The following is a 55,059-nucleotide window of genomic DNA, read 5'->3' on the forward strand; positions in this document are numbered from 1 at the left end:
TGTAACGGCACCGGCCACATCCGCGATACCGAATCGTCCGCGCTGCAGGTGCTGCGGATCATTCAGGAAGAAGCAATGAAGGAAAACACCGCGGCGATCCACTGCCAGGTGCCGGTCGAGGTGACCGCCTTCCTGCTCAACGAAAAGCGTCAGGAAATCAACAAGATCGAGTCGCGCTTCAAGGTCGGCATCGTGCTGATCCCGAACAAGCACCTCGATACGCCGCACTACAAGCTCGAGCGCCTGCGCCATGACGACGCGCGCCTCGACGATCCGCGTGCATCCTGGAAGATGGCCGAGGAAGCCGCCCGCGAACTGGAGTCGGAAACCGGCTACAGCAAGCGTGCGGCGGACGTGAAGCCGAAGCAGGAAGCTGCGGTCAAGGGCATCACGCCCGAGCGTCCGGCACCGAGCCCGGCACCGCAGCGTCCGGTCGAGCCGGTCGCGGCGCCGGCACCGGTCGCCGCGGCGAGCGGCGGTTTCATTGGCTGGCTGAAGGGTCTGTTCGGCATGTCGCCGGCTCCGGCGCCCGCGCCGGTCGCACCGGCACCGGCGAAGGAACAGGCCGCCCGCCCGGCGCGCGAGCGGACCGAGAAGACCGAGCAGCGCGGCGGCGATCGCAATCGCAACCGCCGTGGCGGCGCCCAGCAGGCTCAGGGCGGCCGCGACCAGGTAGCGGCCGGCCGTGGCCAGTCGCAACGCCAGGAACGCGAAGGCAAGGAAGCGCGCGAGCCGCGTGAACCGCGCGAGGGTCGCGAACCGCGTGAAGGCCGCGAGCCGCGCGAAAGCCGTGAAGGTCGCGAAGGTCGCGAGGGCCGCGGTCCGCGCGAAGGTCGCGAACCGCGTGAGGCCCGCGAGCCGCGTGAACCGCGCCAGAACCGCGAACCGCGCGAACGCACCGAGCAGCCGGAAGCCGTCGAGGCAGCTGGCAGCGGCGAGCGCCAGGAACGCGGCGAACGTCGCGAGCGCGGCGAGCGCCGCAAGCCGACGCAACACGCGGCAACGCTCGAAACCGTCACCCGTGGCGAGAACCATCCGGAGGCGGAAACCGCCCAGGCCGCAGCCGTCGCCCTGCCGGGCGCCGATGCAGCAGCCGACGCGGAAGCCGGCGCACGTGACGGCGAGGAACGTCGCCGCCGCCGCCGCGGTCGCCGTGGCGGCCGCCGCGAGCGCGAGGACGAAGGCGCAGTGGTCGACCACGCCGAGCAAGGCGCGGACGGCGAAGCCGTCGTGCAGGCCGTGACGACGGAAGCCCCGAGCGCTGCCGAGCCGGTTCATACGGCCGCACCGGTCGCGGTGGCAGCCGGCGCCGCTGCCGGCGCCGCCGTTGCCGAAGCAGCCGTGGCTGAAGCAACCACACCGGTCGCGGCCGAGCCGCAGCCGGCACCGGTTCGCGTCGAAGCGACGCCGGTCGCGCCGCTCGAGCCCGCCGTCGTCGCACCGGCAGCCGAACCGGCACCGGTCGTGCCGGCTGTCGCTCAGGAAGCCGGCCCGGCTCCCGTCGCGGTGTCGCCGACCGATGCGTTCGAAGTGCCGGCCGCGCCGGCCGTCGTCGAAGCGCCGCAGTCCGCGCCCGTCGAGCAAGCCGCCCCGGCACCGGTCGTCGCAGCCGAAGCGGCTCCGTCCGCCGTCGAACCGGCTCACGTCGAACCGGCGCGTGTCGAAACTGCGCCGGCCGAGGCCGTTGCCGCACCGGCACCGGCGCCCGTGCAACCGGTCGCGCCGCCCGCTTCGACGAGCCTCGATGTCGTGCTGCAACAAGCCGGCCTCGTGTGGGTGAACACCGACGCCGACAAGTTCCGCGCGGCCCAGGAAGCCGCGTCGCGCCTGCCGCGCGCGGTCCGCGTCCCGCGCGAACGCAAGCCGCTGCCGCCGGTCGACACGACACCGATGCAGCAGGTCGAGACGTCGCGGCATTAAGCGGCGGATCGCCCGACCAGGAAAAGCCCGCCTCCGGCGGGCTTTTCCATTTCCGCGCTGCGGGTTTCCGCCCACCGGCCCGGCCAGCCGCTTGCGGCTAAAATAAAAGCTTGGCTCGCACTTCTTTGAACATGTCCCGACGCATCATTCCTCTCGCCGACGTCAGCGGGATGCCGGATATCTCCGGTGTCGCGCATCTCCCCGACGGCGCCTTGGCCGACAGGTTCGCCAGGCCGTTGCGCGACCTGCGCATCTCGGTGACGGACCGCTGCAACTTCCGCTGCGTGTATTGCATGCCGCGAGACGTGTTCGACAAGAATTACCCGTTCCTGCCGCACAGCGCGCTGCTCACGCACGAGGAGATCGAGCGCGTGGCGCGGCTGTTCGTCGCCCACGGCGTCGAAAAGATCCGGATCACCGGCGGCGAACCGCTACTGCGCAAGAACCTCGAATTCCTGATCGAGCGCCTCGCACGCCTGACGACCCATGACGGCCGCCCGCTCGACCTGACGCTGACCACCAATGGCTCGCTGCTCGCGCGCAAGGCGCGCGCACTGAAGGACGCCGGCCTCACGCGCGTGACGGTGAGCCTCGACGCGCTCGACGATACGCTGTTCAAGCGCATGAACGATGCCGACTTCGCGAGCGCCGACGTGCTCGACGGCATCTTCGCCGCGCAGGCCGCGGGGCTCGCGCCGGTCAAGGTCAACATGGTCGTGAAGCGCGGCACCAACGATGGCGAAATCCTGCCGATGGCCGAGCGCTTCCGCGGCACCGGCGTGATCCTGCGTTTCATCGAATACATGGACGTCGGCACGTCGAACGGCTGGAACATGACCGAAGTGCTGCCGTCCGCGGACGTCGTCGCACGCATCGCCGAACGGTTCCCGCTCGTGCCGCTCGAGCCGCACACGGCGGCGGAAACCGCGCAGCGCTGGGGCTATGCGGACGGCAGCGGCGAAATCGGCGTGATCTCGAGCGTCACACAGGCATTCTGCGGCGACTGCACGCGCGCGCGGTTGTCGACCGAAGGCAAGCTGTACCTGTGCCTGTTCGCGTCGACCGGCCATGACCTGCGCGCCCTGGTGCGCGGCGGCGCGAGCGATGCGGAAATCGCGACCGCGATCGCCCGGATCTGGCAGGCCCGCACCGACCGCTATTCGCAGCTGCGCGGCAGTGCGTCCGCCGACGCGGCGCCCAACGGTGCCGGTAAGCGCGTCGAAATGTCGTACATCGGCGGCTGACGCGCGCCCGCCTCCGCCGATTCCCCGTGATGTCCACTTCCGCGTCGCCTTCCGTCACCGGCCTGCTGCTCGCGGGCGGCCGCGCGACGCGCATGGACGGCGCCGACAAGGGCCTGCAACTGCTCGACGGTACGCCGCTTGCGCTGCACGTGCTGCGCCGGCTTTCGCCGCAGGTCGACGAGATGCTGATCAGCGCGAATCGCAACGCCGATCGCTATGCCGAGCTCGGTGCGCCGTTCGACGCGCGCATCGTGCCGGACGACACACCCGATTTTCCCGGCCCGCTCGCCGGTCTGCTTGCCGGCATGCGGGCGGCGCGCGCACCGCTCGTCGCGTGCTCGCCGTGCGATACGCCCTATTTGCCGACCGACCTCGTCGCGCGGCTGCTCGCGGCACTCGACGCACATCAGGCCGACATCGCGATGGCGGTGACCGTCGACGCGCAACAGGCACGTTCGCCGCAGCCGACGTGCGCGCTGCTGCGCACGTCGCTCGCCGACGATCTCGCGGCCGGACTCGCGGCCGGCGAGCGCAAGGTGCGTGCGTGGTACGCACGCCACAAGACGGTCGAAGTCGAGTTTTGCGACGAGCGTGCGTTTTACAATGCCAACTCCTGGCAGGAACTCGCCGCGCTTGCCCGCCGCTGACGGCGCCGGCATCCGTTCCCGCCCGCCGCATGCGCCTTCGCGCTCCGGCGCCCTGCGCGCGCCACCGGCCACGAACCCGATACGCCTTGCGGCGCAGTCAGACTGATGATCACGCAATCCTCGCCCGCCTCCCGAACCGCACCCGATTCCGCTGCCCCGTTGTCGCTCGCCGATGCGCAGGCGCTCGCGTGCCGGTTCGCGGTGCCGGTCGCCGCGTGCGACACGGTGAGGCTGCATGACGCGCTCGACCGCGTGCTGGCAGCCGACGTGATTGCGCCGTTCGACATTCCCGCGTACGACAACTCGGCGATGGACGGCTATGCATTCGACGGCAGCGCATACGCGCCCGCATCGGCCGCCGACATCGCGCTGACGGTCGCCGGCACGGCGTTGGCCGGCCATCCGTTCGATGGAGCCGTGGCGCCCGGTGCATGCATCCGCATCATGACCGGCGCGCCGATGCCGGCCGGATGCGACACGGTCATTGCGCAGGAACACGTGCGCGTCGACGGCGATGTCATCCGCTTCGCCGCGCGCGACATCACACGCGGCGCAAACTGCCGCCGCGCCGGCGAGGATCTGGCGCGCGGCGCCCGCGCGCTTGCCGCCGGCCGCGTCCTGCGCCCGTCCGATCTCGGCCTGCTCGCGTCGTTCGGATTGGGCGAAGTCACGGTGCGTCGCCGCGTGCGCGTCGCCGTGTTCTCGACCGGCGACGAACTGCGCGAACCCGGCGAGCCGCCCGCCCGCGGCACGCTGTACGACAGCAATCGCGCGATGCTGGTCGCGATGCTCGAAAAGCTGCACATCGACGCGCTCGATCTCGGCATCGTCCGCGACGATCCGGCGGCGCTCGAACGCGCGTTGCGCGATGCCGCCGCCGCTCACGCAGACGCGGTGATCACGTCGGGCGGTGTGTCGGTCGGCGAAGCCGATTTCACGCGCGACGTGATGGCGCGGCTGGGCGACGTGACCTTCGCGAGTCTCGCGCTGCGCCCCGGCCGGCCGCTCGCGTGCGGCACGCTCGCGCGCGACGGCGGCGGCGCGGGCCGCGTGCTGTTCTTCGGGCTGCCCGGCAATCCGGTCGCCTCCGCCGTGACGTTCCATGCGATCGTGCGCCCCGCGCTGCTGACGCTGGCCGGCGCGCATGTGCCGCCGCCGGCGATGTACACGGCACGCAGCACGCAGGCGCTGAAAAAGCGCCCGGGCCGCACCGAGTACCTGCGCGCGATCGCGACGCGCGACGCCGACGGCCAGTGGCTTGTCGCGCCGGCTGGTTCGCAGAGTTCCGCATCGCTGAGCGGCCTCGCGGCCGCCAACTGTTTCATCGTCCTGGGCCACGATTGCGCGACAGTCGACGCGGGCGCCCCGGTCGACATCCTGCCGCTCGACGGCTCGATCTGAATTCCAATCGGTATATCTCTACGGGGGCAATCCGCACATGAAGAAACAAATCTCGTCGATCGCCGCGGGGCAGACCGCAAAGGCGCTGATCCTCGTCTACCTGACGTTCAGCGTGCCGATCGTGCTGCTCGGCATCCTGGTCGCGTACATCCGTTACGGGATGGTCGAACTGAGCACGATCCTGAGCGCGCTGCTGCTGAACGCGATCCTCGGTTTCGTGCTGCTGTGGATCGCCTGCCACGCGTACAACTGGGTCGCGTCGCGCTTCGGCGGCATCGAGATCGTGCTGTCCGATCCGCCGGAGGAAGCGTGAGCGTCACGCCGCTGATCCGCGCTGCCGAAACGCGCGACGTCGGCGCAATCCTCGCGCTGATGCGAGAGCTGGCCGAATTCGAGAAGCTCACGCACCTGTTCGTCGCGAGCGATGCCGATCTGGCCGACGCGCTGTTCGGCGAGCGCCCGGCCGCCGAGGCGCTGGTGGCCGAGCGCGATGGTGCGATCGTCGCGTACGCGCTGTTCTTTCACAATTATTCGACGTTCCTCGGCAGGCGCGGCCTGTATCTCGAGGATCTGTACGTCCAACCGTCGCAGCGCGGCACGGGCCTCGGCACCGCGATGCTGCAACACCTCGCGGCACTCGCCGTCGAGCGCCGTTGCGCCCGCTTCGAATGGTCGGTGCTCGACTGGAACCAGCCGGCGATCGACTTCTACGAGAAAATGGGCGCGACCGTGCTGCCGGAATGGCGCATCGTGCGCGTCACCGGGGATGCGCTGAACACGCTCGCCGCACGCTGAATGCAACCGGCCACGCGCCGGTCGTTGCTGCAAAGGAAAACGGGCGCCGCGGCGCCCGTTCTTCGTTCCGGCCGGCTTCGGCCTTGCGTGCGATGCGTCATGCATCGTCGGCATCGGCACCGTCGGCCGCTTCCGCGCCGAGCAGCCCGGCCGCCGTCTCGCCCGGCAACGCCTCGACCTGCTTCAGCTTGCGGTTCATCGCGCGGGTACGCTGCTCGGCGGCCTCGATCGAGCGCGTGACCGTTTCGAGCTGCGCCTTCGTGCGCGCGAGCACATCGCCGAACTTGCCGAATTCGGTCTTCACCGCGCCGAGCACCTGCCACACCTCGCTCGAGCGCTGTTCGATCGCGAGCGTACGGAAACCCATCTGCAGGCTGTTCAGCAGCGCGGTGAGCGTCGTCGGCCCAGCTACCGTCACACGATAGTCGCGCTGCAGCAGATCGGTCAGCCCCGGGCGGCGCAGAATCTCCGCATAGAGCCCCTCGGTCGGCAGGAACAGCAGCGCGAAGTCGGTCGTATGCGGCGGCGCGACGTACTTCTCGGCAATCGTGCGCGCCTCCATCCGCACGCGCGCCTCGAGCGCACGGGCCGCGTCCTCGACCGCCACCGAATCGGCGCGCTCCTGCGCGTCGATCAGCCGCTCGTAGTCCTCGCGCGGGAATTTCGCGTCGATCGGCAGCCACACCGGCGGCGCATCGCGCGTGCCGGCTTCGCGCCCCGGCAGCCGGATCGCGAACTCGACGCGTTCGCTGCTCTTCGGCACGGTCGCGACGTTCTTCGCGTACTGGTCGGGCGTGAGCATCTGCTCGAGCAGGGCCTCGAGCTGCACCTCGCCCCACGTGCCGCGCGTCTTCACGTTGGTCAGCACCTTCTTCAGGTCCCCGACGCCGGCCGCGAGCGTCTGCATCTCGCCGAGCCCGCGGTGCACCTGCTCGAGACGGTCCGACACGAGCTTGAACGATTCGCCGAGCCGCTGTTCGAGCGTCGCATGCAGCTTCTCGTCGACGGTGCGGCGCATCTCCTCGAGCTTCGCCGCATTGTTCGTCTCGATTTCCTTCAGCCGCTGCTCGAGCGTCGCACGCACTTCGCCGATCCGGCGATCGTTGGCCTCGGTCAGTTGCGTGAGCTGACGGTTCAGCGTGTCGCCGAACAGCCGCAGCGCAACCGTCTGCTCTTCCCGCGCCTGCTGCGCCTGGCGCTGCACGCTCTCGCGCATCGCGTCGAACTGCTGCGCGTTGCCCGCGACGAGCTTGCCCAGCTGTTGCGCGAAACCCTCGATCTGATTGTTCTGCACGGTCGCGATGCTCGTCAGCTGGATCGCGAGCGTCTGCTGAAGTTGCGAGAAACTGCCAGCCAGCTCGGTGCGCGAGCCGCGCGCGTTCTCGACGATCTCGCCGCGCAGCTCGCGCTCGAGCCGCTCCACTGCAAGCGCCTGTGCGTGCGCGGCGTCCTCGATCCGGTCGCCGAGCACGGCCGCATCGTCGTGGCGGCCGCCGCCACGCACGAGCGCGACGATCGCCACCGCGAGCGCGACGGCCAGCACGACGACCGCCGCCAGCAACAACGTCGTCGTCATGCGCGCGGCTTCCCGATCACGTCAGGGTTGATCGGGTTCGGCGGCCGCCCCGCGCGCGGCCCTTCGCCGAGCGCGGCGATCAGATTGTCGGCCGCGAGGTTCGCCATCGCGCGGCGCGTCTTCTCGGTCGCGCTCGCGATGTGCGGCGTCAGCACGACGTTCGGCACCTCGAGCAGCGCCGGATGGACGCTCGGTTCGCCTTCGTAGACGTCGAGGCCGGCCGCGGCGATCGTCCCGTCGCGCAGCGCGGCGGCCAGCGCCGCGTCGTCGACGATGCCGCCGCGCGCGATGTTGGTCAGCGTCGCCGTGCGCTTCATCTTCGCGAGTTCGGCCGCGCCGATCGTGTGGTGGTTCTCCTTCGTGTACGGCAGCACGAGCACGACGTGATCGGCACGTGCCAGCAAGTCGTCCTTCGATACGTATTCGGCGTTCAGCTCGGCCTCGATCCCGGGCGCGACCCGTGACCGGTTGTGATAGATCACCTGCATCCCGAAGCCGCGCGCGCGCCGTGCGAGTGCCTGACCGATACGTCCCATGCCGATCACGCCGAGCGTCGAGCCGTAGATGTCGCTGCCGAGGAAACCGTCGTACGCCCACTTCTGCCAGTGCCCGGCGCGCAACCAGTGTTCGGATTCGGCAATCCGCCGCGCGGCGGCCATCATCAGCGCCCAGCCGAAATCCGCGGTCGATTCGTTCAGCACGTCGGGCGTGTTGGTGCCGAGCACGTTCGCGGCGTTGAACGCGGCCATGTCGAAATTGTTGTAGCCGACCGCCATGTTCGACACGACGCGCAGGCGCGGCGCCGCCGCGAGCACGGCCGCGCCGACCGGATCACCGGCCGTCAGCGCACCGTCCTTGTCCGCGAGGCGCGCGGCAAGCGCGTCGGGCGCGAGCACGTCGCCGTTGTTCCAGTCGACTTCAAAGTACTGCTCGAGCCGTTCGATCACGTCCGGAAAGATCGGACGTGCGACCAGGATCTTCTGCATCGCCATCTCCGCATGCCGCGGCCGGCACGCGGCACATCGTGCGCCGCCCAGGCCGTCCGCGCTTGGTTGAAAATCGTCAGCCTACGCCGGGAAGAAGATCCACGACGTCAGCAGGAATACAGGTACCAGGATCACGAGCGCCCAGCCGAGATAGGCAAAGAAGCTCGGCATCTTCACGCCGCGCGATTCCGCGATCGCCTTCACCATGAAGTTCGGCGCATTGCCGATGTAGCTGTTCGCGCCCATGAACACCGCCCCCGCGGAAATCGCGGCGAGCGTCGTCGCGCCCGTCGTCATCAGCGATTGCGCATCGCCGCCCGCGAGGTTGAAGAACACGAGGTAGGTCGGCGCGTTGTCGAGGAACGACGACAGCAGGCCGGTCGCCCAGAAGTACATCGCGTCGATCGGCTTGCCGTCCGGCCCCGTGACCAGATGGACGATCGGTGCGAACGCGCCGTCCGCACCCGCGCGCAGGATCACGATCACCGGCGCGATCGTCACGAAGATCCCCGCGAACAGCTTCGCGACCTCCTCGATCGGCGCCCAGTTGAACGCGTTGCCTTCGCGCGCCGAGCGCGGCGTCAGCGCGAGCGACGCGAGCGCCACGACGACCAGCGCCGCGTCGCGCACGAGATTCTGCAGCGCGACGTGCGTGCCCCACACGTCGAACGTGACGTCCGGCTTCCAGATGCCGCTCATCAGCACGAGGCCGATCACGGCCGCGAGCAGCACGAAGTTGATCTTGCCGTCGATCGACAGCGCGCCGCCGTCGGGCGTCGGGTCGAGCGCGGCCGGCCGCTCTTCGCCGGCCTTCCGGTAGAAGTACGTGTCGAGCACGAAGAACATCGTCAGCAGCACCGCGCAGATGAACAGCATCGGCAGCGCGAGATGCGTGGTCGTCCAGAAGAAGCTCACGCCATTCAGGAAGCCGAGGAACAGCGGCGGATCGCCGAGCGGCGACAGCGAGCCGCCCGCGTTCGCGACGAGGAAGATGAAGAAGATCACGACGTGCACGACGTGCTTGCGGTTATCGTTCGCGCGCAGCAGCGGCCGGATCAGCAGCATCGCCGCGCCGGTCGTGCCCATCACGCTCGCGAGCAGCGTGCCCAGCGCGAGAATCGCGGTGTTCAGCTTCGGCGTGCCGTGCAGGTTGCCGTTGACGCAAATGCCGCCGGCGACCGTATAGAGCGCCGTCAACAGCACAATGAACGGGATGTATTCCTCGAGCAGCGCATGCACGAGCGTGCCGAACGCCGTGCCGGCGCCGAACGCGAATGCGAACGGGACCAGGAACACGATCGCCCATGCCGCGGCGATCTTGCCGAAATGGTGATGCCAGAACACCGGCGCGACGAGCGGGAACATCGCGATGGACAGCAGGATCCCGGCGAACGGGATGCCCCAGAGTGCGGACAGCGTGGCACCGTCGAGCGTGGCGGCCGATGCAAGCGCGGGAACGGCGCCAAGCGCGGCTCCCGACGCCATGCCCGCCCAGGCGGCATGTCGTTTCATGCAGAACTTCCTTGTGCGAATGAGTCGAGTGAGGATGGATCAGGCGCGCACGTCATGCGCCGCGTACGACGATCGCGTGAACGCGGTACGGGCCGTGCGCGCCCAGCACGATGGTCTGCTCGATATCGCCCGTGCGCGACGGGCCCGATACGAAATTGACCGCGCGCGGCAATTCGCCGCGCTCCGCGCGAATCAGCGCGAATGCGTCTTCATGACCGGCGACGATCCGCGACGCCGGCACGATCGCGATGTGCGTCTCCGGCAGCAGCGCGGCCGATGCATAGGTGTCCGGCCCGGACAGCAGCACCAGCGAACCCGTTTCGGCGGTTGCGCAGAAGCAGCCCGTGAGGCCGACGAGATCGCCGTCGCGCGGCTTGCGACATTCGACCGACAGGCCCGCGCCGGCCCAGTCGAGCTCGGCCAGCGCGCGCCATGCAACGGCCTGCGTCGGCAGGCCGTGCGCGGAAAGATAGCGGGCCGCGGCGGCCGGCGCGTCGGCGAGTGTCGCGACTTCGTCGACCGTCGTCGACAGGCGCGCCGCTTCGTCGACGAATGCCGCGACGAGATCCGCCGGCATCGGCGGGCGCGGCCCCTCGGGATGGCGGGCGAGATAGTCGGCGACGCCGTCGCGCTCCACTGCATCGGGCTCGGGTGCGCGTCCTTGCGCCGCGCGAATGCGTGCGAGGATCTGGCGACGGGCAGCGGAAGTGTCCATGAACGGTCCTCGTGACGTTGGCGTGCGATACCGTCGGATTATACCGGCCGCCCTCGCCGCGACGCACCTGGCCGCATGGCCGACGCTTACTGCGATGCGTCCTCGTCGACCGGCTGCGCGATGCCGAACACCTGGCGCAGGTACGCGAGATACGCTTTGTCGTCGCACATGCTCTTGCCCGGCGAATCCGACAGCTTCGCGACCGGCTGCCCGTTGCAGCGGACCATCTTGATCACGATCTGCAGCGGCACGTAGCCGAGATCGTTCGTGAGGTTGGTGCCGACGCCGAACGCGAGCTTGCAGCGGCCGCGGAACCGTTCGTACAGCTGCATGACCTTCGGGATGTCGAGCGCGTCGGAGAACACGAGCACCTTGGTACGCGGATCGCAGCGGTTCGCCTCGTAGTGGCGCAGCATGCGCTCGCCCCACTCGAACGGGTCGCCCGAATCGTGGCGCGCGCCGTCGAACAGCTTGCAGAAGTACATGTCGAAGTCGTTGAGGAACGCGTCCATCCCGTAGACGTCCGACAGCGCGATCCCCAGGTCGCCGCGATACTCCTTCGCCCACATCTCGAAACCGTAGGTCTGCGAATCGCGCAGCCGCGGGCCGAGCGCCTGGCAGGCCTGCAGGTATTCGTGGGCCATCGTGCCGAGCGGCGTCAGGCCGTGCTTCATCGCGTACAACACGTTGCTCGTGCCCGCGAACTGCGCGCCGAGCCCGTCGCGCAGCGTGAGCGCGACCTCCTCGTGCCACACCTTCGAGAAGCGCCGGCGCGTGCCGTAGTCGGCGATCTTGCAGTCGGCGAACTCGGGCTTCGCGCCGAGCAGCTTGATCTTCTCGCGCAGCCGCTCGCGGCCTTCGCGATAGTCGGGCTCGCGCTGCGTGTTGCGGAAATAGACTTCGTTGACGATCGCGAGCACCGGAATCTCGAACAGGATCGTGTGCAGCCACGGCCCCTCGATCACGATGTCGATCTCGCCGTTGCCCTTCGGCGAAGGCATGATCGAAATGTATTTCTCGTTCAGGTGGAACAGCGCGAGGAAGTCGACGAAATCGCTCTTGATGAAGCGCATGCGCCGCAGGTAGTCGAGCTCGACGTCGGTGAAGCGCAGCGAACAAAGGCCGCGCACCTCGTCGCGGATCTCGTCGATGTACGGGACGAGATCGACGCCGGGCGTGCGGCACCGGAACCGGTACTCGACGTTTGCGGCAGGAAAGTGATGCAGGACGACCTGCATCATCGTGAACTTGTAGAGATCCGTGTCGAGCAGCGAAGTGATGATCATGATTACGGCACCGCCAATATCGTGACACGGCCCGGCGCACCGCGCGCCGCCCGGTCTGCGGCCATGTTACCCGAATGCGGGCCCGACCATCGTGAAACCGCCCGCGCACTGCCCGCGCGCGTCGCGCGAATGCCGCATGCGCGAGCAGCGAGGTTGCCGCCATAAACTAATCACGAAACGATATAAGCCGGAAAGCCGACCACGCGATGCGGGTTTTGCGCTTCAGTTACAATGCCGCTTTTGGCGCAAACGCCACCCCATATATACCGCCAAGCAGGAGCGTTTTAATGACTCACGTTGTGACCGAAGGCTGCATCAAGTGCAAATACACGGATTGCGTGGATGTGTGCCCGGTGGATTGCTTCCGTGAAGGTCCCAACTTTCTCGCCATCGATCCGGACGAGTGCATCGACTGCGCCGTGTGCGTCGCCGAGTGCCCGACCAATGCGATCTATGCCGAAGAAGACGTTCCGGGCGACCAGCAGCAGTTCACCGCGCTGAACGCGGAACTCGCCAAGAACTGGCCGTCGATCACGAAGACGAAGCCGGCACCGGCCGACGCGGACGAGTGGAAGGACGTGCAGGAAAAGCTGCACCTGCTCGAGCGCTGATCGCGCAGCGGCGCCGCAAAAAAATTTTTGTGCGTCGCCGCTCAAAAGTGTTGACAGGTTAGCGAACGCTCCATAGAATCTCGTTTCTCTGCTGTTGTTGTTTGTTCCCCGATAGCTCAGTCGGTAGAGCGCCGGACTGTTAATCCGTAGGTCCCTGGTTCGAGCCCAGGTCGGGGAGCCAAAAACGCAAGAGCCCGTTGAAAGTGGACGGGTTTTTTGTTGGTTACCGAACAACGAAGCAGATGTACCGATTTATTCCCCGATAGCTCAGTCGGTAGAGCGCCGGACTGTTAATCCGTAGGTCCCTGGTTCGAGCCCAGGTCGGGGAGCCAGACAGCAAAAGGCCCGTCATTCGACGGGCCTTTTGTTTTTCCGGCGCCCATCGGCCACCGCCGCGCGTGCTAGAGTCTGTGTCCCGCATTCGCATCCGGTTCCGTCAATGAAGCACCGCCTCCTTTCCGCCGCGCCGTTCACCCTTCTGCTCTCCGCCGTTGCCGCCGCGCCATTCGCGCACGCGGAGGAAGTCGGCAGCGTCAACACCCATTTCCGCGTGACGGGCTCCGATCGCGTGGTCGTCGAAGCGTACGACGATCCGCTCGTGACGGGCGTCACCTGCTACGTGTCGCGCGCGCGCACCGGCGGGATCAAGGGCACGCTCGGCGTCGCGGAGGATCCGAGCGAAGCGTCGATCGCGTGCCGGCAGGTCGGCCCGCTCAGCTTCAAGGAGCCGCTCAAGCAGCAGACCGACGTGTTCAGCGAGCGGATGTCGTTCATCTTCAAGACGCTGCACGTCGTGCGCGTGGTCGACAAGAAGCGCAACACGCTCGTCTATCTGACCTACAGCGACCGCATCGTCAGCGGCAGTCCGAAGAACGCCGTCACTGCCGTGCCGATGCCGGCCGGCACGACGATTCCGGTCAAGTAAGCCCGCGCCGGCCGGGCGCCGGAGCGATACACTGTCGATTCGACCGCCCGCGCGCCCGAACATGTCCGCCACCCGCCTTCTTCCGGACTCCGCACGTTACTGGCGCACGCCGCTGCTGCCGGACGCGGATCTGCTCACGGCCACCTATCGCAACCACACGTTCGCGCCGCACTGGCACGACGCGTACACGATCCCCGTGATCCTCGAGGGCGCGGAGCGCTACACCTGCCGCGGCAGCGGCCATGTCGCCGAAACGGGCACCGTGCCCGTGATCAATCCCGGCGAAGTGCACACGGGCTCGCGCGCGACCGACGAAGGCTGGTGCTATCGCGTGAGCTATGTGCCGGTCGACTACATCCGTGCGCTCGCGCGTGCGATCGCGGGGCGCCCGCAGGATGCGCCATGGTTCCCGTCCGACGTGATCCGCGACGCCGATCTCGCGGCGCGGCTCGCGCTGGCCCATCGGATGATGGAGGCCGGCAGCGAATCCATGACGCCGTTTCACCCGCAAGAGCAGCCGGCTGCCGAGGCGCCGGCCGCCGCGGCGCCGCGCGTCTACGATCCGCTCGCCGCCGAAACGGCGATGCTCGATGCGTTGTCGACACTGATCGTGCGCCATGCCGACGCGCGGCTGCAGCCGGCGGCGCTCGCGGCCGACGAGCCGCGCGTCGACGCGATGCGCGAGCGGCTCGCCGCCGATCTCACGGGCACGGTCACGCTTGACGACGTCGCGCAGGCCGCCGGCCTGTCGCCGTTTCACGCGGCCCGGCTGTTCACCCGGACGATCGGAATGCCGCCGCACGCATGGCGCAATCAGTTGCGGCTGCAGCGCGCGCTTGCGCCGTTGCGCGCCGGCGTGCCGATCGCCGATGTCGCCGCGGCCAGCGGCTTCGTCGACCAGAGTCACTTCTCACGGCATTTCAAACGAATGTTCGGCGTGCCGCCCGGCCGCTGGCAAGCGCGCTGACGCATACTCCGCGGCCTGCAATCGACAGCGCGCGGCATCCGGCACGCGGCTTGCGCCGCCGGCACCGCGGGCGCAAGAACGTACAAGCCGTCACGGCTGCGCACCGCTATCCTGCAATTCATGGAAACGCGCCCCTTGAAACCCGCACACTCGAATTCACCGCAGCCCCGCCGCCCGCTCAACGAATGGTTCGACGGCGCACGCGACACGATCCCGATGATGATCGGCGCGGCACCGTTCGGCGTGATCTTCGGCACGCTGGTCGGCGGCGGCCCGCTCGCCGCATGGCACGGTGCGCTGATGTCGCTTGCGGTGTTCGCCGGCTCCGCCCAATTCATCGCGCTCGGCCTGATCGCCGGCAGCGCGAGCTTCGTCGTCGTGCTCGCGACGACGCTGATCGTGAACCTGCGTCACCTGTTGTACAGCGCGACGCTCGCGCCGTACGTCGCGCACCTGCCGCTGCGCTGGCGCGCGACCCTCGGTGCGCTGATGACCGACGAGGTGTTCGCCGTCGCCTACGCGCACTACCGGCACTTCCCGCCCGGTACGATCGGCCCCCACTACTTCTTCGGCTCCGGCCTCGCGATGTACCTGAACTGGCAGGTCTGGACGCTGGCGGGCATCGGCTTCGGCGCGGCTTTCCCCGGCCTGCAGTCGCTCGGCCTCGATTTCGCGATGGCGGCGACCTTCATCGCGATCGTCGTTCCGCAGCTCGGCACGCTGCGCTATTTCGCGGCCGCCGCGACAGCCGGCACGCTCGCGTACTTCTGGCAAGGCTGGCCGTACAAGCTCGGGCTGCTGGGCGCGGTCGCCGCCGGCGTCGCGGTCGGCGTCGCGCTGACGTTGCGGCACGCGCGTTCGCGCACCGCTTCACGCACGGAGACCGCCTCGTGAGCTACGCGCTGCTGATCCTCGGAATGGCCGTGATCACCTATGCGATCCGCACGACGCTGTTCCTGTTCGGCGAGCGGCTGACTTTCCCGCCGCTGGTCCGGACCGCGCTCGGCTTCGTGCCCGTCACCGTGCTGACCGCGATCATCGTGCCGATGACCGTCTCGCCGCACGGCGGCACGGCCGAGCTGACCTGGCGCAATCCGCAGCTCGTCGGCGCGCTCGCCGCCGTGCTCGTGTCGGCGACGACACGCCGGCCGCTCGTGACGATCGCGGTCGGGCTCGCGGTGTTCTTTGTCTGGCAAGGGATCGTGATGCCGCACTGGCTGTCGGCCTGAGCGAACGTCGACGGCGGCGCTCAAGTTTTCGCCCGGCGCGCCGATATCGGGTATGAAGACCCGCCATCAGCCTCGGCGCGAACCGGTCCGTCGACGCTGCGCCCGCACCGGTGCACGATGTCGGCCGCCGGCCCGCGCGGGCCGCCATCGAGACGATTCATGGGCCAGATCACCCTTTCCCTCAAGGACGACACGCTTGCGTCCCTGCGCAAGGACTACGACGCGTTCGTGCGTGTGTCGCTGAAACTCGACCCGCAGTTCGCGACGCCGTCGTTCGAGGATTTCCTGCGCGCCAAGTTGCTCGACAACATGGTGCCGCTGACCGAGCACGCCGTGCAGCGGATGCTCGAGGGCGGCCAGTACGCGTGGGCGAAGCGCACGCTCGACAAGGAATTTCCGGATGTCGTCGCGATCCTGATGCGACAGGCCGGCGAATTCGGCTTCGGCTTCGCGTCGCGCTCCGAATGGACGCCGGACGAGCTCGCGAAGGCATGCCGCGACTGGGCCAAGGCGATCGTCGCCGAAGCGCAGGGCGACGCGTCGCTGGTCGATCCGCTCGCCGCGCAGATCAAGGGCGCCGTGCAGGACATCCAGGCGCTCGAGGAAATGATGCAGACGCCCGCATGGCGGCTCGCGGAATCGCTGCGGCAGCGCGTCTACGAGGCGAAGCTCGCGTGCGAGATGAGCGTCGGCAGCGCCGCGCGCGACAAGCTCGGCGAGCTGCGCGGCCTGCTGCGGCTCGGGCTTGCGCACGGTTCGTTCCAGAAGCAGGAAGCGCAGCAGATCATGGAGTATCTGCGGCTGCTGAAGCCGGAGATCTTCGTCGACGAGCCGTACGACGTATTCGCGCGGCTCGCCGCGTGGCTGCGCAGCGTATTCACGCCTTCCGCCGCGCGACCGGCTCACGGGCCGGGGCCGGAACAGCACCGGCCATGACGGCACGCGTGCCCGCATGAAGAACGGCCCGGTTCGCGCGAAGCGAACCGGGCCGCCGATCGATCGCCGTCACGACGCGCCGTCCGGGGCGAACGTCGTGCGACGTCGCGGGACCGCTTATTGCGCGGCGCCCGAGGCCGATGCGCCGCCCTGCACGCCTGTCGACGCGCCGCCCTCGACGGCCTCGTCGCCCACCTTCGACTTTGCGGTGCCGGCACGATGCTTGGCCGACTTCGTCGCATGCTTCGCGTGCTTCTTGGCCGAATGGACCGACGACGACGCCGTATCCTTCGCGCCGTCGGCTGCCGCGCCAGCCGCGTCGGTCGCGCCGCCGACCGCATTGCCGGACGCATTCGCGCCGGCACCGCCCTGCATGCCTGCGTCTGCGCCCGCGCCTGCTGCCGGCGCCTGCGTCTGCACGCCGGCACCTGCGGTGCCCTGTGCCGCGACGCCCGTTTGCGCGAACGCGGCCGAAGTGGCGAACGCCGTCAGCGCGGCACCGATCAGCATCGTACGAATCTTGGACATGACAATCCTCCTCAAGAAGTTGTGGGCGCGGACCGCGTCGATGCGATCCGTCGCGTCCCCTGCCGCAACACGCGGCAAGTACGAGGAAAGACCCGCCCGCCTCACTTGCGGTTCTCCAATCTCTCAGACTGTTACCCACCGTTTCATTTGCTGACGAATCGCTCACAGTCCTTAACAACTGCGGCGCGCGGGCCCGCGCGAGCGTGCGCACTCGCGCGCGGGGCCGCGCTGCCGTATGATGCGGGGCGACTCCTCCCTCCCGCGCACCGCGCGCTTCCTTCGTCATGCCCAACCTGGATTTCACGCTGACCGGCAAATACGTCGAGCTGCACAACCTTCTCAAGATCACCGGCCTCGCGGACAGCGGCGGCACCGCGAAGATGTTCGTCGCGTCCGGCGCGGTGAAAGTCGACGGCGTGGTCGAACTGCGCAAGACGTGCAAGATCCGCGCGGGCCAGGTCGTGCTGTTCGGCGACACGCGGATCGCGGTTCACGACGCGTAGCGCTTCCCCCTGACCGTGACATGGCCATCGGTGCGCGCGTTCGACACCGTTCGAATAAAGCCGTAAGCTAGCCGTCTCTCAAAATAAATACAGACAGCGCGGGCCCGCATCCGCGCGAGCGCTCATTCCATGTCGCATTCCGGTCTTACGCGGACGGCCGCCGCGCCGCCGTCCCTGTCCAGTCATGCCGCCGATACCGCGCGCCTCGCCGCGCCGCTCGCGATCGCGCAGCTTTCGCAGATGGCGATGAGCGTCACCGACACGGTGCTGCTCGGCTCGCTCGGCCCCGATTCGCTCGCGGCCGGCGGCCTCGGCGCGAACTTCTTCTTCGTCATCGTGACCGTGCTGCAGGGCGTGCTGTCGTCCGTCAGCGTGAGCGTCGCGCATGCGCGCGGCGCGCAGGCGGAACATCGCGTGCCGCACATCTACTGGACCGGCTTCGCGCTGTCCATGTTGCTCGCGATTCCGGCAATCATTGCGCTGTCGCTGTCCGAACCGATCCTGCTGATGTTCCACGAGCCGCCGACGCTCGCGCATCACGTCGGCGAGTACACCGGCATCCTGCGGTTCGCGGCGCTCGGCAGCTTGATCGGCGTCGGACTGATGCGCGCGTTCCTGCCGGCGATCGGCGCCGCGCGACGCCTGCTGTGGGTGTCGATCGGAGGCGTCGGCGTCAACGGCGTGCTGAACTACGGGCTGATTCACGGCGCATTCGGCTTGCCGCGGCTCGGCTTCCTCGGCTCGGCGGTCGCGACGACCATCACCATCTGGCTCACCGCGCTCGCGCTGATCTGGCTGCTGCATGGCCGCCAGCGGTTCCGCCATTTCGTGACGGCCGCCCGTCCGAAACTGCCCGTGATGGGCGAGCTGATCGGCATCGGCTGGCCGGTGGCGATCACGTACGGGGTCGAATCGACGCTCTTTCTCGCCACCGGTCTCACGATCGGCGTGCTCGGCGCGACGTCGCTCGCCGCGCACCAGATCGCGCTGAACGTCGCGTCGGTCGCGTTCATGGTGCCGCTCGCGATCGGCCAGGCCGCCAACGTGCGAGTCGGCTACTGGGTCGGCGCCGGCCAGCCGGTCGCCGCGCGGCATGCGGGCTTCGTCGCGCTTGGCCTGGGCGTCGCGTTCATGTCGCTGTCGGGGCTCGTGCTGATCGTCGCGCCGCATGCGATCGTCGGCCTGTATCTGCAACTCGACGACCCGGCCAACGCGCCGACCGTTTCGCTTGCCGCGTCGCTGCTCGGCATCGCCGCGGTGTTCCAGATCGTCGACGGCATGCAGACGGTCGGGTCGGGCGCACTGCGCGGGCTGCGCGACACGCGCATCCCGATGCTCGCTGCGACCTTCGGCTACTGGGGCATCGGTTTCCCGACCGGCTACTGGCTGGCGTTCCATGCCGGCCTCGGCGCTCGCGGCCTCTGGTGGGGGCTCGCCGCCGGCCTCGCGAGCGTGGCCGTGCTGATGGCCTGGCGCTTTCACCGGAAGACTGCGTCGCTCGTCGCGTCGCCGCGTTGAGCTCGGCACGACGCGAAATCTCGGGCGGCGCTATGCTTGTCGGCTGAAGACCAGGACGCCGCGCCAGCGGCGCGATTGCCTCACGATACGCCAGGCGCCGCGCGACGCGCGGCCTTTCCCCTTTCCAGGAGGAGTGCATCATGAACGAAGCAGTTCGGATGGAACGCGACACGTTCGGCGAGATCGCCGTGCCGGCCGACCGGCTCTGGGGCGCGCAAACGGAACGCTCGCTGCAGAATTTCCGGATCTCGACGGAAAAGCAGTCGCCCGAGCTGATCCACGCGCTCGCGATCGTCAAGCGCGCCGCGGCCGCCGTGAACCAGTCGCTCGGCGTGCTGGCCGACGACAAGGCGCGCGCGATCATCGACGCGGCCGACGAGATCATCGCGGGCAAGCACCCGCGCGAATTCCCGCTCGCGGTCTGGCAGACGGGCTCCGGCACGCAGACCAACATGAACCTCAACGAGGTGATCGCGAATCGCGCGAGCGAGCTGCTCGGCGGCGAGCGCGGCGAAGCACGCAAGGTCCACCCGAACGACGATGTAAATCGCGGCCAGTCGTCGAACGATGTGTTCCCGACCGCGATGCATGTCGCGGCCGCCTACGCGATCGTCAACCATCTGCTGCCCGCGCTGCGCACGCTGCGCGCGACGCTGGACGCGAAGTCGAAGGCCTTCGCCGACATCGTGAAGATCGGCCGCACGCATCTGCAGGACGCGACACCGCTCACGCTCGGCCAGGAATTCTCCGGCTACGTCGCGCAGCTCGACCAGGGCGTCCGGCACGTCGAATCGGCGCTGCCGCACCTGTACGAACTCGCGCTCGGCGGCACCGCAGTCGGCACCGGGCTGAACGCGCATCCGGAGTTCGCGGTGCGCGTGGCCGACGAGATCGGCCGGTTGACGAAGCTGCCGTTCGTGACCGCGCCGAGCAAGTTCGAGGTGATGGCCGCCGCCGACGCGCTGGTGTTCGCGCATGGCGCGCTGAAGACGGTCGCGGCCGGCCTGATGAAGATCGCCAACGACATCCGCTGGCTCGCGAGCGGGCCGCGCTGCGGGCTCGGCGAACTGTCGATTCCGGAAAACGAACCGGGCAGCTCGATCATGCCCGGCAAGGTGAACCCGACGCAGTCCGAAGCCGTAACGATGCTGTGCTGCCAGGTGTTCGGCAACGACGTCGCGGTCAACGTGGGCGGCGCCAGCGGCAATTTCGAGCTCAACGTGTTCCGGCCGATGATCGCGCACAACGTGCTGCAGTCGGTGCGGCTGCTCGCGGACGGCGCGCAGGGCTTCAACGACCACTGCGCGGTGGGCATCGAGCCGAACCGCGCGCGCATCGACATGCTGCTGAACGAATCGCTGATGCTCGTGACGGCGCTCAACCCCCACATCGGCTACGACAAGGCCGCGCAGATCGCGAAGAAGGCGCACAAGGAAGGCACGACGCTGAAGGCCGCCGCGCTCGCGCTCGGCTACCTGACCGAGGCGGAATTCGACGCGTGGGTGCGACCCGAGCAAATGATCGGCTCGCGGTAATCGCGCCGTTGACGCCATGACGGACGGGCGGGCGAGCCGCTTACGCGGCGCCCGTTGCCGTCAGACGGTGCCCTTCGCCACTTCCTCGGGCTTCATCTCGACGATCTTGTCGAGCGCGGCGCGCACGTCGGCCGCATATTTTGCGAGCACCTTCTGCTCGTCGGTTTCGGGCACGAACGGCGGCACCGGCACCGGGTTGCCGTTCTCGTCGACCGCGACGAACACGACGAGGCAGTCGGTCGTCTGGCGCAGTACGCCGCCCTTCGGATCGCCGGCGTGCACGGACACATGAATGTGCATGCTGGTGCGCCCGGTCGCGACGACGCGTGCCTTCAATTCCACCAGGTTGCCGACGAGAATCGGACGCTGGAAGCGGATGTTGCCGACGCTGACCGTCACGCAATAGCGGCTTGACCAGACCGCCGCACACGCATACGCGACCTCGTCGATCCACTTCATCAGCGCGCCGCCGTGTACCTTGCCGCCGAAGTTCACGGACGACGGCTCGGCGAGGAAGCGGAATACGGTTTCGGTGCGGTCGAGGGCGGCCGGTACGGGGGACGGTTGGGACATCGTGATAGCTCCAGGCGGCGGGGGCGCTGCAATCGGCGCATTATACGTTGCACTGCGGCAACACGTCGCGGCGCCCGCCGCGCGGCGGCGACGGCACGCGCCCCCGTGCGCCAAGCCGGCATCGGCACCGGAAATCGGCGGCCGTCAGCGGCGCACCGTGATGCCCTGGTCGATCGTTCCGTACATCTCCAGGCTGCCGCCGCGCTCGCCGGTGCCCGCGCCGCCGTTCGCACAGGCTGCGCAAAGGAACGCGGCCGCCAACACGCAGAAAATCGTCTTCATCGTTGCATCGTGTCACATGCGGCGGCCCACTGCCGCCGCGTCCGGTCATTCTACGCGCGCGCCGCCGGCGACCGCGGGTCGCGCACCGCCCCGCCGCATCCGACATTTCAACCGAACACGAAACATCGAATGTGCGCGGGCGCCTACACTGCAGTCATTCCGCCTGACGAGACACGATGATGACCGATCAAGACGACCACCATTTTCCAGGCCTGAGCCGGATCGGCGCGCTGATCGCCGATCCCGGACGCGCCGCGATGCTGTGGGTGCTGATGGACGGCAGCGCACGGCCGGCCGGCGAACTGACGATGATCGCGGGACTGTCGCCGTCCGCGGCGAGCGCGCACCTCGCGCGCCTGACCGAAGGCGGGCTGCTCGCGCTCGACGTGCGTGGCCGGCACCGCTACTACCGGCTCGCATCCGCCGACATCGCGGCGTCGCTCGAGGCACTCGCGAACGTGGCCCGCGCGGCCGCGCCGAACCGTCCGGTGCCGCCACCGTCACGCACGGTGCCGGCCGAACTGCGCTATGCGCGCACCTGCTATGACCACATGGCCGGCGAACTCGCGGTTCGCATCTTCGACGGACTCACCGCGCGCGGCTGGCTGCAGGCCGACGGCGACGCGATCGAAGCCACGGAACTCGGCACGCACGCGCTCGCGCGCTGGGGCATCGACGTCGAGCAGCAGCGCACGCGCCGCCGCCGTTTCGCATGCGGCTGTCTCGACTGGAGCGAACGCCGACCGCATCTCGGCGGCGCGCTGGGCGCGGCACTGCTCGACAGCTTCTGCGCGCGCGGCTGGATCGAGCGCACCGCGCGGCCGCGCGTGCTGCGCGTCACCGTGCCCGGACAGCAGATTTTCGACGACTGGCTTACGTCCGCTTGACGCGCGCATTGCGAGCGGGCGACAACGGCGCGCGTTGGACAGGTTTTGTTACATCGCGTGCCATTCGACTTACAAAACACCGAGCACTGAAACAGGCCGAGCGGATATTGTGAACTCAACGGCACGAATCGACGCGCCGCGATAACGACGAAGACGCTCATCATGGCCTCCCTGTTCACGCTCAAGCGAACCGCCCACTGCACGCTGCTCGCGTTCGCCACGCTGACGACCCTGCCCTGCGCATTCGCGCAAGCGACACAGGCCGCGGCGTACGCGGCCGCCCAAGAGCCGGGCGGCGATCCGCCGGGCCGCGTGGCCCGGCTCAACTACATGTCGGGTGCCGTGACGACGGAGCCGGCCGGCACCGACACGTGGTCATACGCCGCCGTGAACCGGCCGCTGACGACCGGCGACCAGCTGTGGAACGATGCCGGCGCACGCTCGGAGCTGCACATCGGCTCGACCGCGGTGCGTCTCGGCGAATCGACGAGCCTGTCGGTCCTGAATCTCGACGACAACACGACGCAGTTGAAGGTCGGGCTCGGCACCCTGTCGACACACGTGCGCGGTCTGCCGCCCGGCGGGACCTACGAAATCGACACGCCCAATCTTGCGCTCGGGATCACGGGCCCCGGCGACTATCGCGTGGATGTCGCGCCGAACGGCGCGACCACGACAGTCACCGTCCGCAGTGGCAGCGCCACCGTCTACGGCAGCAACGGGCAGTATCCGCTGTCGCCCGGGCAACAGGTCGTGTTCACCGGCACCGACCTGCAGGTCGCGCAGCAATCGGCCGCGCCGGCCCCCGATGCGCTCGACCAGTGGGCCGCGAGCCGCGATGCGGCCGAGCAGCGCTCGGTGTCGGCCCGCTACGTATCGCGCGACATTCCCGGCTACCAGGACCTCGATGCGAACGGTACGTGGCGCGAAACCCCGAATTACGGCGAGGTCTGGGTGCCGAACGACACGCCGGCCGACTGGGCGCCGTATCACGACGGCCACTGGATCTGGCAGGCGCCCTGGGGCTGGACGTGGGTCGACGATGCCCCGTGGGGCTTCGCGCCCTATCACTACGGCCGCTGGGCCTATGTCGACGACAGCTGGGCATGGGTGCCCGGCCCGATGGTCGTCAGCCAACCGCCCGTCTACGCGCCCGCACTCGTCGCGTTCGTGGGCGGTGGCGGCGGTCCCGACTGGAGCGTCGCGCTGACGGTCGGCGGCGTCGCCGCGGCCGGCTGCGCGTGGTTCGCGCTCGGCCCGGGCGAGCCCTGGCATCCCGGCTGGGGCGGCTGGAGCCCGCATTACTACGACCGCGTGAACCGGAACATCGTGGTCAACAACGTGACGGTCAACAAGACCGTGAACGTGACGAACATCACCAACATCACGAACATCAACAAGACGTACGTGAACTTCCGCGCACCGCACGCGATCACGGCCGTGCCGGCGTCCGCGTTCGTGCACGGTCAGCCGGTCGCGCACTTCGCGCAGCACGTCGACCCGCAGCAATGGCGCAACGCGCACGTGATGCCGGGCACCCCCGGCATTGCCCCGGTGCGCCAGAGCTTTACCGGCGGCCTGCGCACGGCCAGCTACCGGCCGCCGGCAGCGATCGGACAGCACACGTTCGTTGCCACACGCAATCCGGCGATACCGGCCGCGTATCGCGACCAGGCGGCCGCGCATCTCGCCCGGCAAGGCGCGCGCGTGCCGGGCGCCGGTGCGCCCGTCGCGAGGACGAACGTGCCGGCCGACTATGCGGCTCGCCCCGTCCGCGTGCCGGGCAATCCGAAAGCCGGTGCGTGGGCGATGCGCAACGTGCAGCTCGTGAATCCGCACGGTCCCGTCGTGCAACCGGCGCATGCGTCGCGCGACGGGCAGCCGGCCCCGGCACAGGCACTCGCCGCCAGGCCGGGCGCGCCGATGCCGATCGGGCCGAATGGTGCACGGCCGATGAACGGCGAGGCTCCCAACGCGCCGCGCTTTGCGAACGGCGCCACGCCGCAGGCGCCGGGCAATCCGGCTGCGCATCAGGCGCCGGGCGTCGGAAATGGCGTCCCGCACCCGCCGATGGCCGTCAACGCGCCGACCGGGCGCGACAGCGCGCATGCAGTCGCCGCACCCGCGCCCGCGTGGATGCAGCCGCACACGCCGATGGAGCGTCAGCGCGCGACGCCGCCGACGGCGCTCCACGCAGCGGGACAGAATGCGCTGCCGCCCGTGCGGGGCGCGGCACCCGTTCCGCATCCGGAAGCCACGCCCGGCGCGCCGCTCGGCGGGCGGCAGGAAACCCCGCGCGCGCTGCCGCAACCACGACTCGATACGACCGCGCAGATTGCGCAGCCGCGTCCGCGCCCCGATTTCGCTGCGCCGGCCCAGCATGCGCAGCCGCGGCCCGAGCGGGCCGCCCCGGCGCCGCAACCGCGCCCCGAATTCGCGCAACCGGCACCGCGACGCGAAGTCGCGCCGCCGCACGTGAACGAGTACCGCCCGCCCGCGCCGGCCGTGCATGAAATGCCGCGACCGCAGCCGCAAGCGCCGCGCATGGAACCGCGGCCGTCGATGCCAGCACCGCACATGGAACCACGGCCGCAACCGGCTCCGCACGTCGAGGCGCCGCGCCCGAGCAATCCGCCGCCCGGCGGCCACGACGAGCGGCATCGCCAGTAACCGCGGCCGATGAAGCAAAAAGGACCGACCGGCACGTGCCGGTCGGTCCTTCTTCATTCTGCGTGACGCGGGTCGCGTAACCCGCGCCGTCATCGAACGCCGGGGCTCAGACCGCCATCGGCGCCGTCAGCGGCTCATGATGCCGGTAGCCGACGAGCGAGAAGTCGGACGGCTCGATCCGCTCGAGCCATTCGGGCGCATAAACGCCCGTCTTCGCGTAGTCCGGCACGCGCTCGGCAATTTCGAGCCGCGGGCTGTCGTACGGTTCGCGCGTGAGCTGCCGCTGCAGCATGTCCAGCTGGTTCTCGTAGATGTGCGCGTCACCGATGAAGTACGTGAACCAGCGCGGCGTATAACCCGTCAGCCGACCGACGAGCGACAGCAGTGCAGCGCCTTCCGTCAGATTGAACGGCGTGCCGAGCCCGACGTCGTTGCTGCGGATGTACAGGCACAGCGAAATCTCGCGCTTCGTGACGTTCGGCAGGAACTGATACAGCAGATGGCACGCGGGCAGCGCGATCTGGTCGAGCACGGCCGGATTCCACGCGTGAAACAGGATGCGGCGATCGGCCGGGTTCTCCATGATCGTGTCGAGGCACTGGCGCAACTGGTCGATCGCCTTGTAGAGCAGCACTTTCGGCGCACCGTCCTCGTCGAAGCGCGTGACGATCCGGAAACCGCGGCGCGTCGCGTCGGCGATCTGCGCGTCGGCGCCCGCGTCGAGCACCTTGTAGCCGGGCCACTGACGCCATTGCACGCCGTACACGTCGCCCAGGTCGTCGACGCCCTGGCGGTACGGATTCGCGAGCCACTGCGCATTGTCGTTCGCGTTCGCATCCCACACCTTGCAGCCGAGCGCGCGGAAATCGGCCGCGCTTCGCGATGCCCGCAGGAAACCGACCAGTTCGCCGATCGCGGACTTGAACGCGAGCTTCTTGGTCGTCACGGCCGGGAAACCTTGCTGCAGGTCGAACCGCAGCATCGCACCGGGCATGCTGATGGTGCGGATGCCCGTGCGGTTCTCCTGCCAGGTGCCGGTGTCGAGGATGGTGCGAACGAGGTCGAGATACTGTTTCATGCGGGTTCCTTCGGCCGCGAGGGCGGCCGTCACCCGCCAATTTTAGCAAGCGTGATGCCGAATCTCCGGCAACGGCGCCGAAAACCCTGCCAGCGGGTCGCCGCGATCGCGCATGCCATGCGCGCACATCAGCCGGTACAGCGTGACGCGCGACACACCGAGTTCGCGCGCCGCATCGGCAAAACGGCCACGGTGGCGCAGCAGCGCCTGCTCGATCGCCTGCCGTTCGGCCGCTTCTCGCGCCTCGGTGAGCGACACGGGCGCCAGCGTCGCGAATTCGTTGAGTTCGAGATCGGCCGCGGTGATCATCCGGCCCTCCGACATCACGATCGCCCGGCGCACGCGATTGATCAGCTCGCGCACGTTGCCGGGCCACGAATAGCCGTACAGCGCGGCGATCGCGTCCGGCGAAAAGCCGCGCAGGCGGCGATGCGCGTCGCCCTTGAAGCGTTCGAGCATGTGGCGCGCCAGCAGCTCGATATCCTTGCCGCGCGCGCGCAGCGGCGGCTCCTCGATCTTCAGCACGCACAGCCGGTGGAACAGGTCCTCGCGAAACCGCCCGTCGCGCAGCGCCGCTTCCATGTCCACGTGCGTCGCGCAGATCACGCGCACGTCGACCGGCACCGATACATGCGCGCCGAGCCGCTCGATCTTGCCTTCCTGCAGGAATCGCAGCAGGCTCGCCTGACTCTCGAGCGGCAGGTCGCCGATCTCGTCGAGAAACAGCGTGCCGCCATTCGCGGCCTCGACACGACCGATCTTGCGCTGGTTCGCGCCCGTAAAGGCGCCGCGTTCATAGCCGAACAGTTCGGCTTGCAGCAGTGTCGACGGAATCGCGCCGCAATTGATCGCGACGAACGGCGCCTGCGCGCGCGCCGAGCGCTCGTGGATCGCAACGGCCGTCAGTTCCTTGCCGGTACCCGATTCCCCGGAGATGAACACCGGTGCATCGGTCGTCGCGACGCGCCGGATCGTCCTGAACAGCCCGAGCATCGCGTCGCAGGTGCCGACCATCTCGCCTTCGGTGCGCCCGGCGCCGACCGGCGGCGCCACCGGGTCGGTCAGTGCGACCATGCCGTGCGCATGGCCGATCGTCTCGACGATGCGCGACGCCTCGTACGGCATCGTCACGTAGTCGAAGCAATAGTCGCGAATGAGATGCCGCAGCGTGGCGTCCTGCAACTGCCCGCGCCGGGTCGCCGCGATCCAGCCGATGTGCTGGATGCTCAGACACGTCTCGAGTTCGCGCAAATCGGCGGGCCGAAAGCCCGGCGAGAAATCGAGCAGGCCGGCGGTTGCCACGCCGTGCTGCACGACACGCCGCACGTCGCGCGCGCTTTCCGCAAGATCGACGCGCCACCCGCATTCGTCGAAATGCCCGCGCAACGCATCGTTCGGCTCGCGCGAGAAATAGATCACATGCCGCTGCTCGGCTCCCATATGCCCACCCCGTTCATCAACCGTCTAACGATTGCCGCGCACGCCAAGTCGCGTGCAAAAGGATCGAACCGGGTCAGCCGAAGCGGCTCGATTCGCCATGCCGATGCGCGACAACAACCGGCCTCGCATGATGGCGCTTGTTTCGCGTCCAGTTATTTTTTGGTCACGACGGCTTAGTTATAGGCGCTGAATACGACAATCCAGTTGCAGCGCAGACGGGCGAGCGGCCGAATCGCTCAATGGTCGACGTTCATCAATCATCTGCACATAGCACATGCGCAGTGACGCGTGCCTGCATCGACACACGCACAAATTTTCATCCTTGAAGCGTATCGATTGAATCCGCAGTATTCCCGAGCCCCGTCGTTTCACGCCTGAAACATTTCCCGGCGTTTTCGATTGCGATTCGCGACGCTCTCCCGCGGATCGCAGACGAGACAACGCTCTTCGCCCGATGGCATGCATTTCGCTGAATGTGCAACGGATCGGAGAAGGCGGCCATGCGAACACTTTTTTCACGGTCTTGCGTGCAGATGACGATTGCGTTTGCGCTCGCGTGCGCGTTCATGCCGGCACGCGCGGACGAAAGCGTGCAGCCCGAACGCGCGATGCTGCTTGCCGGTAACGCGCCGCGCATGCAACCGAACAACCGCATCGCTATCGTGCCGGTCGCCGCACCGCGACCGCGTTCGTCGGGCAAGACATGGGTGACGCTCTGGGACGAGCTCGCCCCGTCTGCTCCATTGCCGATACCGATTCCTGTTCCGCTTCCCGGCAATGCGCAGCACGCAATGGAGGGAAACGCCGGAAACCGCATGCATCAATAATTCGCACACGACGCAGACGCCGCCCGATCGCTGAGGATTCCAGATTGAATGGAATGAGCGAGTACGTTTGCTGCAGCGTCGATATCGCGACGCGAAGCTTTTTTGTGTCCGTCCCCCGGCGGGCACTCTTTTTATTCGGAAGGTCACGGCGCGAAGGCCGCACCTCGTCTTCGCAGGCGACGCGCTGCCGACCGGAGGCCGCCAACGCGCCGGCGCATCCGCAGCGGTGCGGCCGCGCGCCGCCATTCCGGTAGAATCGGCGCCATTCCCGCTCTCCTCTTTCCCGACCTTCATGACGACGTTGACCCTGATCGTCGCGCGCGCCCGCAACGGCATCATCGGCCGCGACAACCAGTTGCCCTGGAAACTTCCCGAGGACCTCGCGTTCTTCAAACGCACGACGATGGGCGCACCGATCGTGATGGGCCGCAAGACTCACGAGTCGATCGGCCGGCCGCTGCCGGGCCGGCGCAACATTGTCGTGACGCGCGACGCGGCGCGCCGCTTCGACGGCTGCGACACCGTCACGTCGCTCGCCGATGCACTCGCGCTCGCCGCGCGCGACGGCGTCGCCGAAGCCTTCCTGATCGGCGGCGCACAGCTCTATGCGGAAGGCCTGCAACTCGCCGACAAGCTGATCGTCACCGAAATCGACGCGGACTTCGACGGCGATGCGTCGTTCCCGGCGCCCGATCCCGCGCACTGGCAGGAAGTGTCGCGCGAGCCGCATCAGGCCACCGCGCCGAATACGTTCGGCTATGCGTTCGTCGTCTACGCGCGCAAACGCGACTGACACGCGGCACACGACAAAAAGCCCGGCCGGCGCACGCGCGCCGGTCGGGCTTTTACGTTTCCTGGCGGCCGACGCCGCGCCGCTTACTGCCCGGCGATCGTCATCTGCTCGATCAGCACCGAGCCGGTTTCCTTCGTACCGCGCACGATCGAATCCGCGCCGATCGCGACGATGTGCCGGAACATCTCCTGCAACGTGCTCGCGACCGTGATTTCCTCGACCGGATACTGGATCACGCCGTTCTCGACCCAGAAGCCGGCCGCGCCGCGCGAATAGTCGCCGGTCACGTAGTTCACGCCCTGCCCCATCAGCTCGGTCAGCAACAGGCCCGTGCCCAGCTTCTTCAGCATCGCGTCGAAATCGTCGCCCGGCTGCGTGTTCGAGCTGCGCAGCGCGAGGTTGTGCGAGCCGCCCGCGTTGCCGGTCGTCTGCGTGCCGAGCTTGCGCGCCGAATAGGTCGACAGGAAGTAGCCTTCGACGACACCGTCGCTGACGACGCTGCGCGCACGTGTGCGCACGCCTTCCTCGTCGAACGGCGCGCTGCCCATCGCGCGCGGCACGTGCGGATCCTCGACGACCTGCACGTGCGGCGCGAACACCGGCTTGCCGAGACTGTCGACGAGGAACGACGTCTTGCGGTACAGCGCACCGCCGCTGACGGCCTGCACGAATGCGCCGAGCAGGCCGGCCGCGAGCGGCGCCTCGAACAGCACGGGCACCTTGCGCGTGTCGAGACGGCGCGCGCCCATGCGCGCCAGCGCGCGCTCGGCCGCATAGCGCCCGACGGCTTCCGGCGCCGCGAGATCGACCGCGCTGCGCTTCGACGAATACCAGTCGTCGCGCTGCATGTGGCGGCCGGTGCCCGCGATCGGCGCACACGCGATGTAGTGGCGCGAGTACGGGTAGCCGGCGAGGAAGCCGCGCGACGTCGCGAGCACGAACTGCGAATGCTGCGCCGACACGCTCGCGCCTTCCGAGTTGCGGATCTGCGGGCTGACCGCGAACGCGGCGTCCTCCGCGCGGCGGGCGAGCTCGACGGCGTCGTCGGCGGTGAGCGCCCACGGGTGGTAGAGATCGAGGTCGCGCGGGTCGGTTTCGAGCAGCTCGGCCTCGGCAAGGCCGGCCGCGTCGTCCTCGGCCGTGAAGCGCGCGATGTTGTACGCGGCGGCGACGGTATCCTTGATCGCGGCCGGCGAGAAGTCCGACGTGCTCGCGTTGCCGCGCTTCTTGCCGATGAACACCGTCACGCCGACCATCTTGTCGCGGTTGTGTTCGATCGTCTCCACCTCGCCGCGACGCACCGACACCGACAGGCCGTCGCCTTCGGAGATTTCGGTCGCGGCGTCCGTCGCGCCGAGTGCCTTCGCATGGCGAAGGATGTCGGAGGCAATTTCCTTGAGCTGGTCCTGCGTGTGCGGGAAATAGCGCGCTTGTACGTCGAGATTGGCTGCCATCGTCGTGATATCCGGTGGCGGGCGTGCCGCCCGCATGTTCAAAATGTTGCGTATCCCGCGATCATAGCAAGGTCCGGGGCCACATACCGACAAGCTTGGGGTGTCCGCGCCGCGATACAATGCCGCCCATGACACGCAAAACCCGAATCCAGCCGATCGAGCATGCCGACGACGACACCGGCAATGGCTACGATCGCCCCAGCAAATCCCAGTTGAAACGCGAGATGCACGCGCTGCAGGAGCTCGGCCAGGCCCTGGTCGACCTGCCGAAGGACGCGCTCAAGCGCATGCCGATGCCCGAGGATCTGGCCGACGCCGTGCGCGAGGCGCGCCGGATCACCGATCACGAAGGCAAGCGCCGCCAGCTCCAGTACGTCGGGCGCGTGATGCGCTCGCTGACCGACGAAGAAACCGCCGCCCTGCGCACCGCGCTGGATGCCCAGCGAGGCGTGAACAAGGCCGCGACGGCCCGCCTGCACTGGATCGAGCGCACGCGCGAACAGCTGCTCGCCAGCGACGACGCGCTGACCGAGTTCCTGCGCCAGCATCCCGAAGCCGACATCCAGGAAGGCCGCACGCTGATCCGCAACGCGCGCAAGGAAGCGCAGCAAGGCAAGCCGCCGCGCTATTTCCGCGAGCTGTTCCAGTGGATCAAGACCGCGAGCGGCACGGACGAGACCGACGCAGACGAAGCGCCGGACGAAGCCGGAGACGACCATGACGACGAAGCGTAACCACCCGGACGAGCTCGTGGTCGGCCTCGTGTCGATCAGCGACCGCGCCAGCACGGGCGTCTACGAGGACAAGGGCATTCCGGCGCTGCAGGAATGGCTCGCCGGCGCATTGCGCTCGCCGTGGCGCGCCGAAACCCGGCTGATCCAGGACGACGCGCCGACGATCTCCGCCACGCTGACGGAACTCGTCGACGTCGCGGGCTGCGACCTGGTGCTGACGACCGGCGGCACCGGCCCGGCCCGGCGTGACGTGACGCCGGAAGCCACGCTGGCCGTTGCGACGAAGGAAATGCCGGGATTCGGCGAACAGATGCGGCAGATCAGCCTGAATTTCGTGCCGACCGCGATCCTGTCGCGGCAGGTCGCGGTGATCCGCGAGACGGCCGACCATGCGGCGCTGATCATCAACCTGCCCGGCCAGCCGAAGTCGATCCGGGAAACGCTCGAAGGGCTGCGCGACGCCGACGGCAAGTCGACCGTGCCGGGCATCTTCGCAGCGGTGCCCTACTGCATCGACCTGATCGGCGGCCCGTACATCGAGACCGACGCCGCGGTGGTCGCGGCGTTCCGGCCTAAGAGCGCACAACGCACGCCGCGTTGAGCGCGTGCCGGCCCGCTCAGACGGCCGGCGCGGACTCGCCCGCCGGCGCCGATGCCGCCGGAATCAGGAAATGCTGGCGGTAGTACTTCAGCTCGTCGATCGACTCGTGGATGTCCGCGAGCGCCGTGTGCATCGCGCGCTTCTGGAAGCCCTTGTAGATCGCGGGCTGCCAGCGGCGGCACAGCTCCTTGAGCGTGCTGACGTCCAGGTTGCGGTAGTGGAAGAACCGCTCGAATTCGGGCATCCAGCGCGCCATGAAACGGCGGTCCTGGCAGATCGAATTGCCGCACATCGGCGACTTGCCGGGCGATACGTACTGCGCGAGGAACGCCTGCAGCTGCGCGGCGGCGTCGGCCTCGGTCACGGTCGACGCGCGCACGCGGTCGATGAGGCCCGAGCGGCCGTGGGTCGACTTGTTCCAGTCGTCCATCTTCGCGAGCGTCTCGTCGCTCTGGTGGATCGCGAACACGGGGCCTTCCACCGCGATGTCGAGCGTGGAATTGGTCACGACGACCGCGATTTCGATGATGCGGTCGTTATCCGGGTCGAGGCCCGTCATCTCCATGTCGAGCCAGACGAGGTTCAACTCGTTGCGCACGAGCGCGGGCTGGCTGGCGGAAGCGGCGGTATCGGTCATGAGTCATCCTGGAAAATGGCGGGCGGCGGGCATTGCATGAGCGGGCCCGGTCCGCAAGAACATATAATTCTCGCATAGAACCCTTTGGCGCCTTCGATGTCACCCTTTTCGTTCACCCTGCTGTTCGCGATCGCCGTGCTCGCGATGGTCGTCACCAAGCTGTGGCTCGCGTCGCGGCAGATCCGCTTCGTCGCCGCCCACCGCAACGGCGTGCCCGCGCAGTTCAGCGCCGCCATTCCGCTGACCGCCCATCAACGCGCGGCCGACTACACGGTCGAGCGCACCAGGCTGGCGATGTTCGAGATCGTCGTCAGCGCGGCCGTGCTGGTCGGCCTCACGCTGCTCGGCGGCGTCGGCGCGCTGGACACGCTGCTGACGGGCTGGCTCGGCCGCGGCTACGCGCAGCAGGTCGCGCTCGTCGCCGCCGTGCTCGCGATCACGGGCGTGATCGACGTGCCATTCGAGTATTACCGCCAGTTCGGGATCGAACAGCGGTTCGGCTTCAACCGGATGACCAAGCGCCTGTTCTTCACCGACATGCTGAAGAACACGCTGCTCGGCGCCGTGCTCGGCCTGCCGCTGCTGTTCGTCGTGCTGTGGCTGATGAATCAGGCCGGCAGCCTCTGGTGGCTGTGGACCTGGATCGTCTGGGTCGCATTCCAGATGCTCGTGCTGCTGATCTACCCGACCTTCATCGCGCCGATCTTCAACAAGTTCGAGCCGCTGAAGGACGAAGCGCTGCGCACGCGCATCGAGTCGCTGATGAAACGGTGCGGCTTCGCGGCGAAGGGCCTGTTCGTGATGGACGGCAGCCGCCGTTCCGCGCACGGCAACGCGTACTTCACGGGCTTCGGTGCGTCGAAGCGGATCGTATTCTTCGACACGCTCCTCGCACGGCTGTCCGGCCAGGAAATCGAGGCCGTGCTCGCGCACGAACTCGGTCATTTCAAGCGCCGCCACGTGATGAAGCGGATGCTCGTGTCGTTCGTGCTGAGCCTCGTGCTGCTCGCGCTGCTCGGCTGGCTCGCGCAGCGCACGTGGTTCTACACGGGTCTCGGCGTCACGCCGTCGCTCGACACGAGCAACGCGGGCGCCGCGCTCGTGCTGTTCTTCCTCGCAATCCCCGTGTTCCTGTTCTTCGCCACGCCGGTCAGCAGCCTGACGTCGCGCAAGCATGAATTCGAAGCCGATGCGTTCGCGGCCAGCCAGACCGATGCGCAGGACCTCGTCAGCGCACTCGTGAAGCTGTACGAGGACAACGCGTCGACGCTCACGCCGGACCCGGTCTACACGGCCTTCTACTACTCGCATCCGCCCGCGTCGCAGCGGATCGACCGCCTGATGCAGCACGCATGAGCCGGCCGACCTCCCGCAAGCCGGCCCCGCGCGCATCCGGCGCGCCGCGAGTCGAAGGCCGCGTGATCGCGGCGCACGGCCGGCACTACATCGTCGCGCCCGACGACGGCGGCCCGATGCTGCAGTGCTTCCCGCGCGGCAAGAAAAGCGAGATCGCGGTCGGCGACCGCGTCGTGTACGAACAGGCGTCGGCCGACCAGGGCGTGATCGTCGAGATCGGCGAGCGGCGCAACCTGCTGTACCGTTCCGACCAGTTCAAGTCGAAGCTGTTCGCGGCGAACCTCGACCAGTTGCTGATCGTGCTCGCGACCGAACCCTACTTCAGCGAGGACCTGCTCGGCCGCGCGCTGATCGCGGCAGAAGCGAACGAACTGAAGCCGCTCGTCGTGCTGAACAAGATCGACGTCGAGGCCGCGCTGCCGGTCGCCCGCGAGCGGCTCGCGCCCTACCGCGCGCTCGGCTACGACGTGCTCGAGCTGTCGGTGAAGGGCGCGCCCGACGATGCGCGCGCGCAACTGATGCCGCATCTGGCCGGGCATTCGACGATCCTGCTCGGCCAGTCGGGGATGGGCAAGTCGACGCTCGTGAACCTGCTCGTACCCGATGCCGAAGCCGCGACCCGTGAAATCTCGGCCGCGCTCAACAGCGGCCGCCACACGACGACGTTCACGCGCCTGTACCCGCTCGAAGGCGGCGGCGCGCTGATCGATTCGCCGGGCTTCCAGGAATTCGGCCTCTACCACCTGACGGAAGGCCGCCTGGAGCGCGCGTTCCCGGAATTCCGCCCGCTGCTCGCGCACTGCCGTTTCTATAATTGCCATCATCTGCACGAGCCGGGCTGCGCGATTCTCGAAGCCGTCGCGGACGGCCGCATCGCGCCGTCCCGCCATGCGCTTTACGCGCAGCTCGTGCACGAGGCAAGCCAGGTCGTTCGCTGAGTTCTCGGCGAACGGCAGGCACCGGGCCGAAGCCGCCCTTCACGACAGGAGCCGCGATGCGTTTCAAGGCCCCCGACCTGGCCACCGCGCAGCACTGGGCGAACGTGCTGCAGGTGGCCGGCATCGGCTGCGAACTGCACAACTGCTACGCGACCGGCGCGCTCGGCGGCCTGCCGGCCGACGCATGCGCGCCCGAGCTGTGGCTCGATGACGAGCGCGACGATGCGCTCGCGCGGCGGCTGATCGACGCTGCATCATACGGCCCGTCGGCCGGTGCGGCTCCGTGGCGGTGTCGCCGGTGCGGCGAGGCGCTCGAGGCGCAGTTTACGGCTTGCTGGCAATGCGGCACCGTGCGTGATCCGCTCGACGACTGAACGCGCCGACCGGACGCACAGCGAAAAGGCCGGCATCGAGCCGGCCTTTTCGTTTCATCGCGTGCTGCGCGAGCGCGTCACGAAATCCAGACCGCCAACGTCAGCATCAACAGCAGGATCATCCACAGGATCACTGCGCGCCACACCAGGCCGACCGCCGACTGCAGCGTGCGCGGCGTGCAATCATCACCGACCGTCAACGGGCCGCTGTCGCCGACCGCCAACGCGTCGAGACTCGACGGTTCCGCGAGCGGCCCTGCGAGGCGCGCACCGAGCGCGCCGCTGCCGGCCGCGAGCAGCACGCCGTCGTTCGGGTCGGGCCACTGGCGCGTGTGATTGCGCCACGCGTAGATCGCATCCTCGAAGTTGCCGACGATCGCGAAGCCGAGCGCGGTCAGTCGCGACGGAATCCAGTCGATCACGAAGAACGCGCGCTGCGCGAACGTCGAGAACGCGGCGGTGCGATCGTCACCCGGCGTCGACCAGCTGCGCGCGAGATATTCCGAGATGCGATACAGCACGGCGCCGGCCGGACCGAGCGGCAGCACGTACCAGAAGAACACGCCGAATACGTGGCGATGCGACGCAACGACCGCATGAATCAGCGTATGGCGGACGATTTCACCGACCGGCATGTCGACCGTGTCGAGGCCCGTCCACTCGTGCAGGATCTCACGCGCGCGCGGCACGTCGTCGTTGTTGAGCGCGAGGTGGATATCGGTGAAGTAATGGCTGAACTGGCGGAAGCCGAGCGTGAAGTACACGACGACGACGTTCCAGATGAACGCGAGCACGAAGCTCACCTTGAACAGCAGAAAGTAGATCAGCGCGACGATCAGCACCCACGGCAGCACGACTGCGAGCCATGCGAGCACACCATGTTTTTGCTTGCCGGCGTCGAGGCCATGCGCGACGGTTTCCGCATGAAACTGAAACAGCGCGAACACCGGATTGTTCGGCGACAACGCGCGGACCTGTTCGATGATGAGGGCGAGAAGAACCGAAAAGAAAGTCATGCGTGGCGCCGTCTTCGGAGTTATGTCATTTTTTGCATAACGATAGCACAGCGTAAGCAGCGCATGGCTGCCGACGCGACGGGCCGGCAGCCCGCCGCGTACGCAGGTTCGGGCGGGATGCTATCCGGCTGCCAAGAAGCGGTACAGATTGCGCAACATGCCGGCAGTTGCGCCCCAGATGAAGTAATGCCCGGCCGATTCGCCGTTCGGATAGGGCATCGCAAAAAAACGACGCTCGCCCCCTTCCCAACGGAACACGCGAACCTGGTGGTTCGCCGGGCTCATCAGGAACGCGAGCGGCACCTCGAAAATCTCGGCAACTTCAAACGAATCGGCCTGCACGGTGAACGGCGGATGCACGAGGCCCACGACGGGCGTCACGCAGAAGCCGGTCCCCGTCAGGTAGTCGGGCAGCGCGCCGAGAATCTCCACCGGTTCGGCGGCCAGCCCGATTTCTTCCTTCGCCTCTCGCAACGCGGTGGCCGTCGCATCGCGATCGAACGGCTCGCGACGGCCTCCGGGGAAGCTGATCTGCCCGGCATGGTCGTTCAGGTGATCGGCGCGCTGGGTCAGCAGCACGGTGAGGCCGCTCTCGCGAACGACGAGCGGGATGAGGACGGCGGCGCTGCGCGGGTCGACGCCCTCCTGCAGCCGTACCTCGGCGGGCTCGACGCTCCATTCGAGCGTGCGCGCGAAACGCTCGCGCAGCCCGGGCGGCGTCATCAGACGGGATTCGATGGATGGCAGGCCGGCGCCGGTGCCTTCGACCGGCAACACTTCGGGATCAATGATGGGGCGGCGATTCAATGGCGGTCTCGAGTTCGTGACGTATCGAACATATTGTCGCGCCAGAATGAAAAAAGCACCCGGGTGGGTGCTTTTTCCTTACAGCTCTTACTCTTGGGCAGCTGCTGCGGCGCGATCCTTCGACACCAGCTTTTCCTTGATTCGAGCCGACTTGCCCGAACGCTCGCGCAGGTAGTACAGCTTCGCACGACGCACATCACCGCGACGCTTCACGACGATGCTCGCCAGCAGCGGCGAGTAGGTCTGGAACGTACGCTCGACGCCTTCGCCCGACGAGATCTTGCGGACGATGAAGTTCGAGTTCAGGCCACGGTTGCGAATCGCGATCACGACGCCTTCGTACGCCTGAACGCGCTTGCGGTTACCTTCAACCACGTTCACGTTCACGATCACCGTGTCGCCCGGGGCGAATTCGGGGATCGTCTTGCCGGCGAGCGCGCGCTCGATCTCTTCCTGCTCAAGTTTTGCAATCAGATTCATCACTGACTCCTAAAGCCATCTTGTCGGCGTTTGCGCCCGCCTGCTTCCAGGCCTGGCCCCGATAGAGGATGGATTCACATCAGGCACCGCGCACGCATGCACGGCACCGCCATTTCCCGCACGCGACACTGCCTCAGGAGGCGTTCTTCGCTTCGCGTGCGAGGTTCGCGAGCCACGCCTCGTCGGCACGGCTCAACAACTTCTCGCGGCGCGCCCGGACGATCAGGTCCGGCCGCTTCCGCAACGTATTCCTCAATGCTTCCTGGCGCCGCCACCGCTCGATCTCGGCATGATGGCCGCCGAGCAGCACGTCCGGCACGCGCATCCCCTCGTATTCCTCGGGGCGCGTGTAATGCGGACAATCGAGCAGCCCGTCGGCGAAGCTGTCCTGCACGGCCGACTGCGCATCGTTCAGCACCCCTGGCAACAGACGCACGACGGCATCCATCATCGCCATCGCCGGCAGTTCGCCACCGGACAGAACGAAATCGCCGAGACTGATTTCCTCGTCGACGCAACGGTCGAGCAGACGCTGATCGATCGCCTCGTAGCGGCCGCACAGCACGATGACGCCGGGCTCTTGCGCCATCCGCACCGCACGTTCGTGCGTGAACGGCGCGCCCTGCGGCGACATCATCACCACCCGCGTGCTCGCGACGCCCTGCTCCGCCTGCGCTGCTTTCGCAGCACCGATCGCGGCCTCGAGCGGCCTGGCCAGCATCACCATGCCCGGACCGCCGCCGTACGGACGATCGTCGACCGTACGGTAGTTGTCCGTCGTGAAATCACGCGGATTCCAGGTACGCAACCCGAAGCGCCCCTGCTTCACGGCCCGACTGGTGATCCCCCAGTCGGTCAGCGCGCGGAACATTTCGGGAAAGAGCGTGACGACGTCGAACTGCACCGCGCTCTCCGTAACCTGGTTCATTAGTAATCGGCTTCCCAGTCGACGACGATGCGACGCGCCGCCTGATCCACCGTTTTGACGTAGACGCCGACGAACGGAATCAGCCGTTCGTCGGTGGTCGGCCGTCCATCCTTGCCGACTGCCGGATACTCGACGCGCATGATCGAATGCACGCCGTTGTCGATCATCCCGCTCACCGTCCCGAGCGCCACCGATTGCTCGTTGACGACTTCGAGGCCGATCAGGTCGACCCAATAGAATTCGTCCGCGGCCAATGCCGGGAAATCTTCCCGGCGCACGAACACGCGAAAGCCGCGCAAAGCCAGTGCGGCATCGCGGTCGCTGACACCCGCGGTGTGCGCGACGACGGTGTCGCCGTGCGTCTTCGATTGCAGGATGCGGGCGGACAACCGCTCATCACCCCGTTCCAGCCACCAGCGGCGCGCCTTGAGCAGCGCATCGCCGCCGCGACCGGCGTCGGCATGCGTCGCCACCTTGACCCAGCCTTTCAGGCCGTAGGCGTCGACGACCGCCCCGACCTCGACAGCATCGTCGGGCCAGGTTTGCGCCGCTTCGAGACTGCCCTGCTCGGCAGCCGCACCGGCGGTCGCGACAGTGTCGCGCTCGACCGGCTTGCGGACGAATGCACCAAACGATGCTCGCCCGCGCCTTGCGTTACCGGAATCGTGACCGGACATCAATGCTCCTTGCAGCCGGCACGACCGGCACACCGCGCCATGTTAGGCAGCCGGTTGCGCCTTTTGCGCTTCCTTCACGAGACGCTGGACGGTCGGCGACAGTTGCGCGCCAACGCCTTGCCAGTACGTCAGGCGATCCTGAGCGATACGCAGCGATTCGCCCTTCGTGGCGACCGGGTTGTAGAAGCCGACGCGCTCGATGAAGCGGCCGTCACGACGGTTGCGCGAATCGGTAGCAACGATGTTGTAGAACGGGCGCTTCTTCGAGCCGCCGCGAGCCAGACGGATGATAACCATATGAAATCCTTCGGGAAAACCGGGTTCGAAACTACTGAAACGTGCAATTATAGCCGGAAACCAAAGCCACAACAAACACTTACGCGCAAAAATTCCACGGACGCCCGGCACGCCGGGCATACAATCGTCGTCTCCACGACGCTTACCGCCGCCATGCCGCTATTTTGCGTCACCCGCGCGTGCCGCGGGCAACACCGCCTCGCGGGCTTGCTGGCCGGCCTCGTCACCTGGTTTGCAGCCACCGCGGCTGGTGCCGCACCGCCGGCAGACAAACTCGTCGTGCCACCCGGCTTCCACGTCGACGTGCTGACCGATGCCGTGCCGACCGCCCGCGAAATGGCATGGTCGCCGCGCGGAATCCTGTATGTCGGCTCGCGGGAAGGCCGCGTGCATGCATTCGTGATGCGGGAGGGTCGGATCACGGCCCGTTACGTGATCGCATCGGGGCTCGATATGCCCGTCGGCGTCGCGTATCGCGACGGCGCGCTCTATATCTCCGCCGTGTCGCGCATTCTGCGTCTCGACCACATCGACGACCGGCTCGCCAAGCCGCCGGCACCGGCGGTCGTGACGGACGCGCTGCCGACCAATCATCATCACGGCTGGAAATTCATCGCATTCGGCCCCGACGGCAAACTCTACGTGCCGGTCGGTGCGCCGTGCAACGTGTGCCTCGCCGACCGCGGCCGATACGCGATCATCGCACGCATGAACGTGGACGGCAGCGGCCGGGAAGTATTCGCCCGCGGTGTGCGCAATACCGTCGGCTTCGCCTGGCACCCCGATACGCGCGAGCTGTGGTTTACCGACAACGGACGCGACTTGATGGGCGACGACGTGCCCGACGACACGCTGAACCGTGCGCCGCGCGCCGGCCTCGATTTCGGTTTTCCATACTGCCACGCCGGCGACACGCCCGACCCGGAATTCGGAAGCGCCGACATATGCCGCCGCTACGCGCCGCCCGTGTTGAAACTCGGCGCGCACGTCGCGGCACTCGGTATGCGCTTCTATACGGGCCCGATGTTTCCGGCGTCATATCGCAACAACATCTTCATTGCCGAGCACGGCTCGTGGAATCGCAGCACGAAGGTCGGTTATCGCGTGATGCGCGCCGTCGTGTCGGCCGACGGCAGCCATGCAAGCCAGACGCCATTCATCACCGGCTGGCTGCGCGCGGACGGCACCGTTTGGGGGCGCCCAGCCGATGTCCTGCCGCTGCCGGACGGCTCGCTGCTCGTCAGCGACGACTACGCAGGCATCATCTACCGCATCACCTATGCGGCACCTTGACGCAGGCCAGGGATGACCGGGCCCGATCGGGCATCGTAGAATGCGAGCCGGGCCGAGCGCCCCGCGCCGGCCTGCCGGCCGCCCATGCCAACGACAATCCGCCACCATTCATGTCCAGCAGCACTGCATCGACCCGCCGCTTCCGCTCCAAGACGCTCACCGCCGGCCTCGCGTTCCTCCTTGGTTCGCTCGGTGCGCACCGCTTCTACCTGTACGGCTTTCGCGACGTGTACGGCTGGGCGCACCTGCTGGCGACGATCGTCGGAATCCCGGGTTTCCTGCTGCTCGCCGCCACCCAGCGCAGTGCCAGCCTCGGCTGGTGGCTTGCCGTGCCGGGTGCCGTTTCGCTTCTGGCGGCGTTCCTCGCCGCGCTCGTCTACGGCCTGCGCCCCGACGAGAAATGGGACGCGCAATTCAATGCCGACACCGGCAGGCACAGCCAGTCAGGCTGGACGGTGATCTTCATCGTGATCTTCTCGCTGCTGACCGGTGCGTTCCTGCTGATGACGGCGCTCGCGCTGTCGTTCCAGACATACTTCGAATCGCAAGTCGAAGCGGCGAAGCAAATCTCGCAGTAAGTGCCGACGCGCGTCGGCCGGATCAGAACAGACTCAGTTGAAGGTCGTCACGCGATTTCGCGCCGTTTGCGCCCGCCAGCGGGCGCTGCGCTGCCGCCGCGGCCTGCGGCGCACCGCGAAACTGGGACAGATCCAGGATCCCGTTCGCACGCTCGTTCAATCCGAGCCGCTTCACGGCCTGACGGAACCGCTGCCGCAACAGGTCGGCCCAGATTCCCTCGCCCTTCATCCGCTTCGAGAAATCCGAGTCGTAATCCTTCCCGCCACGCATGTCGCGCACGCGGTTCATCACGCGCTCCGCGCGATCGGGGAAATGCGCGCAGAGCCAGTTCTTGAACAGCGGCGCAACCTCCCACGGCAACCGCAGGATGATGTAACTCGCGTGCGTCGCGCCGGCTTCCGCACAGGCTTCCAGCACGCGCTCCATGTCCGGCTCGGTGACGAACGGAATCACCGGCGCAATGCTGACGCCCACCGGCACGCCCGCGTCGCGCAGCGCGCGGATCGTGCGCAGCCGGCGCGCCGGCGTGGCCGCACGCGGCTCAAGCGTGCGTGCGAGATCGACGTCGAGCGTCGTGATCGTGACCGCGGCCATCACCTGGCCGCGCTCGGCCATCGGCGCCAGCAGATCCAGATCGCGCTCGATCAGCGACGATTTCGTGATCGCGGCGAACGGCAACCCGTGGTCGTGCATCACCTGGATCACGCTGCGCGTGATGCGCAGATCGCGCTCGACCGGCTGGTATGCATCGGTGTTGACGCCGAGCGCGATCGGCTCCGGCACGTAGCGCTTGCGCGAAATCTCGCGCTCGAGCAATTCGGCCGCGTTGACCTTCGCATAGATGCGGCTCTCGAAATCGAGCCCCGGAGACAGGCCGAGATAACTATGGGTCGGCCGCGCAAAGCAGTAGATGCAGCCGTGCTCGCAGCCGCGATACGGATTGAGCGACACGCTGAACGGTATGTCCGGCGACTGGTTGCGCGTGAGGATGCTCTTCGCACGCTCCTCGAACACCTGCGTGCGCAGCGGAGCGGGCAGATCGGCGTCTTCCGATTCGTGCGTCCAGCCGTCGTCGACCGCTTCGCGCAGCGCCGTTTCGTATCGCCCCTGGAGGTTGTCGACCGCACCGCGCCCCTTGCGGGGCGCCGGCGGCGCTATCGGAAATTCGTTGTCGGACCGGCCGTCCATGCGCTCACCCGTTTACAGGCATCCAATACTGTATGTTTATACAGTATTGGATGCCTCATGCCAAGCGCTGGATAGAGGGACGGACTGCAGGCCGCAGCCAAGGTCATTCGCCAACCGAGATCGTCAGCGTCTCCTTGATTTCCTCCATCACGACATAGCTCTTCGACTGCACCGCGCCGGGCAGCTGCAGCAGGATGTCGCCCAGCAGCTTGCGATAGTCGGCCATTTCGCCGATCCGCGCCTTGATCAGGTAGTCGAAGTCGCCGGACACGAGATGGCATTCGAGCACTTCGTCGATCTTCATCACTTCGCGCCGGAACTGCTCGAACATGTTGCCGCCCTTGTGGCCAAGCGTGATCTCGACGAACACCAGCAAGGCCGCGCCCAGCTGCGCCGGATCCACGCGCGCGTGATAGCCGGTGATCACACCGTCGCGCTCCATGCGCCGCACGCGTTCGATGCATGGCGTGACGGTCAGCCCGACCTGTTCGGCGAGGTCCTTCATCGCCATCCGGCCGTCGTCCTGCAGCAGTTTGAGGATGCGGCGGTCGAGCTTGTCGAGCGAGCGTACTGGCTGACGTTGCGTTCTCATTTGTTTATGCTGAAAACCTGAAAAATACGATAACAAAACCTACACATTCGACAATACCATAGCGCAAAAAACTAGATCAGCTAGAGGTTACACGGAGCCGCACGTGCGCCCGGCCTCGCCCTGATCCTTCCATCTGGAGCAGCTATGCGAGTCGTCATTCTGGGCAGCGGTGTGGTGGGCGTGGCAAGCGCGTATTACCTCGCGCGCGCCGGTCATGAAGTCACGGTGATCGACCGGGAAGCAGGCCCGGCGCTGGAGACGAGCTTCGCGAACGCAGGCCAGATCTCGCCCGGATATGCGGCGCCGTGGGCGGCGCCCGGCGTGCCGCTGAAGGCCGTCAAGTGGATGTTCGAGAAGCACGCGCCGCTCGCGATCCGCCTTGACGGGACGCGTTTCCAGCTGCAGTGGATGTGGCAGATGCTGCGCAACTGCACGGCCGAGCGCTATGCCGTCAACAAGGGCCGCATGGTCCGTCTCGCCGAATACAGCCGCGATTGCCTGCAGGCGCTGCGCGCCGACACGGGCATCCAGTACGAAGGCCGCACGGGCGGCACGCTGCAGTTGTTCCGCACGCAACAGCAACTCGACGGCGCAGCCAAGGACATCGCGGTGCTGCAGGAAGCGAACGTGCCGTTCGAACTGCTGTCGCCGGCAGAACTCCGGAATGCCGAGCCGGCGCTCGCCGCCGTGTCGCACAAGCTGACGGGTGGTCTGCGCCTGCCGGGCGACGAAACGGGCGATTGCCAGCTGTTCACGACGCGCCTCGCGGCGCTCGCTGAATCGCTGGGCGTGAAGTTCCGCTACAACACGCCGATCGATGCACTGGCGATCGCCGGCGGCAAGATCGCCGGCGTGCAGTGCGGCAGCGAGACGGTGCGCGCCGATGCATACGTCGTCGCACTCGGGTCGTATTCGACCAACTTCGTCTCGAACCTGATGAAGATCCCCGTCTATCCGCTGAAGGGCTATTCGATCACCGCGCCGATCGTGAACGAGGCGGCCGCGCCCGTGTCGACGGTGCTCGACGAAACGTACAAGATCGCGATCACGCGTTTCGATCAGCGCATCCGCGTCGGCGGCATGGCGGAGATCGTCGGCTTCGACAAGAACCTGCGCGCCGCACGGCGCGAAACGCTCGAAATGTGCGTGAACGACCTGTTCCCGGGCGGCGGCGACACATCGAAGGCAACGTTCTGGACGGGCCTGCGCCCGATGACGCCGGACGGCACGCCGATCGTCGGCCGCACGCCGGTGTCGAACCTGTTCCTGAACACCGGCCACGGCACGCTCGGCTGGACGATGTCGTGCGGGTCGGGCCAGTTGCTCGCCGATCTGATCTCGGGCAAGAAGCCGGCAATCCAGGCCGACGACCTGTCGGTGCATCGCTACCTGAAGGACGTGGCCGGCCAGACGCGCCCGGCATACGCATAAGCGAAACGGCCGGCCACGACACGGGCCGGTCCGCATCGACGAAAAAGGCGCCCTGCAGGCGCCTTTTTTCGTTACGCCGAATGCGTTGCCCGCTCTCAACAGCGCTTGCGGCATCGCGCGCGTGGTTCTCGCCGTTGCACGCCGACGATCGACGCTTCCGGCCGCCCTGCCCGTACGGCGACATGTACGATGCAGAACCGAGCGAGCACGGCTCGCTGCCCGGCAAAAGCCCGACCGCTTCCGTCATTGCACGAAAAAAAGGGGCGCTCATCGCGCCCCTCGTATTGTGTACCTGCCGCCGGAGCGTCAAGTCACGTCGTGTCAGCCCAGTTCGTTGACCAGTTCCGGCACGAGGGCGAACAGATCGCCGACGAGACCGTAGTCGGCCACGCTGAAGATCGGCGCTTCCGGATCCTTGTTGATCGCGACGATCACCTTCGAATCCTTCATGCCGGCCAGGTGCTGGATCGCGCCCGAGATACCGACCGCGATGTACAGCTGCGGTGCGACGATCTTGCCGGTCTGGCCGACCTGGTAGTCGTTCGGCACGTAGCCGGCATCCACTGCCGCGCGCGATGCGCCGAGCGCTGCCGACAGCTTGTCCGCCAGCGGCTCCAGCACCTTCGTGTAGTTCTCGCCGCTACCCAGACCGCGGCCGCCCGACACGATGATGCTCGCGCTGGTCAGCTCCGGACGGTCCAGCTTCGTCACTTCACGGCTGACGAACTGCGACTTGCCTGCATCGGCCGCTGCTTCGATCTTCTCGACCGATGCGCTGCCGCCTTCCGCTGCCACCGGATCGAAACCGGTCGCGCGCACCGTGATGACCTTGATCGGGTCGCTCGACTGCACCGTCGCGATCGCGTTGCCCGCGTAGATCGGGCGCTCAAACGTATCGGCACTGTCGACTGCCGTGATGTCCGAGATCTGCGCGACGTCGAGCTTCGCGGCGATGCGCGGCGCGACGTTCTTGCCATAAGCCGTTGCCGGCGCGAGGATGTGCGAGTAGTCCTTCGCGATGTTCAGCGCGGTCGCCTCGACGTTTTCCGCCAGGCCTTCGGCCAGCTGCGGCGCGTCGGCCAGCAGCACCTTCGACACACCCGCGATCTTTGCTGCCGCGTCGGCCGCGCCCTGCGCGTTGTGCCCCGCGACCAGCACGTGAATGTCACCGCCGATCTTCGCAGCCGCCGCCACCGTGTTCAGCGTCGCGGCCTTGATCGACGCGTTGTCATGTTCTGCAATCACCAGAATCGTCATTTCTTTCTGCTCCCTTTACAGCACCTTGGCTTCGGTCTTCAGCTTCTCGACCAGCGTCTTCACGTCCGGCACCTTCACGCCGGCCGCGCGCTTCGGCGGCTCGGCCACCTTCAGCGTCTTCAGACGCGGCGTAACGTCCACGCCAAGGTCTTCGGGTTTCACCGTTTCCAGCGGCTTCTTCTTCGCCTTCATGATGTTCGGCAGCGTCACGTAGCGCGGCTCGTTCAGGCGCAGGTCGGTCGTCACGACCGCCGGCAGCGACAGCGACAGCGTTTCCGCGCCACCGTCGACTTCGCGTGCAACCGTTGCCTTGCCGTCGGCGATCGTCACCTTCGACGCGAACGTCGCTTGCGGCAGGCCAGCCAGCGCAGCGAGCATCTGGCCCGTCTGGTTCGAATCGTCGTCGATCGCCTGCTTGCCGAGGATCACGAGTTGCGGCTGTTCCTTGTCGACCAGCGCCTTGAGGATCTTCGCGACGGCCAGCGGCTCGACGCCATCGTTCGACTCGACCAGGATCGCGCGATCCGCGCCGATCGCCAGCGCCGTGCGCAGCGTTTCCTGCGCTTGCGCGACACCGACCGACACGGCGATCACTTCAGTCGCCACACCGGCTTCCTTCAGGCGCACGGCTTCTTCAACGGCGATTTCGTCGAACGGGTTCATCGACATCTTCACGTTCGCGATGTCGACGCCCGTGTTGTCCGACTTCACGCGGACCTTCACGTTGTAATCGACCACTCTTTTCACTGGCACCAGGATTTTCATGCACACGCTCCAAAGTTACGAATACGACCAGAGGCCATTCTATAGCGAGGCCTCATGACTGCGCGGCCAAGCGGACCAATCCATCGTGGCTATCGAGGATAGCGCTCCTCTGCGGCGCGCCGGCAATAGCGAACGGTCGTTCTATTTTAAAAGAGAAAAAACCCGGACGCAAAGCCCGGGTTTTCGATCATCGACTCTAATCGTCACCGGGCGCGCCCAGCACCAAGTGTCACCAGGCGGCGATGACCGCGCCGCCGAACTTCTGTTCGATGAACTGCTTTACGTCCGCGGAGTGGTAGGCCGCCACCAGCTTCGCGACCCACGGCTTGCTCCGGTCGGCCTCGCGAATCGCGAGAATGTTCGCGTAAGGGCCGTTCGGACCCTCGATCGCGATCGCGTCCTGCTTCGGTTTCAACCCCGCTTCCATTGCGTAATTGGTATTGATGGCCGCAGCGTCGACGTCGCCGAGCGAGCGCGGAATCTGCGCCGCATTGAGTTCGACGATCTTCAGCTTGCGCGGATTGTCGACGATGTCGAGTGGCGTCGCCTTCAGCCCCGCATCCGCACGCAGCTTCAGCAGCCCCTGCTTCTGCAGCAACAGCAGCGCGCGGCCGCCATTGGTTGGATCGTTCGGCACGGCGATGCGCGCGCCCGGCTTCAACTCGGCAAGCGACTTTACCCGCTTCGAATAGATGCCCATCGGGAACGTGACGGTATCCGCGACCTTGATCAGCTTGTAGCCGCGATCCTTCACCTGCGCTTGCAGATAAGGATCGTGCTGGTAGCTGTTCGCGTCGAGATCGCCCGACGCGAGCGCCGCGTTCGGCTGCACGTAATCGGAGAATTCGACGATGCGGATGTCGAGGCCGCTTCTGGCCGCGACCTTCTTCACCACGTCCATGATCTGCGCGTGCGGACCGCCCGTCACGCCCACCTTGATGGTTTCGGCCTGCGCGTGCGCGCTCGCGAACAGCGCGGCCGCGCCGAGTGCGGCCGCGAATTTCAGCATGAAACGTCGTTGCATCGTCTCCCCTACCTGTGAATGTCGTTTTTACTTGTGGCTCAGCCGGCGCACGAGCCAGTCGCCGAACGATTGCACGATCTGCACGAACACGATCAGGATCGCGACGACCGTCCACATCACTTCCGGCAGATAACGCTGGTAGCCGTAACGGATCCCGAGATCACCGAGCCCGCCGCCGCCGATCGCACCGGCCATCGCCGAGTAGCCGACGAGCGACACGAACGTGATCGTCAGGCCCGCGACGATGCCGGGCAGCGATTCCGGCAGCAGCACCTTGAAGACGATCTGCGACGTCGTCGCGCCCATCGACTGCGCGGCCTCGATCAGCCCGCGGTCGACTTCGCGCAGCGCCGTCTCGACCAGCCGCGCGACGAACGGCGCGGCCGCGAGCGTCAGCGGCACGACCGCCGCGGCCGTGCCGATCGACGACCCCGTGACGAGCCGCGTGAATGGAATGACCGCGACCAGCAGGATGATGAACGGCGTCGAGCGCACCGCGTTCACGATGCCGCCGAGCACGCGATTCACACCGAGGTTCTGCAGCACGCCCTGGCGATCCGTCAGGTAGAGCAGCACGCCGAGCGGCAGCCCGACGAGCGCGCCGACCGCTCCCGAGATGCCGACCATGATCAGCGTCTCCCAGAACGACTGCACGAACATATCGAACATCTCACTCAACATACGAAAGCTCCTCTACCACCACACCTTGCTCGCGCAGGAACGCGAGCGCCTGCCCGACCTTGCCCGGTTCGCCGCCCGCGAGCACCGCGAGCGACCCGAACGCCTGCCCCTGGATCTCGTCGATCTGGCCATGCAGGATGTTGAAATCGAGTTCGTAGCGGCGAATCGTCTCCGACAGGATCGGCTGGTCCACCCCCGAGCCGGTGAACGCGAGACGCAGCAAATGTCCGCTGCCCGCCTTCAGCCGCTCGGCCACGCGCGCCTTCAGCGCGGGCGGCAGTTCCTGCGCGATCACGTCGCCGATCAGCGCGCGCGTCACTTCGTGATGCGGCTGCAGGAACACGTCGATCACGCGGCCTTCCTCGACCACGCGCCCCGCGTCGAGCACGGCCACGCGATCGCACACCTGCTTGATCACTTCCATCTGATGCGTGATCAGCACGATCGTCAGGCCGAGTTCGCGGTTGATGCGTTTCAGCAGGTCGAGGATCGCGCGCGTGGTCTCGGGATCGAGCGCCGACGTCGCTTCGTCCGACAGCAGCACCTTCGGCTTGCTCGCGAGCGCGCGGGCAATGCCGACACGCTGCTTCTGGCCGCCGCTGATCTGCGCCGGGTAGCGATCCTTCTGCGCGGACAGCCCGACGAGGTCGAGCAGCGGCAGCACGGCGGCCTCGATGTCGGCACGGCTCGCGCCTGCAAGCTCGAGCGGCAGCGCGACGTTGTCGAACACGGTGCGCGACGACAGCAGGTTGAAGTGCTGGAAGATCATGCCGATGTCGCGGCGCGCTTCGCGCAGCGCGCCGGCCGACAGCATCGTGAGATCGCGCCCGCCGACGACGACGTTGCCTTCGGTCGGCCGCGTGAGCAGGTTGATGGTGCGCACGAGCGTGCTCTTGCCGGCGCCGCTTCGGCCGATGATGCCGAACACCTCGCCCTGCGGGATCGTCAGATTGACGTTGTGCAATGCGTCGACCCAGCCGGTCGGCCCGGGGAAACGCTGCGACAGATTGCGTAATTCGATCATGTAAACAAAACGGCGGCCGACAGGCGAGGCTCGCCAGTCGGCCGCCGATGCATCTGGAATAGCCGGCGATTTTACCGCAAACCCCTCATTCCACTTAATAATCGATTTCGATCTTTTCATAACCGCACGAAATTAGAGGAGCGCTGCTGGCCCGCCGCTTGGGCGCCGCGACTATGATCCGGAAACACCGCTGCCAACGACACAGGAGACCCGCCCGATGACCGCCACTACCACGCAGGCTGCCGCCCCCGCCGCCACCGCCGCGCCGGACACGGCAGCGCCTCCCGCCCCGCGAATGGGCCGGCTGCGTACCACGGACGGGCTCGAACTGGCGTCGTATAGCTGGCCGGCGGGCGACGGCACCCAGCCTGCGCGCGCGACGGTCGCGCTCGTGCATGGTCTCGCCGAGCATGCGGGCCGTTATGCGGCGCTCGCGGCCAGACTGAATGCGGCCGGCATCGGCGTGCTGGCGATCGATCTGCGCGGGCACGGCCAATCGCCGGGCAAACGCGCGTGGATCGAGCGTTTCGACGATTACCTGAACGACGCGGACGCCCTCGTTGCCGAAGCCGCCCGCGACGATACGCCGCTCATCCTGATGGGGCACAGCATGGGCGGCGCCATCGCGGCGCTGCATGCGATCGAACGCGCGCCGGTTCGCGGCCACACGCTGGCGGGCCTCGTGCTGTCGAGCCCGGCGCTCGCGCCGGGACGCGACGTGCCGCGCTGGATGCTTGCGATGAGCCGCTTCATCAGCCGCGTATGGCCAAGCTTCCCCGCGATCAAGATCGACGCGGCGCTGCTGTCGCGCGATCCGGCCGTCGTCGCGGCCAATCGCGCCGATCCGCTGGTCCATCACGGCGCAGTGCCGGCGCGCACCGGCGCCGAGATCCTCGACGCGATGGCGCGCATCGAGCGCGGTCGCGGCGCGCTTCGCGTGCCGGTGCTCGTCTATCACGGCACCGAGGACAAACTGACCGAACCGGACGGCAGCCGTGCGTTCGGCGCACGTGTCGGCTCGCCCGATCGCACGCTGACGTTGTACGAGGGCGGATTCCACGAAACGATGAACGATCTCGAGCGCGATCGCGTGATCGATGGGCTGATCGCGTGGATTCACGCGCACGCGCCGGCGCGCTGAGCGCGCGCCGAGCCGCTGCCGGTCAGATGCCGGCCAGTACGCGCAGGTGCGCGACGACGCTGCGGCCGAGCGCGGACAGGTTGTAGCCGCCCTCGAGACAGCTCACGATGCGGCCCTGCGCATGCCGGCGCGCGACGTCGACGACCTGCGCGGTCAGCCATTCGAAATCGGCCTCGACGAGACCGAGGTTGCCGATGTCGTCCTCGCGATGCGCGTCGAACCCGGCCGACACGAACAGCATCTGCGGCTTGAACGCATCGAGACGCGGCAGCCAGAACATGTCGACCGCTTCGCGGATCGCCATCCCGTTGCTGCGCGCAGGCATCGGCAGGTTGACCATGTTCGGCGCCTGGTGATCGACGCCCGAGAACGGGTACAGCGGATGCTGGAAGAAGCTGCACATCAGCACGCGCTCGTCGTTCGCGAATGCGGCTTCGGTGCCATTGCCGTGGTGCACGTCGAAATCGACGATCGCGACGCGCTCGAGGCCATGGACGTCGAGCGCATGCCGCGCGGCAATCGCGACGTTGTTGAAAAGGCAGAATCCCATCGCGCGCGCGGGTTCCGCATGATGACCTGGCGGCCGCACGCTGCAGAATGCATTCGCGTAGCGGCCCTCGATTACGGCGTCGGTCGCCGCGATTGCCGCGCCGGCCGCACGCAGCGCGGCACGCCACGTGTCGCGATTCATCATCGTGTCGGGATCGATCTCGACGTAGCCGTCGACGGGCGTCATGCTGCGGATGTAATCGATGTGAGCCTGCGTATGCACGCGGCCCAGCGCCACCTCGCTCGCGAACGGCGCGGTTTCGTGCACGATCAGGTCGTCGATGCGGCTCGCGATCAACTGATCCTGGATCGCCGACAGGCGGGCCGGGCATTCCGGATGCCACTCCCCCATCTCGTGCAACAGGCAGTCGGGGTGCGTATAGAAGGCGGTTGCCATAATCTGTCATCCGCGACGCGCGGTGCGCCGCAGGTCTCCATCAATGATGTCCATCGTCTGCCGCGAATTCGCCGCTAACTTACCACAACGGTGCGCAGCCACGCCCCGGCACGCAGGATGCGTCGGGTATACTGCGCCGAACCCCATCGCCCTGTCCGCCCGCTTCGACATGAATTCCAGCAAGCCTGCCGTCCTTCTCTCCGCACTGTTCCGCGTTCGCGCCCCGCTCGTTGCCGCCGCCGTCGCCGCGAGCGTGGCCGCCGCGCCCGCCGTCGCGCAGACGCAGCCTGCGAAGTCCGCAGGCACGCGCGTCGCGCAGGCGCAACCGCAGCAGCCGGCGCCGCAAGGCCAGACCTTCGAAGAGGAAATCGTTCCGCAGCGTTACGCGAACAACGCGCAGGTCGATGCGTTCATCGACGAGATGGTGAGCCGCAACGGCTTCGATTCCGCGAGCCTGCATGCGCTGTTCTCGCGCATCAGCTACTCGGCCACCGCCGTCAAGCTCGTCAAGCCGGCGCCCACGCCTTCGGTGAAGAACTGGCGCGTCTATCGTTCGCGCTTCATCGAACCGATCCGCATCAACGCGGGCGTGAAATTCTGGAAAGCGAACCAGGCGACGCTGCAGCGCGCGTCCGCGGAATTCGGCGTGCCGCCCGAAGTGATCGTCGGCATCATCGGCGTCGAAACGATCTACGGCCGCTACATGGGCAACTTCCGCGTGCTCGATGCACTGACGACGCTCACGTTCGACTACCCCGACACGCCGAATCGCGACAGTCGTCAGGCAACGTTCCGCAAGAATCTCGAGGACTTCCTCGTCTGGACCCGCGATAACCAGCTCGACCCGACCACCGTGCTCGGATCGTACACGGGCGCGATCGGCATCCCGCAGTTCCTGCCGAGCAGCATCCGCGAGTATGCGGTCGACTACGACGGCGGCGGCCACGTCGATCTGCGCAGCAGCCCCGCGGACGCGATCGGCAGCGTCGCGAACTACCTGAAGCAGCACGGCTGGGAAACCGATCGCCCGGTAGTCTGGCGGATCACGCCCGACACGGGCAGCCTCGGCATCGCCCAGGCGGCCGCGGACGGCCAGCCGGAACCGCACTGGGCACTGTCGCAACTGCTGCGCGCCGGCATGACGCTCAACGAGCCGATGGTCAACATCACCACCGAAGCCGGCACGCCGGTTACCGTGGTCGATCTGCCGTCCCCGGGACGGCCGACCGAATACATGCTCGGCCTGAAGAACTTCTACGTGCTGACACGCTACAACCGCAGCTTCTTCTATGCACTCGCCGTCTACCAGCTCGGCGAAGCCGTGAAGGCACAGATGGAGGCGGATGGCGCGCTGCCGTTGCCTCCCGCGGACACGGAAGCGCCAGCGCAGTGAGCGCAGTGCGCGCAACGAAAAAGCGCCGCTCGTGCGGCGCTTTTTTATCGCGTGACGCTGCTGATGCCGTTCGGGCTCACGCGGGAAATACGCCGGTCGACAGGTAGCGGTCGCCGCGATCGCAGACGATGAACACAATCGTCGCGTTCTCCACCTGACGCGCGATGCGCATCGCGACTTCGCATGCACCGCCCGACGAGATGCCGGCGAAGATGCCTTCGACAGCCGCGAGCCGGCGCGCCATCGTTTCGGACGCGGCCTGGCTCACGCTCTCGACGCGATCGACGCGGCTGCGATCGAAGATCGTCGGCATATATGCTTCCGGCCACTTGCGAATGCCCGGAATGCGCGACCCTTCTTCAGGCTGCGCGCCGACGATTTCGATCGCCGGATTCTGTTCCTTCAGAAAGCGCGACGTGCCCATGATCGTACCCGTCGTGCCCATCGCCGACACGAAATGCGTGACGCGCCCTTCGGTATCGCGCCAGATCTCCGGGCCCGTTCCTTCGTAGTGCGCGATCGGATTGTCAGGGTTCCCGAACTGATCGAGGATCACACCCTTGCCTTCGCGCTGCATCTGCTCCGCGAGATCGCGCGCCAGTTCCATCCCGCCCTTTACCGGCGTCAGGATGATTTCTGCGCCGTAAGCGGCCATGCTCTGGCGACGCTCGACCGACAGATCCTCCGGCATGATCAGCACCATCTTGTAGCCGCGGATCGCCGCTGCCATTGCGAGCGCGATGCCCGTGTTGCCGCTCGTCGCCTCGATCAGCGTATCGCCCGGCTTGATGCGACCGCGCACCTCGGCCTTGCTGATCATCGACAGCGCCGGGCGATCCTTCACGGAACCGGCAGGATTGTTGCCTTCCAGCTTCGCGAGCAGCACGTTGTTACGTGCGCGAATCTCGTCGTCCGGCAGGCGGACCAGTTGCACGAGCGGTGTGTTGCCGATCGTGTCTTCGATAGTTTTGTAAGCCATGGAGATACCGTGAGTGCGAGGCCGATCAATCGACTGATTGTAAACCAGCACCGCGGCTCGCGCCGGCAACCCCATTGCGGCGATGGAATAGAGGCGCGTCACGCTTCACGCGTGTGTGTTTGCACGATGTACGCAAAAAACCCGCGGCATGCCGCGGGAAGCCGTCGCAACGACGGCGGCTGAAGGAGCCTTTTGTCTCGTGTGCGTTACTTCTGCGCGGTGCGGGCAGGTGCGGCGGCAGGCTTCGGTGCGGCAGGCTTGCTCGCCGCCAGTGCCGACGCACTCGAGCCGGCCGCGCCTACGCCGGCCGCACCGATCGTCAGCCCTTCCCGCTGGAGGCGCTCGACCGTATGGCCGCCCATGCCCTTCACGCGTGACGCCAGATCTTCTGCATTCCTGAACGGCCCGTGTGCGCCGCGCTCGTCGAGAATCGCCTTTGCCCGCGCGGGACCGATGCCCTTGATGCCGACGAGTGCATCCTCGTTGGCGGAGTTGACGTCGACGGCCGCCCAGGCCGATGCGATCGCGCCGAACATCGCGGCGGCGGCAAACCACTTCCTGATCATGTGCTGGATCTCCGATGAAAACGGTCGGCGACTGCCGACCGTGAGACCCAGTCTAGCGATGCGACGCGCGGGTTTAAACCTGGCCGGATAGCCAACGCACGTAGCGATCGACGCCTTCCTGCACCGTCAGGAACGGCGCATCATAGCCGGCAGCACGCAGTTTCGTCTGATCGGCCTGCGTGAAGCACTGGTACTTGCCGCGCAGTGCGTCCGGGAACGGCACGTATTCGATCAGCCCCTGCTCGACCTGCTGTGCGAGCGTCAGCGGCGGCAGGCTGTCGAGCGCGCGCAGCGTGTTGACGACCGTCGATGCGATGTCGTTGAACGGTTGCGCCCGGCCGGTGCCGAGGTTGAAGATGCCCGATTTCTCCGGATGATCGAAGAAGAACAGGTTCACCTTCGCGACGTCCTCGACCGACACGAAGTCGCGCGTCTGCTCGCCCGGCGCATAACCGTTGTACTCGCCGAACAGCTTGACCTTGCCTTCCGCGCGGAACTGGTTGAAGTTGTGGAACGC

General features: G+C 67.3%; 58 protein-coding genes and 2 tRNA genes (2 of these 60 only partly in view). 31 read left to right on the forward strand and 29 right to left on the reverse strand.

The genetic code is table 11. The features are described 5' to 3' along the window. The 6 genes from HW466_RS19545 to HW466_RS19570 all read left to right on the forward strand — a co-directional run. On the forward strand, positions 1–1,920 hold the 3' portion of the coding sequence (locus HW466_RS19545) for an Rne/Rng family ribonuclease (protein ID WP_174905764.1). The gene continues 1,218 nt to the left of window position 1, outside the view; only the last 1,920 of its 3,138 coding nucleotides appear in the window; the start codon falls outside the window, past its left edge; it ends in the stop codon at positions 1,918–1,920. Positions 1,921–2,051: 131 nt separating this feature from the next. Continuing rightward, positions 2,052–3,164, forward strand: coding sequence for a GTP 3',8-cyclase MoaA (gene moaA, locus HW466_RS19550; RefSeq protein WP_059502887.1), 1,113 nt, complete (start codon positions 2,052–2,054; stop codon positions 3,162–3,164). Positions 3,165–3,193: 29 nt separating this feature from the next. Further along, a complete protein-coding gene (gene mobA / locus HW466_RS19555; protein WP_059848628.1) occupies positions 3,194–3,811 on the forward strand; it encodes a molybdenum cofactor guanylyltransferase MobA in 618 nt (205 codons plus the stop codon). Between the two features lie 105 nt (positions 3,812–3,916). Further along, positions 3,917–5,212, forward strand: a complete 1,296-nt coding sequence (gene moeA / locus HW466_RS19560; protein ID WP_060347922.1) for a molybdopterin molybdotransferase MoeA — start codon at positions 3,917–3,919, stop codon at positions 5,210–5,212. 37 nt (positions 5,213–5,249) lie between these two features. Continuing rightward, complete coding sequence (locus tag HW466_RS19565; RefSeq protein WP_006476519.1) at positions 5,250–5,525, forward strand: hypothetical protein; 276 nt, start codon at positions 5,250–5,252, stop codon at positions 5,523–5,525. Further along, the gene (locus HW466_RS19570; RefSeq protein WP_059447948.1) at positions 5,522–6,007 is read left to right on the forward strand and encodes a GNAT family N-acetyltransferase; all 486 of its coding nucleotides are present in this window, start codon (positions 5,522–5,524) and stop codon (positions 6,005–6,007) included. The genes HW466_RS19565 and HW466_RS19570 overlap by 4 nt, the downstream gene beginning before the upstream one ends. Positions 6,008–6,104: 97 nt before the next feature. Here the strand turns inward: HW466_RS19570 and HW466_RS19575 are convergent, their stop codons facing one another. From HW466_RS19575 to pncB, 5 genes are all read right to left on the reverse strand, one after another. Then, positions 6,105–7,583: a DNA recombination protein RmuC gene (locus tag HW466_RS19575; protein WP_151004835.1), complete on the reverse strand. Its 1,479-nt coding sequence runs from the start codon at positions 7,581–7,583 to the stop codon at positions 6,105–6,107. Further along, the gene (locus HW466_RS19580; protein ID WP_151004837.1) at positions 7,580–8,569 is read right to left on the reverse strand and encodes a 2-hydroxyacid dehydrogenase; all 990 of its coding nucleotides are present in this window, start codon (positions 8,567–8,569) and stop codon (positions 7,580–7,582) included. The genes HW466_RS19575 and HW466_RS19580 overlap by 4 nt, the downstream gene beginning before the upstream one ends. Positions 8,570–8,650: 81 nt before the next feature. Continuing rightward, entirely contained in the window at positions 8,651–10,081 is a 1,431-nt protein-coding gene (locus HW466_RS19585) for a sodium:proton antiporter (protein WP_059447946.1), read from the reverse strand. 52 nt (positions 10,082–10,133) lie between these two features. Continuing rightward, positions 10,134–10,796: a LutC/YkgG family protein gene (locus HW466_RS19590; RefSeq protein ID WP_151004839.1), complete on the reverse strand. Its 663-nt coding sequence runs from the start codon at positions 10,794–10,796 to the stop codon at positions 10,134–10,136. Between the two features lie 86 nt (positions 10,797–10,882). Beyond that, positions 10,883–12,082 (reverse strand): nicotinate phosphoribosyltransferase, encoded by a 1,200-nt coding sequence (gene pncB, locus HW466_RS19595; protein WP_059447944.1) that lies wholly within the window; start codon positions 12,080–12,082, stop codon positions 10,883–10,885. Positions 12,083–12,369: 287 nt separating this feature from the next. Here pncB and fdxA point away from each other — a divergent pair, with 287 nt between their 5' ends. The 8 genes from fdxA to HW466_RS19635 all read left to right on the forward strand — a co-directional run bounded on the left by fdxA (position 12,370) and on the right by HW466_RS19635 (position 16,750). Beyond that, positions 12,370–12,693 carry a ferredoxin FdxA gene (fdxA, locus tag HW466_RS19600; RefSeq protein ID WP_042583454.1) on the forward strand — a complete coding sequence of 108 codons (324 nt, stop codon included), beginning with the start codon at positions 12,370–12,372 and terminating at the stop codon, positions 12,691–12,693. 105 nt (positions 12,694–12,798) lie between these two features. Continuing rightward, positions 12,799–12,874, forward strand: a tRNA-Asn gene (locus HW466_RS19605). A 75-nt stretch (positions 12,875–12,949) separates the two neighbouring features. Continuing rightward, positions 12,950–13,025: transfer RNA gene (locus HW466_RS19610), tRNA-Asn, on the forward strand. 107 nt (positions 13,026–13,132) lie between these two features. After that, on the forward strand, positions 13,133–13,618 hold the full coding sequence (locus tag HW466_RS19615; RefSeq protein ID WP_151004841.1) for a CreA family protein: 486 nt from the start codon (positions 13,133–13,135) through the stop codon (positions 13,616–13,618). A gap of 61 nt (positions 13,619–13,679) precedes the next feature. Next, positions 13,680–14,585, forward strand: coding sequence for an AraC family transcriptional regulator (locus HW466_RS19620; RefSeq protein WP_059502903.1), 906 nt, complete (start codon positions 13,680–13,682; stop codon positions 14,583–14,585). Positions 14,586–14,705: 120 nt separating this feature from the next. After that, positions 14,706–15,479, forward strand: coding sequence for an AzlC family ABC transporter permease (locus HW466_RS19625; protein WP_059977918.1), 774 nt, complete (start codon positions 14,706–14,708; stop codon positions 15,477–15,479). Then, the gene (locus HW466_RS19630) at positions 15,476–15,814 is read left to right on the forward strand and encodes an AzlD domain-containing protein (protein ID WP_059771604.1); all 339 of its coding nucleotides are present in this window, start codon (positions 15,476–15,478) and stop codon (positions 15,812–15,814) included. Before HW466_RS19625 ends, HW466_RS19630 begins: the two co-directional genes overlap by 4 nt. 159 nt (positions 15,815–15,973) lie before the next feature. Continuing rightward, positions 15,974–16,750 (forward strand): DUF4088 family protein, encoded by a 777-nt coding sequence (locus HW466_RS19635; RefSeq protein WP_059771602.1) that lies wholly within the window; start codon positions 15,974–15,976, stop codon positions 16,748–16,750. Positions 16,751–16,867: 117 nt separating this feature from the next. Here the strand turns inward: HW466_RS19635 and HW466_RS19640 are convergent, their stop codons facing one another. Further along, complete coding sequence (locus HW466_RS19640) at positions 16,868–17,278, reverse strand: hypothetical protein (protein WP_059798690.1); 411 nt, start codon at positions 17,276–17,278, stop codon at positions 16,868–16,870. Positions 17,279–17,562: 284 nt separating this feature from the next. Between HW466_RS19640 and HW466_RS19645 the strand changes: the two genes are divergently transcribed. The 3 genes from HW466_RS19645 (at position 17,563) to fumC (ending at position 20,834) form a co-directional block, all read left to right on the forward strand. Continuing rightward, the gene (locus HW466_RS19645; protein ID WP_151005894.1) at positions 17,563–17,781 is read left to right on the forward strand and encodes an RNA-binding S4 domain-containing protein; all 219 of its coding nucleotides are present in this window, start codon (positions 17,563–17,565) and stop codon (positions 17,779–17,781) included. 129 nt (positions 17,782–17,910) lie between these two features. Continuing rightward, on the forward strand, positions 17,911–19,299 hold the full coding sequence (norM, locus tag HW466_RS19650; RefSeq protein ID WP_059848622.1) for a multidrug efflux MATE transporter NorM: 1,389 nt from the start codon (positions 17,911–17,913) through the stop codon (positions 19,297–19,299). A gap of 140 nt (positions 19,300–19,439) precedes the next feature. After that, positions 19,440–20,834 carry a class II fumarate hydratase gene (gene fumC, locus HW466_RS19655; protein ID WP_151005892.1) on the forward strand — a complete coding sequence of 465 codons (1,395 nt, stop codon included), beginning with the start codon at positions 19,440–19,442 and terminating at the stop codon, positions 20,832–20,834. A 60-nt stretch (positions 20,835–20,894) separates the two neighbouring features. On the opposite strand, the gene HW466_RS19660 is transcribed toward fumC, so the two are convergent. Further along, on the reverse strand, positions 20,895–21,407 hold the full coding sequence (locus HW466_RS19660) for an acyl-CoA thioesterase (protein WP_014897688.1): 513 nt from the start codon (positions 21,405–21,407) through the stop codon (positions 20,895–20,897). Positions 21,408–21,551: 144 nt separating this feature from the next. After that, positions 21,552–21,689: a hypothetical protein gene (locus HW466_RS19665; RefSeq protein WP_170296709.1), complete on the reverse strand. Its 138-nt coding sequence runs from the start codon at positions 21,687–21,689 to the stop codon at positions 21,552–21,554. A gap of 179 nt (positions 21,690–21,868) precedes the next feature. On the opposite strand from HW466_RS19665, the gene HW466_RS19670 reads away from it, so the two are divergent. Together HW466_RS19670 and HW466_RS19675 are read left to right on the forward strand one after the other, a co-directional pair. Next, a complete protein-coding gene (locus HW466_RS19670) occupies positions 21,869–22,576 on the forward strand; it encodes an ArsR/SmtB family transcription factor (protein ID WP_059447982.1) in 708 nt (235 codons plus the stop codon). A gap of 162 nt (positions 22,577–22,738) precedes the next feature. Then, positions 22,739–25,246 carry a DUF6600 domain-containing protein gene (locus HW466_RS19675; RefSeq protein ID WP_174905765.1) on the forward strand — a complete coding sequence of 836 codons (2,508 nt, stop codon included), beginning with the start codon at positions 22,739–22,741 and terminating at the stop codon, positions 25,244–25,246. A 106-nt stretch (positions 25,247–25,352) separates the two neighbouring features. On the opposite strand, the gene HW466_RS19680 is transcribed toward HW466_RS19675, so the two are convergent. Then, the gene (locus HW466_RS19680; protein WP_151006223.1) at positions 25,353–26,324 is read right to left on the reverse strand and encodes a thymidylate synthase; all 972 of its coding nucleotides are present in this window, start codon (positions 26,322–26,324) and stop codon (positions 25,353–25,355) included. Positions 26,325–26,366: 42 nt separating this feature from the next. Further along, on the reverse strand, positions 26,367–27,764 hold the full coding sequence (locus HW466_RS19685; protein WP_059807328.1) for a sigma-54 dependent transcriptional regulator: 1,398 nt from the start codon (positions 27,762–27,764) through the stop codon (positions 26,367–26,369). A 473-nt stretch (positions 27,765–28,237) separates the two neighbouring features. On the opposite strand from HW466_RS19685, the gene HW466_RS19690 reads away from it, so the two are divergent. Both HW466_RS19690 and HW466_RS19695 read left to right on the forward strand, forming a co-directional pair. Further along, complete coding sequence (locus tag HW466_RS19690; protein WP_230940507.1) at positions 28,238–28,591, forward strand: hypothetical protein; 354 nt, start codon at positions 28,238–28,240, stop codon at positions 28,589–28,591. Positions 28,592–28,883: 292 nt separating this feature from the next. Further along, complete coding sequence (locus tag HW466_RS19695; RefSeq protein WP_060339047.1) at positions 28,884–29,384, forward strand: dihydrofolate reductase; 501 nt, start codon at positions 28,884–28,886, stop codon at positions 29,382–29,384. 83 nt (positions 29,385–29,467) lie between these two features. Here HW466_RS19695 and pmbA read toward each other — a convergent pair whose 3' ends face one another. Further along, the gene (pmbA, locus tag HW466_RS19700) at positions 29,468–30,838 is read right to left on the reverse strand and encodes a metalloprotease PmbA (RefSeq protein WP_059447931.1); all 1,371 of its coding nucleotides are present in this window, start codon (positions 30,836–30,838) and stop codon (positions 29,468–29,470) included. 128 nt (positions 30,839–30,966) lie between these two features. Between pmbA and yjgA the strand changes: the two genes are divergently transcribed. Both yjgA and mog read left to right on the forward strand, forming a co-directional pair. Next, positions 30,967–31,572: a ribosome biogenesis factor YjgA gene (gene yjgA / locus HW466_RS19705; RefSeq protein WP_272481525.1), complete on the forward strand. Its 606-nt coding sequence runs from the start codon at positions 30,967–30,969 to the stop codon at positions 31,570–31,572. Continuing rightward, positions 31,556–32,173, forward strand: coding sequence for a molybdopterin adenylyltransferase (gene mog / locus HW466_RS19710; RefSeq protein WP_081053640.1), 618 nt, complete (start codon positions 31,556–31,558; stop codon positions 32,171–32,173). The genes yjgA and mog overlap by 17 nt, the downstream gene beginning before the upstream one ends. A gap of 16 nt (positions 32,174–32,189) precedes the next feature. On the opposite strand, the gene orn is transcribed toward mog, so the two are convergent. Beyond that, on the reverse strand, positions 32,190–32,810 hold the full coding sequence (gene orn, locus HW466_RS19715; RefSeq protein ID WP_059447929.1) for an oligoribonuclease: 621 nt from the start codon (positions 32,808–32,810) through the stop codon (positions 32,190–32,192). A gap of 96 nt (positions 32,811–32,906) precedes the next feature. On the opposite strand from orn, the gene HW466_RS19720 reads away from it, so the two are divergent. From HW466_RS19720 to HW466_RS19730, 3 genes are read left to right on the forward strand one after another with little or no spacing between them, the layout of a single operon-like run. Continuing rightward, positions 32,907–34,166, forward strand: coding sequence for a M48 family metallopeptidase (locus HW466_RS19720; RefSeq protein ID WP_151004067.1), 1,260 nt, complete (start codon positions 32,907–32,909; stop codon positions 34,164–34,166). Further along, positions 34,163–35,104: a ribosome small subunit-dependent GTPase A gene (rsgA, locus tag HW466_RS19725; RefSeq protein ID WP_059502926.1), complete on the forward strand. Its 942-nt coding sequence runs from the start codon at positions 34,163–34,165 to the stop codon at positions 35,102–35,104. The genes HW466_RS19720 and rsgA overlap by 4 nt, the downstream gene beginning before the upstream one ends. Before the next feature lie 56 nt (positions 35,105–35,160). Continuing rightward, positions 35,161–35,478 (forward strand): putative signal transducing protein, encoded by a 318-nt coding sequence (locus HW466_RS19730; protein WP_059545171.1) that lies wholly within the window; start codon positions 35,161–35,163, stop codon positions 35,476–35,478. A gap of 77 nt (positions 35,479–35,555) precedes the next feature. Here HW466_RS19730 and HW466_RS19735 read toward each other — a convergent pair whose 3' ends face one another. The 6 genes from HW466_RS19735 to rpsP all read right to left on the reverse strand — a co-directional run bounded on the left by HW466_RS19735 (position 35,556) and on the right by rpsP (position 39,683). Next, a complete protein-coding gene (locus tag HW466_RS19735) occupies positions 35,556–36,494 on the reverse strand; it encodes a CobD/CbiB family protein (RefSeq protein ID WP_059447925.1) in 939 nt (312 codons plus the stop codon). Between the two features lie 120 nt (positions 36,495–36,614). After that, on the reverse strand, positions 36,615–37,301 hold the full coding sequence (locus HW466_RS19740) for a CoA pyrophosphatase (RefSeq protein ID WP_059447924.1): 687 nt from the start codon (positions 37,299–37,301) through the stop codon (positions 36,615–36,617). An 87-nt stretch (positions 37,302–37,388) separates the two neighbouring features. Then, positions 37,389–37,781: a 50S ribosomal protein L19 gene (gene rplS / locus HW466_RS19745; protein WP_059447923.1), complete on the reverse strand. Its 393-nt coding sequence runs from the start codon at positions 37,779–37,781 to the stop codon at positions 37,389–37,391. A 133-nt stretch (positions 37,782–37,914) separates the two neighbouring features. Then, positions 37,915–38,709, reverse strand: a complete 795-nt coding sequence (gene trmD, locus HW466_RS19750) for a tRNA (guanosine(37)-N1)-methyltransferase TrmD (RefSeq protein ID WP_059447922.1) — start codon at positions 38,707–38,709, stop codon at positions 37,915–37,917. Then, positions 38,709–39,386 carry a ribosome maturation factor RimM gene (gene rimM, locus HW466_RS19755; RefSeq protein WP_059794385.1) on the reverse strand — a complete coding sequence of 226 codons (678 nt, stop codon included), beginning with the start codon at positions 39,384–39,386 and terminating at the stop codon, positions 38,709–38,711. The genes trmD and rimM overlap by 1 nt, the downstream gene beginning before the upstream one ends. Before the next feature lie 42 nt (positions 39,387–39,428). Continuing rightward, positions 39,429–39,683, reverse strand: a complete 255-nt coding sequence (gene rpsP, locus HW466_RS19760) for a 30S ribosomal protein S16 (protein ID WP_006476550.1) — start codon at positions 39,681–39,683, stop codon at positions 39,429–39,431. Between the two features lie 153 nt (positions 39,684–39,836). Between rpsP and HW466_RS19765 the strand changes: the two genes are divergently transcribed. After that, positions 39,837–40,976, forward strand: a complete 1,140-nt coding sequence (locus HW466_RS19765; protein WP_151004065.1) for a PQQ-dependent sugar dehydrogenase — start codon at positions 39,837–39,839, stop codon at positions 40,974–40,976. Between the two features lie 110 nt (positions 40,977–41,086). Next, on the forward strand, positions 41,087–41,554 hold the full coding sequence (locus HW466_RS19770) for an NINE protein (RefSeq protein ID WP_151004063.1): 468 nt from the start codon (positions 41,087–41,089) through the stop codon (positions 41,552–41,554). 22 nt (positions 41,555–41,576) lie between these two features. On the opposite strand, the gene HW466_RS19775 is transcribed toward HW466_RS19770, so the two are convergent. Both HW466_RS19775 and HW466_RS19780 read right to left on the reverse strand, forming a co-directional pair. Then, complete coding sequence (locus tag HW466_RS19775) at positions 41,577–42,743, reverse strand: PA0069 family radical SAM protein (protein ID WP_151004061.1); 1,167 nt, start codon at positions 42,741–42,743, stop codon at positions 41,577–41,579. Between the two features lie 103 nt (positions 42,744–42,846). Beyond that, entirely contained in the window at positions 42,847–43,335 is a 489-nt protein-coding gene (locus HW466_RS19780; protein WP_040143708.1) for an Lrp/AsnC ligand binding domain-containing protein, read from the reverse strand. Positions 43,336–43,479: 144 nt separating this feature from the next. On the opposite strand from HW466_RS19780, the gene HW466_RS19785 reads away from it, so the two are divergent. Then, positions 43,480–44,766 (forward strand): D-amino acid dehydrogenase, encoded by a 1,287-nt coding sequence (locus HW466_RS19785; RefSeq protein ID WP_060347915.1) that lies wholly within the window; start codon positions 43,480–43,482, stop codon positions 44,764–44,766. Positions 44,767–45,087: 321 nt separating this feature from the next. Here the strand turns inward: HW466_RS19785 and HW466_RS19790 are convergent, their stop codons facing one another. From HW466_RS19790 to HW466_RS19810, 5 genes are all read right to left on the reverse strand, one after another. Further along, entirely contained in the window at positions 45,088–46,023 is a 936-nt protein-coding gene (locus HW466_RS19790) for an electron transfer flavoprotein subunit alpha/FixB family protein (RefSeq protein ID WP_059522890.1), read from the reverse strand. Positions 46,024–46,038: 15 nt separating this feature from the next. Next, a complete protein-coding gene (locus HW466_RS19795) occupies positions 46,039–46,788 on the reverse strand; it encodes an electron transfer flavoprotein subunit beta/FixA family protein (RefSeq protein WP_059807337.1) in 750 nt (249 codons plus the stop codon). A gap of 229 nt (positions 46,789–47,017) precedes the next feature. Next, the gene (locus HW466_RS19800) at positions 47,018–47,812 is read right to left on the reverse strand and encodes a MetQ/NlpA family ABC transporter substrate-binding protein (protein WP_151004059.1); all 795 of its coding nucleotides are present in this window, start codon (positions 47,810–47,812) and stop codon (positions 47,018–47,020) included. 27 nt (positions 47,813–47,839) lie between these two features. Further along, positions 47,840–48,493, reverse strand: coding sequence for a methionine ABC transporter permease (locus tag HW466_RS19805; protein ID WP_044844825.1), 654 nt, complete (start codon positions 48,491–48,493; stop codon positions 47,840–47,842). Next, positions 48,483–49,517 (reverse strand): methionine ABC transporter ATP-binding protein, encoded by a 1,035-nt coding sequence (locus HW466_RS19810; RefSeq protein WP_059448236.1) that lies wholly within the window; start codon positions 49,515–49,517, stop codon positions 48,483–48,485. Before HW466_RS19810 ends, HW466_RS19805 begins: the two co-directional genes overlap by 11 nt. A gap of 217 nt (positions 49,518–49,734) precedes the next feature. On the opposite strand from HW466_RS19810, the gene HW466_RS19815 reads away from it, so the two are divergent. Further along, positions 49,735–50,658, forward strand: a complete 924-nt coding sequence (locus tag HW466_RS19815) for an alpha/beta hydrolase (RefSeq protein ID WP_151004057.1) — start codon at positions 49,735–49,737, stop codon at positions 50,656–50,658. A 22-nt stretch (positions 50,659–50,680) separates the two neighbouring features. Here HW466_RS19815 and HW466_RS19820 read toward each other — a convergent pair whose 3' ends face one another. Continuing rightward, positions 50,681–51,604: a histone deacetylase family protein gene (locus tag HW466_RS19820; protein WP_151004055.1), complete on the reverse strand. Its 924-nt coding sequence runs from the start codon at positions 51,602–51,604 to the stop codon at positions 50,681–50,683. Positions 51,605–51,647: 43 nt separating this feature from the next. Between HW466_RS19820 and mltB the strand changes: the two genes are divergently transcribed. Then, entirely contained in the window at positions 51,648–52,997 is a 1,350-nt protein-coding gene (gene mltB / locus HW466_RS19825; RefSeq protein WP_081053906.1) for a lytic murein transglycosylase B, read from the forward strand. 76 nt (positions 52,998–53,073) lie between these two features. Here the strand turns inward: mltB and cysM are convergent, their stop codons facing one another. The 3 genes from cysM to rfaD form a co-directional block, all read right to left on the reverse strand. Next, the gene (cysM, locus tag HW466_RS19830) at positions 53,074–53,976 is read right to left on the reverse strand and encodes a cysteine synthase CysM (protein WP_151003986.1); all 903 of its coding nucleotides are present in this window, start codon (positions 53,974–53,976) and stop codon (positions 53,074–53,076) included. Between the two features lie 206 nt (positions 53,977–54,182). Next, a complete protein-coding gene (locus tag HW466_RS19835; RefSeq protein ID WP_059507156.1) occupies positions 54,183–54,542 on the reverse strand; it encodes a ComEA family DNA-binding protein in 360 nt (119 codons plus the stop codon). A gap of 73 nt (positions 54,543–54,615) precedes the next feature. Beyond that, on the reverse strand, positions 54,616–55,059 hold the final stretch of the coding sequence (gene rfaD, locus HW466_RS19840; protein WP_151003983.1) for an ADP-glyceromanno-heptose 6-epimerase. It continues 549 nt past the right edge of the window; only the last 444 of its 993 coding nucleotides appear in the window; its start codon lies off the right edge, out of view; the stop codon is at positions 54,616–54,618.

Source organism: Burkholderia territorii, assembly GCF_902833055.1.
GTDB lineage: Bacteria > Pseudomonadota > Gammaproteobacteria > Burkholderiales > Burkholderiaceae > Burkholderia > Burkholderia territorii.

Excerpts from the sequence above, each read along its gene's own strand:
- HW466_RS19765 (WP_151004065.1), top strand. The coding sequence starts at position 39,837 with ATGCCGCTATTTTGCGTCACCCGCGCGTGCCGCGGGCAACACCGCCTC.
- HW466_RS19585 (WP_059447946.1), bottom strand. The coding sequence starts at position 10,081 with ATGAAACGACATGCCGCCTGGGCGGGCATGGCGTCGGGAGCCGCGCTT.
- yjgA (WP_272481525.1), top strand. The coding sequence starts at position 30,967 with ATGACACGCAAAACCCGAATCCAGCCGATCGAGCATGCCGACGACGAC.
- HW466_RS19790 (WP_059522890.1), bottom strand. The coding sequence starts at position 46,023 with ATGACGATTCTGGTGATTGCAGAACATGACAACGCGTCGATCAAGGCC.
- fdxA (WP_042583454.1), top strand. The coding sequence starts at position 12,370 with ATGACTCACGTTGTGACCGAAGGCTGCATCAAGTGCAAATACACGGAT.
- pmbA (WP_059447931.1), bottom strand. The coding sequence starts at position 30,838 with ATGGCAGCCAATCTCGACGTACAAGCGCGCTATTTCCCGCACACGCAG.
- HW466_RS19690 (WP_230940507.1), top strand. The coding sequence starts at position 28,238 with ATGTGCAACGGATCGGAGAAGGCGGCCATGCGAACACTTTTTTCACGG.
- HW466_RS19615 (WP_151004841.1), top strand. The coding sequence starts at position 13,133 with ATGAAGCACCGCCTCCTTTCCGCCGCGCCGTTCACCCTTCTGCTCTCC.
- HW466_RS19625 (WP_059977918.1), top strand. The coding sequence starts at position 14,706 with ATGGAAACGCGCCCCTTGAAACCCGCACACTCGAATTCACCGCAGCCC.
- HW466_RS19635 (WP_059771602.1), top strand. The coding sequence starts at position 15,974 with ATGGGCCAGATCACCCTTTCCCTCAAGGACGACACGCTTGCGTCCCTG.
- HW466_RS19580 (WP_151004837.1), bottom strand. The coding sequence starts at position 8,569 with ATGCAGAAGATCCTGGTCGCACGTCCGATCTTTCCGGACGTGATCGAA.
- HW466_RS19660 (WP_014897688.1), bottom strand. The coding sequence starts at position 21,407 with ATGTCCCAACCGTCCCCCGTACCGGCCGCCCTCGACCGCACCGAAACC.
- HW466_RS19780 (WP_040143708.1), bottom strand. The coding sequence starts at position 43,335 with ATGAGAACGCAACGTCAGCCAGTACGCTCGCTCGACAAGCTCGACCGC.
- HW466_RS19785 (WP_060347915.1), top strand. The coding sequence starts at position 43,480 with ATGCGAGTCGTCATTCTGGGCAGCGGTGTGGTGGGCGTGGCAAGCGCG.
- HW466_RS19670 (WP_059447982.1), top strand. The coding sequence starts at position 21,869 with ATGACCGATCAAGACGACCACCATTTTCCAGGCCTGAGCCGGATCGGC.
- mobA (WP_059848628.1), top strand. The coding sequence starts at position 3,194 with ATGTCCACTTCCGCGTCGCCTTCCGTCACCGGCCTGCTGCTCGCGGGC.
- HW466_RS19685 (WP_059807328.1), bottom strand. The coding sequence starts at position 27,764 with ATGGGAGCCGAGCAGCGGCATGTGATCTATTTCTCGCGCGAGCCGAAC.
- norM (WP_059848622.1), top strand. The coding sequence starts at position 17,911 with ATGTCGCATTCCGGTCTTACGCGGACGGCCGCCGCGCCGCCGTCCCTG.
- HW466_RS19730 (WP_059545171.1), top strand. The coding sequence starts at position 35,161 with ATGCGTTTCAAGGCCCCCGACCTGGCCACCGCGCAGCACTGGGCGAAC.
- rsgA (WP_059502926.1), top strand. The coding sequence starts at position 34,163 with ATGAGCCGGCCGACCTCCCGCAAGCCGGCCCCGCGCGCATCCGGCGCG.
- rpsP (WP_006476550.1), bottom strand. The coding sequence starts at position 39,683 with ATGGTTATCATCCGTCTGGCTCGCGGCGGCTCGAAGAAGCGCCCGTTC.
- mltB (WP_081053906.1), top strand. The coding sequence starts at position 51,648 with ATGATGTCCATCGTCTGCCGCGAATTCGCCGCTAACTTACCACAACGG.
- HW466_RS19735 (WP_059447925.1), bottom strand. The coding sequence starts at position 36,494 with ATGACTTTCTTTTCGGTTCTTCTCGCCCTCATCATCGAACAGGTCCGC.
- HW466_RS19565 (WP_006476519.1), top strand. The coding sequence starts at position 5,250 with ATGAAGAAACAAATCTCGTCGATCGCCGCGGGGCAGACCGCAAAGGCG.
- moeA (WP_060347922.1), top strand. The coding sequence starts at position 3,917 with ATGATCACGCAATCCTCGCCCGCCTCCCGAACCGCACCCGATTCCGCT.
- HW466_RS19810 (WP_059448236.1), bottom strand. The coding sequence starts at position 49,517 with ATGATCGAATTACGCAATCTGTCGCAGCGTTTCCCCGGGCCGACCGGC.
- rimM (WP_059794385.1), bottom strand. The coding sequence starts at position 39,386 with ATGTCCGGTCACGATTCCGGTAACGCAAGGCGCGGGCGAGCATCGTTT.
- HW466_RS19820 (WP_151004055.1), bottom strand. The coding sequence starts at position 51,604 with ATGGCAACCGCCTTCTATACGCACCCCGACTGCCTGTTGCACGAGATG.
- moaA (WP_059502887.1), top strand. The coding sequence starts at position 2,052 with ATGTCCCGACGCATCATTCCTCTCGCCGACGTCAGCGGGATGCCGGAT.
- HW466_RS19640 (WP_059798690.1), bottom strand. The coding sequence starts at position 17,278 with ATGTCCAAGATTCGTACGATGCTGATCGGTGCCGCGCTGACGGCGTTC.
- HW466_RS19770 (WP_151004063.1), top strand. The coding sequence starts at position 41,087 with ATGTCCAGCAGCACTGCATCGACCCGCCGCTTCCGCTCCAAGACGCTC.
- HW466_RS19620 (WP_059502903.1), top strand. The coding sequence starts at position 13,680 with ATGTCCGCCACCCGCCTTCTTCCGGACTCCGCACGTTACTGGCGCACG.
- HW466_RS19795 (WP_059807337.1), bottom strand. The coding sequence starts at position 46,788 with ATGAAAATCCTGGTGCCAGTGAAAAGAGTGGTCGATTACAACGTGAAG.
- trmD (WP_059447922.1), bottom strand. The coding sequence starts at position 38,709 with ATGAACCAGGTTACGGAGAGCGCGGTGCAGTTCGACGTCGTCACGCTC.
- HW466_RS19720 (WP_151004067.1), top strand. The coding sequence starts at position 32,907 with ATGTCACCCTTTTCGTTCACCCTGCTGTTCGCGATCGCCGTGCTCGCG.
- pncB (WP_059447944.1), bottom strand. The coding sequence starts at position 12,082 with ATGATCATCACTTCGCTGCTCGACACGGATCTCTACAAGTTCACGATG.
- HW466_RS19675 (WP_174905765.1), top strand. The coding sequence starts at position 22,739 with ATGGCCTCCCTGTTCACGCTCAAGCGAACCGCCCACTGCACGCTGCTC.
- rplS (WP_059447923.1), bottom strand. The coding sequence starts at position 37,781 with ATGAATCTGATTGCAAAACTTGAGCAGGAAGAGATCGAGCGCGCGCTC.
- HW466_RS19835 (WP_059507156.1), bottom strand. The coding sequence starts at position 54,542 with ATGATCAGGAAGTGGTTTGCCGCCGCCGCGATGTTCGGCGCGATCGCA.
- HW466_RS19680 (WP_151006223.1), bottom strand. The coding sequence starts at position 26,324 with ATGAAACAGTATCTCGACCTCGTTCGCACCATCCTCGACACCGGCACC.
- HW466_RS19695 (WP_060339047.1), top strand. The coding sequence starts at position 28,884 with ATGACGACGTTGACCCTGATCGTCGCGCGCGCCCGCAACGGCATCATC.
- orn (WP_059447929.1), bottom strand. The coding sequence starts at position 32,810 with ATGACCGATACCGCCGCTTCCGCCAGCCAGCCCGCGCTCGTGCGCAAC.
- HW466_RS19800 (WP_151004059.1), bottom strand. The coding sequence starts at position 47,812 with ATGCAACGACGTTTCATGCTGAAATTCGCGGCCGCACTCGGCGCGGCC.
- mog (WP_081053640.1), top strand. The coding sequence starts at position 31,556 with ATGACGACGAAGCGTAACCACCCGGACGAGCTCGTGGTCGGCCTCGTG.
- cysM (WP_151003986.1), bottom strand. The coding sequence starts at position 53,976 with ATGGCTTACAAAACTATCGAAGACACGATCGGCAACACACCGCTCGTG.
- HW466_RS19815 (WP_151004057.1), top strand. The coding sequence starts at position 49,735 with ATGACCGCCACTACCACGCAGGCTGCCGCCCCCGCCGCCACCGCCGCG.
- HW466_RS19575 (WP_151004835.1), bottom strand. The coding sequence starts at position 7,583 with ATGACGACGACGTTGTTGCTGGCGGCGGTCGTCGTGCTGGCCGTCGCG.
- HW466_RS19805 (WP_044844825.1), bottom strand. The coding sequence starts at position 48,493 with ATGTTGAGTGAGATGTTCGATATGTTCGTGCAGTCGTTCTGGGAGACG.
- HW466_RS19775 (WP_151004061.1), bottom strand. The coding sequence starts at position 42,743 with ATGGACGGCCGGTCCGACAACGAATTTCCGATAGCGCCGCCGGCGCCC.
- HW466_RS19665 (WP_170296709.1), bottom strand. The coding sequence starts at position 21,689 with ATGAAGACGATTTTCTGCGTGTTGGCGGCCGCGTTCCTTTGCGCAGCC.
- HW466_RS19645 (WP_151005894.1), top strand. The coding sequence starts at position 17,563 with ATGCCCAACCTGGATTTCACGCTGACCGGCAAATACGTCGAGCTGCAC.
- HW466_RS19590 (WP_151004839.1), bottom strand. The coding sequence starts at position 10,796 with ATGGACACTTCCGCTGCCCGTCGCCAGATCCTCGCACGCATTCGCGCG.
- fumC (WP_151005892.1), top strand. The coding sequence starts at position 19,440 with ATGAACGAAGCAGTTCGGATGGAACGCGACACGTTCGGCGAGATCGCC.